The organism is Pseudomonas sp. PDM32 (assembly GCF_019219225.1).
In the GTDB taxonomy this organism is placed as follows: domain Bacteria; phylum Pseudomonadota; class Gammaproteobacteria; order Pseudomonadales; family Pseudomonadaceae; genus Aquipseudomonas; species Aquipseudomonas laurylsulfatiphila.
Map to the genome: position 1 here is coordinate 1 of NZ_JAHUWE010000019.1, position 56,184 is coordinate 56,184.

A 56,184-nucleotide genomic window follows, 5' to 3' on the forward strand; every position below is an offset into this window, starting at 1 on the left:
CTTCATCTCCCATTACAACCATCGTCGTTGCCACTCTGCCTCGAACAACTTGCCGCCTGCGCTGTATGAGCAACAGGCGGCTTAATGCTCCTACAGAGCGGTTCAAAAAAAATGAACCACTACACCGCAGGCTGCGATCTTTTAGCGTCTTACCAGGTCACGCCAAACCCTGCGGTGTAGCGTGTCTTGTCCAGATCCGCATCGTCGGTGCCACTGATGATGTCCCGCTCCGCCTTCAGATTCAGCGAAGCCCAGTCAGTCACCTTGTAGCGCAACCCCATCTCGGCATCGAGTGCGTAGTCAGCCACACCCGACAACGGCTTGCCGACCTCACCATTGGTGAAGAACTCCACACGTTTACCGATCAGGTAGCGGTTGTAGTCCCACGTCATGGCCAGGGCGTAGAAATTTTCCTTGCTGCCATCGGCGAACTCATAGTCCGTGCGGTTGACCAGCGAACCAAGGGAGAACGCCCCGAGTTCGTTATCCCAGAACTGATAGCCAGGGCCCGTACCAACGGTGCGTTGACGGGAAAGGTCTTCGACCTTGTCGCGCTTGTACACCAGGCGCCCCTGCCAGAACCATTGCTCGGTCAGGAACCGGTCGATGGAGTACTCGGCCCGCCAGTTGTCCGTGGTCACCACGTCGTCCTGGAACTCGCGGTTGTATTCGCCTTCGGCGGTATGCCGCCAGCGACCGTGGCGCGCAGTGGTCTTGAAATCGATGTCGTAGTCATCGGTGTCGTTTTCCGCCCGCTGATAATCCAGCGCGACATCGACATTGCCTTTCCACACCAGATCCTCGACCACCGGTTTTGGCTTGAGTATCTGCTGAATGCTCGCCAGCTCGACCGTCTTCGGTGCCTCACCATTGGCCAGCGTGACCTTGCCGGCATCCGCCGCTTTCAGCGACTTGGCTTTCTCGCCCGTGTAGGCATCCTGCTTGACCAGCAACTCCTGATCGCTGTCCAGGGTCTTGACCTGCTTCCAGTCGATCGTCACCGCACCGGCATACTCGGTCTGGATCAGCAGCTTGCCGCCATCGAACAGCGTGATCTTGCCACTGAGCTTGTCACCGTTCTTCAACCACACGGTATCGGCTAGCAAGGGAGTGGAGGCGCCAAGGACAGCGAGACATAGCAGGGATCTGGACAACATAAGCAAAATACAGGCGCTCGGGATTGCGAAAAAAATCGGCATTATCCGTAGGAATAAGACCCTGACAAGGACTGACCCGACTATTTCTATTGAGTTCATTTCTCAAGCGCCCGTGCAGGAATTACTCTACAGACGGTAAAGCAGACTTCTTCAGGACTGACGGACGTGACCGATCCAACCGATGAACCCGAGAGCGCAGCGCAAATCCGACGCACGGCGCTGTACCTGACTCTGGCGCAAGTTCCCGAGGGCAAAGTCGTCAGCTACGGCCAGTTGGCCGAGCTTGCAGGGTTGGGTCGCGCCGCTCGCTGGGTAGGCCGCACGCTCAGCCAATTGCCGAGCGACAGCAAACTGCCCTGGCACCGCGTTCTGGGCGCAAACGGGCGTATCAGCCTGCCGGTCGGCAGCCCTTCGGGCGATGAGCAGCGCGCACGATTACGCATGGAGGGCATCAGTGTCCTGAATAATCGTGTTGATATTCAGCGCCATGGCTGGCGTCCGGTAGAGCACAGCGGTTAGAGTGCGCGCTTTGTTTCCGTATTTCTTGAGGCAGACTCCAGCCCATGCCCCGTAAAACCTGGCGCGCCGCGCTCGCCGCTTATGCCAGCCCCTCGACACTCGTGCTGTTGCTGCTTGGCTTCGCCGCCGGCCTGCCCTACATGCTGGTGTTTTCGACACTTTCGGTCTGGCTCCGTGAAGCCGGCGTGGCGCGTGAAACCATTGGCTATGCAAGCCTGATCGGCCTGGCCTATGCCTTCAAATGGGTCTGGTCGCCCTTGCTCGACCAATGGCGACTGCCATTGCTCGGCAAACTCGGCCGACGACGATCCTGGCTCGTATTGTCCCAGGCACTGGTCATCCTGGGCCTGATCGGGATGGGTTTCTGCGACCCGCAAAAGCATCTGTCCTGGCTGATCGCCATTGCCGTGGTCGTCGCTTTCGCATCAGCGACGCAAGACATTGCAGTAGACGCCTATCGCCTGGAAATCGCCGAAGACAATCGCCAGGCCGCCCTGGCCGCCAGCTACATGTCCGGTTACCGGGTCGCTGCGCTGCTGGCGACCGCAGGCGCGCTGTACTTCGCCGAAGGCTTTGGCTCCACCGGCTTCAACTACAAGCATTCGGCCTGGGCCGGCACTTACATCCTGTTCGGCGCGCTGATGGTCCCGGCACTGCTGACATCCCTGTTCATGCGCGAACCACCCGTGCCGTTGCGCACGCAACTGCAGGCCGGGCGCTACAGCTTCATGCATCAGCTGGCCTCGGTGTTCGTGCTGATCATTTTGCTGGTGTCCGTGCCCGCCATGTTCACCCAGCTCTACAACACCGACTTCGCCAGCGTACTGTTCGAAGGCGTGAGCCTGCTCGACCTGCTGCTCGACGACCGCGCATTCCTGCGGGCCATCCTCTACATCACGCTGACCGCCCTGTGCCTCTCGGCCATGGGCCGTCGCGGCCTGGCGCCGGTGCTGACGCCGGTCAACGACTTCATCCTGCGATACCGCTGGCAAGCGCTGTTGTTGCTCGGCCTGATCGCCACCTATCGGATGTCCGATACGGTCATGGGTGTGATGGCCAACGTGTTCTACATTGACCAGGGCTTCACCAAGGACCAGATCGCCAGCGTGAGCAAAATCTTCGGCCTGATCATGACCCTGGTCGGCGCCGGCATGGGCGGCTTGCTGATCGTGCGTTTCGGCATCCTGCCGATCCTGTTCATCGGCGGCCTCGCATCCGCGGCGACCAACATCCTGTTCCTGATGCTCGCCGACATGGGTCCCAACCTGAACATGCTGGTACTGACCATATCCCTGGACAACTTCAGTTCAGGTCTGGCTACCTCGGCCTTCGTGGCCTACCTGTCGAGCCTGACCAACCTCAAGTTCTCCGCCACCCAGTACGCCCTGCTCAGCTCGATCATGCTGTTGCTGCCGCGCCTGATCGGCGGCTACTCAGGGGTCATGGTGGAGAAGTTCGGTTATCACGATTTCTTCCTGATTACCGCCCTGCTGGGCGTCCCGACCCTGCTGCTGATCGCCCTGCACTGGTTCCAGGAGAACCGCCGCGCAGGTCCGACACCCACCCCGGAACCGCTGCAGACGCCGGTTGCCGAAGAATCGTAGGTTTTTTACGCAGGAATAATCGCAGAGGGCCGAGTGAATCGCGCCCTCCTGCCACACCACCGACCGCACGCCTGTACGCCAGCGGATCTCGCCCGTACAATGCTCCGTCATTTCTCGTCATCAGCAATCGATAACGGCCAACCATGCGCACCAGTCAATTTTTGCTCGCCACACAAAAAGAAACGCCTTCCGACGCGGTCGTGATCAGCCACCAGCTGATGCTGCGCGCCGGCATGATCCGCAAGCTTGCCTCGGGCCTGTACACCTGGCTGCCGATGGGCTTGCGGGTAATGCGCAAGGTCGAAGCCGTCGTTCGTGAAGAAATGAACGCCGCCGGCTCTCTCGAAGTGTTGATGCCGAGCACGCAACCGGCCGAGCTGTGGCAGGAATCCGGGCGCTGGGAAGAGTACGGCCCTGAATTGCTGCGCTTCAAGGATCGCCACGGCCGCGACTTCTGCGCCGGCCCGACCCACGAAGAAGTCATCACCGATCTGATGCGCAACGAGTTGAGCAGCTACAAGCAGCTGCCGATCAACCTGTACCAGATCCAGACCAAATTCCGTGACGAAATCCGCCCACGCTTCGGCTTGATGCGCGGCCGCGAATTCATCATGAAGGACGCCTACTCGTTCCACGCTGACCAGCCTTCGCTGCAGGTCACCTACGATCGCATGCACCAGGCCTACTGCAACGTGTTCACCCGTCTGGGCCTGAAGTTCCGCCCTGTTGAAGCCGACAACGGCTCCATAGGCGGCGCAGGTTCCCACGAGTTCCACGTGCTGGCTGAGTCCGGTGAAGACGACATCGTCTTCAGCAACGGCTCCGACTACGCCGCGAACATCGAGAAAGCCGAAGCCGTGCCACGGGAAACCTCGCGCGCCGCTGCAACCGAACAGCTGCGCCTGGTCGACACGCCGAACGCCAAGACCATTGCGCAACTGGTCGAAGGCTTCAACCTGCCGATCGAGAAAACCATCAAGACCCTCGTGGTGCACGCCGAAGAGAAAGGCAAGCTGATCGCCCTGATCATCCGCGGCGACCATGAGCTGAACGAAATCAAGGCCGCCAACCAGCCAGGCGTGGCCAGCCCTCTGGTCATGGCCTCGGAAAGCGAACTGCGCGAAGCCATTGGCGCCGGCGCCGGCTCCCTCGGCCCGCTGAACCTGCCACTGCCAATCATCATCGACCGCTCGGTAGAACTGATGAGCGACTTCGGCATCGGTGCCAACATCGACGACAAACACTACTTCGGCGTGAACTGGGAGCGCGACCTGCCTGTTCCGACCGTTGCCGACCTGCGCAACGTCGTGGCTGGTGATCCGAGCCCGGACGGCAAAGGTACCCTGGAAATCAAGCGCGGCATCGAAGTCGGTCACATCTTCCAGCTGGGCAACAAGTACAGCAAAGCGATGAAGTGCGAAGTACTGGGCGAGAACGGCAAGCCGGTCACCCTGGAAATGGGCTGCTACGGCATTGGCGTGTCCCGCGTGGTGGCGGCAGCCATCGAGCAGAACAACGACGAAAACGGGATCATCTGGAGCGACACGCTCGCGCCGTTCCAGATTGCCCTGGTGCCGCTGCGCTACGAAACCGAGCAGGTTCGCGAAGCCACCGACAAGCTGTACGCGGAACTGACCGCTGCCGGCTTCGAAGTGCTGCTGGACGACCGTGACAAGAAAACCAGCCCGGGCATCAAGTTCGCGGACATGGAACTGATCGGCATTCCACACCGGATCGTGGTCAGCGACCGCGGCCTGGCCGAAGGCAACCTGGAATACAAGAGCCGTACCGAGGCCGACGCACAAGCGCTGCCGGTCGCCGACGTGCTGTCCTTCCTTCAGGCCCGCATCCGCCGCTGATAGCAGATATAGAGACGTCATGTTCAAGCGAAACACCTTAGGCCTCGGTGGCGCCGCCTTGTGCGGCGCCCTGCTGGTCAGCGGCTGTGCCAACCACATGTCACAACGTAGCGAGCACGAGGAACGGGTCGAGCGCAAATTGCTCGATCACAGCCTGCAGATCGATGTCGGTGAGCCCAAGGTGCTTGAGCTGCCGCAACGGCGGGTGAAAATCCACGAGCAGAAGACTTTCGAAGTCACCGAGTACGAAGTCACGCGTCACTATGACCGCTATACGCCGTACCAACCCTGGCGGGAGATCTATGAAATCCCGCTGGGCGCGGTGGCCGTGGTGGCGGGTGTCGGTGCCAACGTGGTCAATGTGTTCGCCCTCGGCAATCTGCCGGACAGCGTGACCAAGGACTGGCTGAGCTACGGTTTCGCCGGGCTCAACCCGTTCATGAACGTGCAGTCCCATGGCCGAGCGCAGCAGAACCTGGCCGGTATTGATGAAGTCCAGCGCGACAAACGCACGGAGTACTCAAGCCTGCCCTGGAGCGAGCGCCCGGTCGAGGTCAAGGCCGGCAAGGAAACCTTCGAGCTGACTACCGACAAAAACGGCGTGTTGCGCCTGAATCTGTTGGATAACCCGTTCGCCGAACATGACATCAATCATCTGAGCCGCTTGCTGATTCGTGTTGAGGCCGCCCAGGACAACGTGCACACCGATGCTACCCTGGCCGTCAGCAGCACCTTGCGCAGCAAGCTCTATGAAGCCCACGGGCTGATTTATGACGACCTCGAAGGCGACGAAGTCAGCCAATGGGTCCACCGGGTCAAACGCCTGTCGGAGCTGGGTCTTGAAGAAGAAGCCAGTGAGCTGGAACAGAGCCTGATCGAGCTGACGCGCAACGATCCGGAATTGCAGACCGAGTTCCTGAAGTCGCTGGCCCGCAATGGCGAGCGGCTGGTGGCGAATCCGGGGCTGAATTAAACTAAAGATCGCAGCCTGCGGCAGCTCCTACAACAGATCGCATTCTTCTGTAGGAGCTGCCGCAGGCTGCGATCTTTTATGCTTCAGACCTACCGCTCAAACAACTCCATCTGCTCGAACCCGCCCCGCAAGTCCTCCAGCCGCACGCCCACGCCCAACAACCGCACTGGTTTACCGCCACGATTGAAGGCCTGGGTCAGCATCAATTGATAACTTCCCAGATCTCGCCCTGCCCCGGCCTGCTCCAATGTCGTCTGGGTGAAATCGTGAAATTTCACTTTGACGAATGGCTTGCCCGGACGATAACTGCTGTCGATTCGCGCCATGCGACCGGCCAGGGTCTCCAGCAGCTCGGGCAACTTATCCAGACAACTCTTCAGGTCCGGCAGGTCTACGTCGTAGGTATTTTCGACACTGATTGACTGACGACGACTGTCGTTGTGCACCACACGCTCATCAATCCCACGAGCCAGACTCCAGAGTCGTTCGCCAAAGCTGCCGAACTCACGCACCAGCGCCAACTTGTCCCATTCGCGCAATTGCAGGCAATCCGTGATACCCAGCTTGCCAAGCTTGTCGGCAGTGACTTTGCCGACCCCGTGCAGCTTGCTCACCGGCAAGCCACTGACAAAGCCCTCGACCTGATCCGGCGTGATGACGAACAGTCCGTTGGGCTTTTTCCAGTCACTGGCGATCTTGGCCAGAAACTTGTTCGGCGCCACGCCCGCCGACACGGTGATGTGCAGCTGATTGGAGACCCGGCGCCGGATGTCCTGGGCAATTCGCGTTGCACTGCCAGCGAAATGCGCGCTGTCCGACACATCAAGGTAGGCCTCATCGAGCGAGAGCGGTTCGATGATCTCGGTGTAATCGCGAAAGATCGTGTGGATTTCCCTGGACGCTTCTCGATAGGCATCCATGCGTGGCTTGACGATGGTCAGGTCCGGGCACAGCTTCAAGGCATGCCCTGAAGACATCGCCGAACGCACCCCGTACGCCCGCGCCTCATAATTGCAGGTGGCGATCACCCCGCGCCGGTCCGCCGACCCGCCCACCGCCAATGGCTTGCCGGCCAGACGCGGGTCATCACGCATCTCAATGGCGGCGTAGAAACAGTCACAGTCGACGTGGATGATCTTTCGCTGAGTCATGGCAAAGCAGAGTTCATGGCAAGGAAAAGGCGTATTGGTGTGACGGACATCCAGTATCTCACCGACACCTGTATATAGCACCAGTAGTCTGAATGTTCTTTTCGAGGCGTGGGAAATGTCGTTGGTAAATTTATTTTTTCAATCAGAAAAACACTCCCGATAGAGCCGCAGGCCTTGCCCCGCCTGCCTCACAGGCTGACCAACCCACCCATCGGCAAGCTAACCGATTGAAGATGAACAGGTTTTATCTGAATTGCAGGTTGACACCCCAGCGTATCTCTATAGAATGCCGACACACAGACGCGGGATGGAGCAGTCTGGTAGCTCGTCGGGCTCATAACCCGAAGGTCGTCGGTTCAAATCCGGCTCCCGCAACCAAACATCAAAAAAGGCTACTCGAAAGAGTGGCCTTTTTTGTGCGTGCCTGTTTTGTAACGCCGGCAGCGAAACTCGCCATCCCTGCTGGCCCGAGCAGTCAGCAGAAATCGTTCTGATTCCGAAACTTAGGCGAAGGCTGCGACCGTTTGCCGCGCTTTAACGTTTATTTGACCTGGTTCGGGATTAACGGTTGACACCCTGACGATTCTCTATAGAATGCCGCCACACAGACGCGGGATGGAGCAGTCTGGTAGCTCGTCGGGCTCATAACCCGAAGGTCGTCGGTTCAAATCCGGCTCCCGCAACCAAACATCAAAAAAGGCTACTCGAAAGAGTGGCCTTTTTTGTATCTGTTGAAAAAGTCCTTTCGCAACAATGATCTGTCACTGTGCAGCAAGCCGTTTGGGGCCACCCATGCGCCGGGTTCAGACTATGCTCTATTGCAGGCTGAAGCCCTCACGACTGATGTCGCGCCGTCTCCGCCGCCCGGTGATAGGCGTTAATATTTGTGATTATTTTTTTCTACAGGGATTGGTAACTTGGCTGGATACCCCCATCCTGTCGCGCACAATCCAAGAGGTGATTGATGCGCGCCAACTCGTCTGATTCACAAGACACTGTCACAGCGACACAACCGATCAAGGCTGAGCGTTTGCGCCTGCTTGATCGATTGAGCAAATACCGTCAACCCATTGGCCTGGCGGTCACCCTGCTGTTGTTCGCGATCGCGTTGATTGCCTGTCGCCACCTGCTGAGCGAACTCGACCTTTACGCGCTGCACGACTCGATCCTCGAAGTTCCAAAACCTGCCTTGTTGGGCGCCCTGGGCGCAACCGTGGTGGGCTTCATCATTCTGCTCGGCTACGAATGGTCGGCCAGCCGCTATGCCGATGTGCACCTAGCACCGCGCACGCTGGCACTGGGCGGTTTCACGGCCTTTGCCATCGGCAACGCCATCGGCCTTTCAATGTTGTCGGGCGGCTCGGTGCGTTATCGCCTCTATGCCCGTCATGGCCTGGGAGCAGCTGAAGTCGCGCGCATGACGCTGTTTGCCAGCCTCTCGCTGGGTTGCGCCCTGCCGCCGCTGGCCGCCCTGGCGACGCTCAGCGACCTGCCTGCCGCCGCCACCGCCCTGGGAATCTCCGAGACATTGCTTGGCATAGTGGCGAGCGCCGTGCTCGTGCTGTTTTCGGTGCTGGCCATCGGTATCTACCGTCGCCGGTTGCCGGAACAGCCTTACCCGGACAACCTGCTGGTCAGGATCGGGCGCCGCACCCTGCGCCTCCCCGGGACTCGCCTGACGTTCCTGCAACTGATCATCACCGCCCTGGACGTTGCCGCCGCCGCAACGGTGCTCTATCTGCTGCTGCCGGAAACGCCACCCTTCGGTGCGTTTCTTCTGGTTTACCTGTTGGCGCTGGCCGCTGGCGTGCTCAGTCATGTGCCGGGCGGTGTCGGGGTGTTCGAGGCGATCTTGCTGGCAGCCTTTTCCGACACACTGGGTGCTGCGCCGCTGGCGGCCGCCCTGCTGCTCTACCGCTTGATCTACGTGGTCCTGCCTTTACTGGTGGCCTGCCTGCTGTTGCTGGTCAACGAAGGTCAGCGCCTGTTCCAGACTCGCCAGACATTGCGCGCGGCCTCGGGCCTGGCGGCGCCGATACTGGCGGTACTGGTGTTTCTATCCGGTGTTGTCCTGCTGTTCTCCGGCGCCACCCCGGAAATCGACACCCGCCTGGAACACATCGGTTTTCTGATCCCCCATCGACTGGTCGATGCTTCGCACTTTGGCGCCAGCCTGGTCGGCGTGCTGTGCCTGTTGCTGGCCCAGGGCCTGCGCCGCCGGTTGTCGGCCGCGTGGATGCTGACCACCATCCTGTTGCTGGTCGGCGCCCTGCTCTCACTGCTCAAGGGTTTCGACTGGGAAGAAGCCAGCCTGATGGTGCTGACGGCGAGCCTGCTCGGGGTATTCCGCCGCTCGTTCTACCGCCCCAGCCGCCTGACCGAAGTACCGTTCTCGCCGCTGTACCTGGTGGCCAGCCTGTGCGTGCTCGGGGCGTCGATCTGGTTGCTGCTGTTCGCCTATCAGGACGTTCCGTACAGTCATCAACTCTGGTGGCAATTCACTCTGGACGCCGATGCCCCTCGCGGCCTGCGTTCGCTGCTCGGGGCTGCCGTGCTGCTGGTCGTCGTGTCGCTGACCTGGTTGCTGCGCACCGCACGCCCGGTCATTCACCTGCCGACACCCGAGGAGCTGGAGCGCGCCAGCAAGATCCTCATGGCCTCCGCGCAACCCGATGGCGGCCTGGCCCTGACCGGTGACAAGGCGCTGCTGTTCCACCCCAACGACGAGGCATTCCTGATGTACGCCCGTCGCGGCCGCAGCCTGGTGGCGCTGTATGACCCGATCGGCCCGGGCCAGCAACGGGCGGAAATGATCTGGCAGTTCCGCGACCTGTGCGACATCCACCACGCCCGCCCCGTGTTCTATCAGGTACGCGCGGAAAACCTGCCGTACTACATGGACATCGGCCTGACCGCGATCAAGCTCGGCGAAGAAGCCCGGGTCGATCTCAAGCGTTTTGATCTCGAAGCCAAGGGCAAAGAGATGAAGGACCTGCGCTATACCTGGAACCGTGGCACCCGTGACGGTCTTTCGCTGGAGATCTTCGAGCCAGGCCAGGCGCCGATGGATGAACTCAAGGTGATTTCCGATGCCTGGCTGACCGGCAAGAACGTCCGCGAGAAAGGTTTTTCGCTGGGCCGTTTCAGCGATGACTACCTGAAGTATTTCCGCATCGCGGTGATTCGTTTCGAAGGACGCCCGGTGGCGTTCGCCAACTTGCTCGAGACTTACAGCCACGACCTGGCCAGCCTTGACCTGATGCGCGCGCACCCGGACGCCCCGAAGCTGACCATGGAATTCATGATGGTCGGCCTGATACAACATTATAAAAACCATGGATACGCGCGTTTCAGCCTGGGCATGGTGCCGTTGTCGGGGTTGCAACCCCGTCGCGGCGCGCCATTGACCCAGCGCCTGGGCTCGATGGTATTCCGCCGTGGTGAGCAGCTGTACAACTTCCAGGGCTTGCGCCGCTTCAAAGACAAGTTCCAGCCTGATTGGGAACCCCGTTATATGGCCGTGCCCGCCGGACTCGATCCGCTGGTTGCGCTGGCCGACACTGCCGCCCTGATCGCGGGCGGCTTGACCGGATTGGTGAAACGCTGATGATTCAACGCTCCTTGCGGTATGTTTTGGGCACACTGGTGATAGTGGCCCTGATTCTCGCTGGCGGTTTCTGGTACCTGAAACGCCCGGCACCGGAACCGACCCTCGAATCCCTGACCCCGGCCGACGGTGCGGCGATGACCCGCGTCATCCCCGGCACCACACCACGCGCCCAGGTGCTGGTGGCGGTCAACGAAGACCAGAAACTCAGCGACAAGCAATTGATGACCCTTAGCCGCAGTGGCTCGGCGCAGATTGTCCAGGTGATCCTGCCCAAGGACTGCCTGCTGCAAAGCCGCGCCCTGCAATCGGGCCTGAGGGAACTCAAAGGCCCGGCGACCCTGGTCAGCGGCATCGGCCCGGGTGCCGTGCTGGCCTGGCGCTGGTTATCCGAGCAAAAGGACGACAAGGCTTACGCCGTCTCGGTCGACCTGGCCCTGGAAAAGGGTGGCTGCACTCACCTGCTGCCCAAAAGCGCGGCCCACGGCCACTGGCTGGCAGCGTGGAACGACAACCCGGACGACACCAGCGCCGGCTTCGTGCGTGATCAACCGAACGCCGAAACCAGCATCAGCGACTACGACATCAACCTGCCGCAAGTGCTGAACAACGAACTGCGCAAGATCCTCGTCGGCGGCGACAAAGCCGCTGGCGGCCTGCAGATTCCGGTGGTCGAAGTGCCAGCCGGCCAGGCCAGGGACACCGTGACCCTGTTCCTGTCCGGTGACGGCGGCTGGCGCGACCTCGACCGCGACGTGGCGGGCGAGATGGCCAAGATCGGCTACCCGGTGGTGGGCATCGATACCCTGCGCTACTACTGGCAGCACAAGAGCCCCGAGCAAAGCGCGCTGGACCTGGCCGAACTGATGCAGCACTACCGGCAGAAATGGGGCACCAAGCGCTTCATCCTGACCGGTTACTCGTTTGGTGCCGACGTTCTGCCGGCGATCTATAACCGCTTGGCCGAATCGGAACAGCAGCGCGTCGACGCGATCATCCTGCTGGCCTTCGCCCGCACCGGCAGCTTCGAGATCGAAGTCGAAGGCTGGCTCGGCAACGCCGGCAAGGAAGCCGCCACCGGCCCGGAAATGGCCAAGCTGCCAGCCGCCAAAGTGGTGTGCATCTACGGTGAAGAAGAAACCGACGAGAGTGGCTGCACCGACAAGACGGCGGTAGGCGAAGCCATCAAACTGCCTGGTGGCCACCACTTCGACGAGAACTACCCGGCGCTGGCCAAGCGTCTGGTGGAGGTGATCGAGAAGCGCCAGCCGAAGGAAACGGCGGCTGCAGAGTGATCTGACAGCCTGCAAAAAGCCCCCGCTGCCTTACGGTTCCGGGGGCTTTCTCATTCCGGAACACCACAGCTCCCCTGTGGGAGCGGGCTTGCTCGCGAAAGCGGTGGGTCAGGCGCCAAAGATGTATCTGACCCACCGTCTTCGCGAGCAATCCCGCTCCCACACTGGACCTTCATGGCCTTCCAGTTTTGCACTCGCCCACAAAAAAGCCCCCGCTACCACAATGGCAACGGGGGCTTTTTTTTGATGAGGCTTACATCTCGACCTGAGTACCCAACTCAATCACCCGGTTCAGCGGCAGATTGAAGAATCGCAAATTGCCATTGGCGTTCTGCAACATGAACGCAAACAGCGCCTCACGCCAACGAGACATGCCTTCGAGCTTGGAAGCAATGACCGTCTCGCGACTGAGGAAGTACGTGGTGCGCATCGGGCTGAAGTCCAGTTCATCGAGGTGACATAGCTTCAGCGCCTTCGGTACGTCCGGCTCGTCGGTGAAGCCGAAGTGCAGGATCACCCGGAAGAAACCTTCGCCATAGGAATCCACCTCGAAGCGCCGCGTCGGCGGTACCCGCGGGATGTCTTCGTACACCACCGTCAGCAGTACCACTTGCTCATGCAGCACCTGGTTATGCAGCAGGTTGTGCAACAGCGCGTGGGGTACAGCATCCGGCCGCGCCGTGAGGAACACGGCAGTACCCTGAACGCGATGGGGTGGTTGTACCGCGATACTGCTGATAAAGATCGGCAGCGGCAAACCACCTTCATCGATGCGCTCGACCAGCAACTGCTTGCCGCGCTTCCAGGTGGTCATCAGCACAAACAGCGCGAAACCGGCGATGACCGGGAATGCACCGCCCTGAACGATTTTCGGCACGTTGGCGGCGAAGTACACACCGTCTACCAAGAGGAAACCCAACAGGATCGGCACCACAAGTACCGGTGGCCACTTCCATAGCAACAGGATCACCGCGGACACCAGGATACTGGTCATCAGCATGGTCCCGGTCACGGCCACACCGTAGGCCGAGGCCAGGGCACCGGAGGATTCGAAACCCAGCACCAACAGCACCACGCCGACCATCAACGCCCAGTTCACCGCACCGATGTAGATCTGGCCCTGTTCGGCACTGGACGTGTGCTGGATATGCATGCGCGGAATGTAACCGAGCTGGATCGCCTGACGGGTCAGGGAGAACGCACCGGAAATCACCGCTTGCGAGGCAATCACCGTGGCCAGGGTCGACAGGCCGACCAGCGGGATCAATGCCCAGCTCGGTGCCAACAGGTAGAACGGGTTACGGGCAGCTTCCGGATCGCCCAGCAGGAGTGCGCCCTGGCCGAAGTAGTTCAGCACCAGCGCCGGCAGCACGAGGATGAACCAGGCACGAGCGATCGGCTTGCGACCGAAGTGGCCCATGTCCGCGTACAGTGCTTCGGCACCGGTCAGTGCGAGCACCACGGCACCGAGAATCGACAGGCCCATGCCCGGATGCACCATGAAGAAACGCACGCCCCACACCGGGTTCATCGCTTCCAGGACTTCCGGATGCTGGCTGATGCCATAGACGCCCAGTGCTCCCAGCACCAGGAACCAGGTGACCATGATCGGCCCGAACAGAATGCCGATGCGCGCGGTCCCGTGACTCTGGATCAGAAACAGCGCGACCAGCACCACCAGCGACAATGGCACCACCCAATGGTCGATGCCTTCGAATGCCAGCCCCAGGCCTTCAATCGCCGAAAGCACGGAAATCGCCGGGGTAATCATGCTGTCGCCATAGAACAGCGCCGCACCGATCAGTCCGCAAACCACCAACAGTGTGCGCAACTTCGCGTGGCCCGCCGCCGCCCGCCGGGCCAGTGCGGTCAGGGCCATGATCCCGCCTTCGCCCTGGTTGTCAGCGCGCAGGACGAACATCATGTACTTGATCGACACGACCCAGATCAGCGACCAGAAAATGAGTGCCAAAATCCCCAGCACCCCGTCATGGTTGACCGGCACGCCATAGCCTCCGGAAAACACTTCCTTGAGGGTGTACAACGGACTGGTGCCGATATCGCCATAAACCACCCCGACTGCCGCGACCAGCATACCGATCGGCTTCACCGCCGAATGCTCTGCACCGGCAGCCTGACTACTTGCCTGACCCATCCACCACTCCTACTTCTCAGACCCGGGCTTCTTTGAAAGAAGCACTATGCTTTGTCGTGCAGCATGCGCTGTTTTACTTCAGGTTACAGACGTTTTGTTGACTGTAAAAAACCAGTAAAGCGTAACGGCGCGAAGCATAGCGCAGCACTCGTCGTATTTCCCTGCATAAAGCTGGTCAAGTGGGCTTACCATCGCTAGAATTGCGCACTTTTTGACCAGAGGCGCCAAATAAGCGCCCGTCCGTCGTCTTGCCGCACTCGGCACGAGGCGTCACAAAATACCGAGGTTAGACATGTCCACCACTCCTGCGTCAGCCAATCCAAAGGTTGGCTTCGTATCCCTGGGCTGCCCCAAAGCACTGGTCGACTCCGAGCGCATCCTTACCCAGCTGCGCATGGAAGGCTATGACGTTGTCTCCACTTACCAGGACGCCGATGTCGTGGTGGTCAACACCTGCGGCTTCATCGATTCGGCCAAGGCCGAGTCCCTGGAAGTGATCGGCGAAGCCATCAAGGAAAACGGCAAGGTCATCGTGACCGGCTGCATGGGCGTCGAAGAAGGCAACATTCGCGACGTACACCCGAGCGTGCTGGCCGTGACCGGTCCGCAGCAGTACGAGCAAGTGGTCAACGCCGTGCACGAAGTCGTGCCGCCACGCCAGGACCACAACCCGCTGATCGACCTGGTGCCGCCACAAGGCATCAAGCTGACTCCGCGCCACTACGCCTACCTGAAGATTTCCGAAGGCTGCAACCACAGCTGCAGCTTCTGCATCATCCCGTCGATGCGCGGCAAACTGGTCAGCCGTCCGGTGGGCGACGTGCTCGACGAGGCCCAGCGCCTGGTCAAGTCCGGCGTCAAGGAACTGTTGGTGATCTCCCAGGACACCAGCGCCTACGGCGTCGACGTGAAATACCGCACCGGTTTCTGGAACGGCGCGCCGGTGAAAACCCGCATGACCGAACTCTGCGAAGCCCTGAGCACCCTCGGCGTCTGGGTTCGCCTGCACTACGTTTACCCCTACCCCCACGTTGACGAGCTGATCCCGCTGATGGCCGCCGGCAAGATCCTGCCGTACCTGGACATCCCGTTCCAGCACGCCAGCCCGAAAGTGCTGAAGTCGATGAAACGCCCGGCCTTCGAAGACAAGACCCTGGCACGCATCAAGAACTGGCGCGAAATCTGCCCGGACCTGATCATCCGTTCGACCTTCATCGTCGGCTTCCCGGGCGAAACCGAAGAGGACTTCCAGTACCTGCTGAACTGGCTGACCGAAGCCCAGCTCGACCGCGTCGGCTGCTTCCAGTACTCGCCGGTAGAAGGCGCACCGGCCAATGACCTGGACCTGGAAGTCGTTCCGGACGACGTCAAGCAGGACCGCTGGGAGCGCTTCATGGCGCACCAGCAGGCCATCAGCTCGGCGCGCCTGCAAATGCGCATCGGCCGCGAGATCGAAGTGCTGGTCGATGAAGTCGACGAGCAAGGCGCCGTGGGCCGCTGCTTCTTCGACGCCCCGGAGATCGACGGCAACGTATTCATCGACAACGGCAGCAACCTCAAGCCGGGCGACAAGGTCTGGTGCAAAGTGACCGACGCCGACGAATACGACCTGTGGGCTGAACAGATCTAAACGCAAAAAATACAAAAAGCCCCGCTCTCTTGACGAGATGCGGGGCTTTTTTACGGCTATCGTTTGCACATGGAAGGATTCCTATCAACCACTGCAAAAGAGGCAGACGGGCATGCGTCAGCATTCGGTCATCCACACGCCGAAACTCGGCGACTACGAAGAATTGACCCGGGTCTGGGAGGCCTCGGTGCGCGCCACCCACGACTTTCTGCCGGACAGCTACATCGAACTGCTGAAAAACCTGGTGCTGACCCGCTACCTCGACTCGGTGATGCTGATCTGCACCAAGGATTCGAGCCAGCGCATCACCGGATTCGCCGGCGTCGCGGCAGGCAAGATCGAAATGCTCTTCATCGACCCCGACCATCGCGGCCAGGGCCTGGGCAAAAAATTGTTGCGTTATGCCCTGGAACACCTGAACGCCGATGAGCTGGACGTCAACGAACAGAACCCGCAAGCCCTCGGCTTTTACTTCAAGCAGGGTTTCGAGGTCATCGGTCGCTCGGAAGTCGATGGCATGGGCCAGCCGTATCCGTTGCTGCACATGCGTATGCGTCAAAACCAGCAACACTCCCGACATGCCTGACACAACACGGACAACTGTAGGAGCTGCCGAAGGCTGCGATCTTTGCTTTCAAGATCAAAAAATCGCAGCCTTCGGCAGCTCCTGCAAATGGAACCGGGATTAACCGGCGCCAGGCAGGTACAATGCCCACCCCCTTTTTGTTACGGCCCTGACATGACTGACCCGATTCGTCTCTCCAAACGCCTCATCGAACTCGTCGGCTGTTCCCGTCGGGAGGCTGAGCTGTTCATCGAGGGCGGCTGGGTCACCGTCGACGGCGTGGTCATCGACGAGCCGCAATTCAAGGTCGACACCCAGAAAGTCGAGCTTGATCCAGAAGCCAAGGCCACCGCGCCGGAACCGGTGACCCTGTTGCTCAATGTGCCGGCCGGCATGGACGCAGACACCGCCATGGCCACCCTCGGCGCCGAGACCCTGAGCGAAGAACACCGCTACGGCAAGCGTCCGTTGCGCGGGCATTTCCTGCGCCTGACCGCCAGCACCGACCTGCAGGCCAACGCCAGCGGGCTGCTGGTGTTCACCCAGGACTGGAAAATCCTGCGCAAGCTCACCGCTGACTCCAGCAAGATCGAGCAAGAGTATGTGGTCGAGGTTGAAGGCGAGATGGTGGCTCACGGCCTCAACCGTCTGAACCATGGCCTGACCTACAAGGGCAAGGAGTTGCCGGCGGTCAAGGCCAGCTGGCAGAACGAAAACCGCCTGCGCTTTGCCATGAAGAACCCGCAACCGGGCATCATCGCCCTGCTGTGCCAGGCCGTCGGCCTGAAGGTCGTCGCCATCCGTCGTATCCGCATCGGCGGCGTGTCCATCGGCAAAGTGCCCGTGGGGCAATGGCGCTACTTGTCCGGCAAAGAGAAGTTCTAAGGCTATCCGCGCCGCCACACTTTTCGGTGCTGCTGTTTTCGGCGGCACCCATAGCTGAATTATCAGGACTGCACACATGATTCATAACGACGTACTGCGCAGCGTGCGCTACATGCTCGACATCAGCGACAAGAAAGTCATCGAGATCATCAAGCTCGGCGGCCTGGACGTGACCCTGGCAGACCTGGTGACCTATCTCGACAAGAAAGAGGAAGACGAAGAAGGCTTCGTGCGCTGCCCGGACGAAGTCATGGCACATTTCCTCGACGGCCTGGTGATCTTCAAGCGCGGCAAGGACGAAAGCCGTCCGCCGCAGCCGATCGAAGTGCCGGTGACCAACAACATCATCCTGAAAAAGCTGCGGGTCGCATTCGAGCTGAAAGAAGACGACATGCACGCGATCCTCAAGGCCGCCGAGTTCCCGGTGTCCAAGCCTGAGCTGAGCGCGCTGTTCCGCAAGTTCGGCCACACCAACTATCGCCCGTGCGGCGACCAGTTGCTGCGCAACTTCCTCAAGGGCCTGACCCTGCGCGTTCGCCCCCAATAAACCACCGCCCCCCTGTAGGAGCTGCCGCAGGCTGCGATCTTTTGATCTTGCTTTTAAAAATCAAGATCAAAAGATCGCAGCCTGCGGCAGCTCCTACACAGGTGGTTCAGGGCTTGGCCATATGGCCATTCATTCCGCGCAAAAATAGTGGCTCCGTTTCGAACGGCTGACGACTAGGGTATCAAGACCCTCAGCTCTCAGGATTCGCCATGCATCCCTACTTCTCCCTGCAAGGCCGCACCGCCCTGGTGACAGGCGGCACCCGTGGTATCGGCAGGATGATCGCCAAGGCCTACGTCGAAGCAGGCGCCACCGTGTACGTCTGCGCCCGCGACGCCGAAGCCTGCCGGCAAACCGCCGACGAACTCGGCGCGCTTGGACACTGCCACGCCATGGTTGCCAACCTCGCCACCGAAGAGGGCGTCCTGCAACTGGCCACACGCCTGGGGGAGCAGATTTCCCAACTGGACATCCTGGTGAACAATGCCGGCACCACCTGGGGTGCACCACTGGAGAGCTACCCGATCAAGGGCTGGGAAAAAGTCATGCAGCTCAACGTGACATCGGTATTCAACTGTATCCAGCAATTCCTGCCCCTGCTGCGCAAGGCCGGTTCAGCGCAGAATCCCGCGCGGATCATCAACATTGGTTCGGTGGCCGGGATTTCATCGTTCGGCGAACAGGCGTATGCCTACGGGCCGAGCAAGGCGGCGCTGCATCAACTGTCGAGGATTCTGGCGCGCGAACTGGTGAGCCAGCACATCAATGTCAATGTGATCGCACCGGGTCGTTTTCCGAGCAAGATGACCCGGCACATTGGCGATGATGAACAGGCACTGGCTGAGGATACGGCACTGATTCCCATGAAGCGTTGGGGCCGCGAGGAAGAGATGGCGGCGCTGGCGATCAGTCTGGCGAGCACCGCGGGGGCCTATATGACCGGGAACATCATTGCGCTAGATGGCGGGTTCAGCCTTTAAAAGATCGCAGCCTGCGGCAGCTCCTACGCCGAACGAATTCCTCTGTAGGAGCTGCCGAAGGCTGCGATCTTTTGATCTTTAAGGCATCATCCCGGTCTGACTCCGCCTCGACCTCAAACCATGACCTACAGCGTTTCCCCCATCGGCTTCGTACGCTCCTGCTTCAAGGAGAAGTTTGCCATTCCGCGCCAGCCACAACTGGCCCCGGCCGCCCGTGGGGTACTGGAACTGGTGGCTCCGTTCGATCAAGGGGACGCGGTGCAGGGCCTGGAGCAGGTCAGCCACGTGTGGCTGCTGTTCCTGTTCCACCAGGCCCTGGAGGAAAAGCCTCGCCTGAAGGTCCGCCCTCCTCGTCTCGGCGGCAACAAATCCATGGGCGTGTTCGCCACCCGTGCCACCCACCGCCCCAATGGCATCGGGCAATCAGTGGTGAAACTGGACAGGGTCGAAGTCAACCGTCTGTGGATCTCAGGCATCGATCTGCTGGATGGCACACCGATTCTCGATATCAAGCCCTACGTGCCCTACGCCGACATCGTCGATACAGCCGCCAACAGCATCGCCAGCGCTGCGCCGCAGCTGATTCCCGTGCAGTGGACGGACTCAGCGCTGCTGCAGGCTCACGAGCATGCCCGGCGCCTTGATGAGCCTTTGGTTGAGTTGATCGAGCAATGCCTGGCACAGGATCCCCGCCCGGCCTATCAAATACCTGCACCCGAGCGGGAATACGGTGCGCAGTTCTGGGATCTGGATGTGCGCTGGCATTACCCGACACCGGAGCTGATCCGCGTCCTGGAAGTCATTCCCGCATCCAACCTGTAGGAGCTGCCGCAGGCTGCGATCTTTTGATTTTGATTTTTAAAAACAAGATCAAAAGATCGCAGCCTGCGGCAGCTCCTACAGGAAAGCAAAAAGCCCGCGTTGCCTTGAGGCAGCGCGGGCTTTTCAATGATGCAGGTTGCTTACTTCTCTACGAACGCACGCTCGATCAGGTAGTCACCCGGCTCGCGCATCCGCGGCGAAACCTTCAGGCCGAAGCTGTTCAGCACTTCGCTGGTCTCGTCGAGCATGCTCGGGCTGCCGCACAGCATGGCGCGGTCGTCCTGCGGGTTGATCGGAGGCAGACCGATGTCGCTGAACAGCTTGCCGCTGCGCATCAGGTCGGTCAGGCGACCTTCGTTCTCGAACGGCTCGCGGGTCACGGTCGGGTAGTAGATCAACTTGTCACGCAGCGCTTCACCGAAGAATTCGTTCTGCGGCAGGTGCTCGGTGATGAACTCGCGGTAAGCGACTTCGTTGACGTAACGCACGCCGTGGCACAGGATCACTTTTTCGAAACGCTCGTAGGTTTCCGGGTCCTGGATGACGCTCATGAACGGCGCCAGACCGGTACCGGTGCTGAGCAGGTACAAATGTTTGCCAGGCTTCAAGTCATCCAGTACCAGCGTGCCGGTAGGCTTCTTGCTGATGATGATCTCGTCGCCTTCCTTCAGATGCTGCAACTGCGAAGTCAGCGGACCATCAGGCACCTTGATGCTGAAGAACTCGAGATGCTCTTCCCAGTTCGGGCTGGCAATCGAGTAAGCGCGCATAAGCGGGCGGCCGTTGGGCTGTTGCAGGCCGATCATCACGAACTGACCGTTCTCGAAGCGCAGGCCCGGATCACGGGTGCACTTGAAGCTGAACAGAGTGTCGTTCCAGTGGTGAACACTGAGGACACGCTCGTGGTTCATGTTGCTCATGTACGTGGGACTCCTGGAGATTGGTCTGCGCGTGTTCGGTGTGCTCTGCAAGAAAGCCAGCTCTGCGCAATTGCATCGCATTCTAAAGGCAGAGACAATATCTGTTAAATGGATTATTAAGATAAGGGTTATCGGTTATATCGATATGCGATTTACTCTCCGTCAACTTCAAGTATTCGTCGCCGTCGCTCAGCAGGAAAGCGTGTCCCGTGCTGCGGGCCTGCTCAACCTCTCGCAATCGGCGGCGAGCACCTCGATCACCGAACTGGAGCGCCAGTGCAGCTGCCAACTGTTCGACCGCGCCGGCAAACGGCTGAGCCTGAACGCCCTCGGTAAACAACTATTGCCGCAAGCGGTCGCCCTGCTGGACCAGGCCAAGGAAATCGAAGACCTGCTCAACGGCAAATCCGGTTTCGGCTCGCTGGCCGTGGGCGCGACCCTGACCATCGGCAATTACCTGGCCACCCTGCTGATCGGCAGCTTCATGCAGCGCCATCCGGAAAGCCAGGTGAAGCTGCACGTGCAGAACACTGCCAACATTGTGCAACAGGTGGCCCACTATGAAATTGACCTGGGTCTGATCGAAGGCGACTGCAGTCACCCGGACATCGAAGTGCAAAGCTGGGTCGAGGACGAACTGGTGGTGTTTTGCGCCCCTCAGCATCCGCTGGCCAAACGCGGCACGGCCACCATGGACGAGTTGAGCCACGAAGCCTGGATCTTGCGCGAACAGGGCTCCGGCACACGGTTGACCTTCGATCAAGCCATGCGTCATCACCGCTCTTCCTTGAATATCCGCCTGGAGCTTGAGCACACCGAAGCGATCAAGCGCGCGGTGGAATCAGGTTTGGGGATTGGCTGCATTTCCCGGCTGGCTTTGCGCGACGCATTCCGCCGCGGCAGCCTGGTGCCTGTCGAGACGCCGGATCTGGATCTGGCGCGACAGTTTTATTTCATCTGGCATAAACAGAAATATCAGACCTCGGCGATGCGCGAATTCCTCGACCTGTGCCGCGCCTTCACCGCCGGGGTTCAGCGCAGCGACGAGATCGTACTGCCGACGATCGCTTAGAGCAGGATGACCGCCCACACCAGGGCAATCATGCTCAACGCCACGAACTGGGCGGCACTGCCCATGTCCTTGGCATTCTTGGAGAGCGGGTGCCGTTCAAGGGAAATGCGGTCGATAGCCGCTTCCACGGCCGAATTGAGCAACTCGACGATCAACGCCAACAGGCATACCGCGATCAACAACGCCTGTTCGACCCGGCTGACATTCAGGAAGAACGACAAGGGAATCAGAATGACGTTGAGCAATACCAGTTGCCGAAAGGCGGCTTCGCCGGTGAAGGCTGCGCGCAGGCCGTCCAGCGAATAACCGGAGGCATTGAGGATTCGTTTCAGACCGGTCTGGCCTTTGAAAGGTGACATAGAGTGGGCAACTGACAAAAAAGGAAGTGGGAAAGCTAGTTCAACCAAAGTCAAAAAAGCGTGAAGCCGCCAGCCTTTAATGGCTGGAAGTTGACTCAAGTTGTTGCAAGAGCAGCGCAGCCTGGGTCCGGGTCCGTACATTCAGTTTACGGAAAATCGCGGTCACGTGCGCTTTGATAGTCGCCTCGGAAACACTCAACTCGTAGGCGATCTGCTTGTTCAGCAAGCCTTCGCAGACCATGGTCAGTACACGGAATTGCTGCGGCGTCAGGCTGGCAAGTCCTTCGCTGGCCGCCTTGGCCTCTGCCGAGACGCTGACCGCTTCGAACGCCTGCGGTGGCCAGAACACATCGCCATCGAGGACCGCTCGCACGGCTTTCTGGATCACACTCAAGTCGCTGGATTTGGGAATGAAGCCACTGGCGCCGAACTCACGGGACTTGACCATGATGGTCGGCTCTTCCTGGGCCGAGACCATGACCACCGGAATCTGCGGGTACTGACCGCGCAGCAGGACCAGTCCGGAAAAACCGTAGGCCCCTGGCATGTTCAGGTCCAGCAATACCAGATCCCAGTCGGACTTTTCCGTCAGGCGGACTTCCAGTTCGGCAATGCTCGCCACCTCCACCAGACGGACATCCGGGCCAAGGCCCAGGGTCAACGCTTGATGCAAGGCACTACGAAACAGTGGGTGATCATCGGCAATCAGGATTTCGTATGTGGCCATTTTTCAAATGATCCTGTTTTTCATGGGACGCCCGATGCATTCGGACCTCGCCAAAGCACCTCAAGGCACAGCCATGGAGCTGCGCTGACCAGGCACGTTCAACGCAAGAAACGCCATTGCAAACGTTGGCCGCACCCTGATCGGCGCCAAGCATGCCCAGCGAAGCCGGGGTGGTCAAGCAGCATGCCCGGTACAGTTTATTGCAGTATGAGCGACAATCAGTCCATAAAAGGAGTGACCGATTGGACATAGGGCATCAACTCGGCATGCGCCGGGGTCGAAACGTTCATGTCCAACTGATGTTTGGCGTCGAGGTAATGCTGACTGAACACATCAAAGTAGGCATCCAGCGCCGAGGCTGCGTCGACATCGCCCGCAAGGTCGAGACACAGCGCCGCCACTTCCGCCGTGCACAGATGCTCGCTGCGGGTCGAGCGACGCAACCGGTAGCGCGAGAGTTTTTCGGGCAGCAGACTGAGGATCGGCAATCGATCGAAATAGGGGCTCTTGCGAAAGATCTTTCGCGCCTCGGTCCAGGTCGCGTCCAACAAAATGAACAACGGACGCTTCGTGCCATCGACATCCACACTGTTTGTCACCCGCTCAGGTTCGACATATTCACCCGGAAACACCAGGTAGGGCTGCCATTGCGGGTCGGACAACAGCGCCAGCAACTTCGGATCGACCTCCGTACGGGACCAGATGAAGGCGTGGTTGTCAGGGACCACGTCGGCGATCAGCCAACCGGTGTTGCTTGGTTTGAACACTTCCTTGTTGGTCATGATCAGGCACACGCCGGAGCGGGTCGCGACCTGCGGACGCCATGCGCACAGGCAATGACTCTCGATCACCCGGCAGCCACGGCAACGCGGCGCACGCCAGCCGCGGGCCTGAATCGGCTTGATGCCCTCCTCCTCACGCTGATCGCGCAAGCGGGCTACTGCATTCAAGGCAATGCGCGCGGGGATGGGACTCATAGCGGGCAACGCCCACAGAGAAGGAAACTCGACACGAAACACACTCGACAGGGTAAAAAGTGCCAGCAGTTTACCAGACCGCCCGGCGCAAGCCTGTACCGTCCAGCCCGCCTCCCCTATAATTCGCCGCCACTGAACGCACAGTCACGTGACGGGTCAAAACCCCATCACTGAACCAGGAGAGTTTCATGCTGCGCCTTATCGTTCCTACCGCGGCCATTTTGCTGGCGTCGTCCCTCAATGCCCAGGCTGCGTCCTTGAAAGACACGGAACTGAACAAAATGCTGCAAAACGTCGCCACCCAGAGCAGCGTCGGCACTCCACGAGCGATCAACGAAGACATTCTCGATCAAGGCTACACCGTTGAAGGCAAACAGCTGATCAACCACCTGAGTGTGCAGAGCAGTCACGCCGACAAAATGCGTGCAGACCCGAAGGCGGTGTACTTCCAGTTGGGCGCTTCTGTCTGCAGAAACGAAGGGTTTCGCAAGCTGATGGCCAAGGGCGCGATCATGCGTTACGACTTCACCGAGGTGAAGACCAACCGTCCGGTCGGCTCCGCCAGCTTCCAGGAATCGGATTGCCTGCAACCGGCCAAGAAGAAAAAGTAATCACCGGGAATTGGCGCGCCGCTGTTCATCTTCGGCGCGCAATTCTGCCAGCAGCGCCTGCAAGTAATGCGAACGGCGTTCGCCGCCACGCAAACGCCGGCAGCACTCCTCTTCGAGACTCAAATGATTGGCCTCGGCTGACGACTTCAACAATCGATACAGTTGCGTATCGACCTCCAGAACGACTCTGGCCATGGTTTCCCGCCTCCCTGCACTTCACTCATGTTTGAGCGATTAAATCCTTGAACTGCATGTACCGTGCGCCCTGCCGTTGACGCAAAGTTGTCGTGTGGCACCTGTAACTTAGTAAATCAGAGTGCGGCCCATGCGACGCCTGTTCAGACGAGCGGTGAAACCACCTTGCAAATCGTCAATAAGCGGTTGCCAGCAAAGACGTTGTGGCGCAATGATCAAACAGCGCAAATCATTGTGAAGGTCTAGATTTCAGGTATCCACCTTCACTTTTTCAGGGCTGGAAAGGGGGCTGGCCGTCGCTTGCCGTGTTGTGCGATTGTTTCTTTCATCCAAGGGAAAAACAGAACCTGTTTGGATGATCCGATGCCTTTCGGGTCAATTAGATCGCCCAGGCATGGGCCTGGGCAGACAGCGACACATGAAGTGTCGTGGCACCGGCGTACGTTGTCGGGCCGAGGGTTCTGTGCAGAAGGAGAAGTTGAATGCCTTACCAACCGAATGACCTCCTGAGCCGTCATTTCGAAGAAAGCGGCCACGACCTCCTCAGCAAGGTCGAAGAACAACTCAAGCTGATTTCACCCAACAGCCCGAACATTCCGATCTACCGTGACATGATCCTGACCGTGCTGCGCATGGCCCAGGAAGACCATAACCGCTGGAACGCCAAAATCACCTTGCAAGCCCTGCGCGAACTGGAACAGGCCTTCCGCGTGCTCGAACAATTCAAGGGACGGCGCAAGGTCACTGTTTTCGGCTCGGCCCGTACCCCCATGGAACACCCGCTCTACAGGATGGCCCGGGAACTCGGCGCCGCTCTGGCGCGCTCTGACATGATGGTCATTACGGGCGCCGGTGGCGGCATCATGGCCGCCGCCCACGAGGGCGCCGGCCTGACACACAGCCTGGGGTTCAACATCACCCTGCCCTTCGAGCAGCATGCCAACCCCACTGTCGACGGCACGACCAACCTGCTGCCCTTCCATTTCTTCTTCACCCGCAAGCTGTTCTTCGTCAAGGAAGCCGATGCCCTGGTGCTGTGCCCGGGCGGCTTTGGCACGCTGGATGAAGCCCTGGAAGTGCTGACGCTGATTCAGACCGGCAAAAGCCCATTGGTGCCCGTGGTGCTGCTCGACGCGCCGGGCGGAAAATTCTGGCAAGGCGCACTGGACTTCATTCACCAGCAACTGGAGGAAAACCATTACATCCTGCCCACTGACATGAAGTTGGTGAGGCTGGTCTACAACGTCGAAGAAGCGGTAGAGCACATCAACCAGTTCTACAGCAACTTCCACTCCAGTCGCTGGCTCAAGCATCAATTCCTGATTCGCATGAATCACTCACTCAACGACCAGGCACTCGAATACATGCAGGAGGCTTTCGCCGACCTGCGCCTGAGCGATCATTTCCATCAGCATACTTACAGCGGCGAGGAACACGACGAAGCCGAATTCAGCCATCTGGCGCGACTGGTCTTCAACTTCAACGCCCGCAATCATGGCCGCCTGCGCGAACTGGTGGACTACATCAACCTGCCGGAAAACTGGGCACAATCAAAACCCCATGCACAACAACGCACGCGGGAGCCGTCAAAGGTTACGTGAGGCATAAAAAAACGGCCCGCTATCGAAATAGCGGGCCGTTTCAGTTCAGTCGTCCATCCCTCGACCGCTGAACAGGCGGTTGATCATTTCCATGGAGTATCCCCGATACGCCAGGAATCGGCCTTGTTTGGCTCGCTCCCGGACATCTGCCGGCAATTGCCCGGAGAATTTACGTCGCCAGGTGTCGGTCAGTTGCTCCTGCCAGTCGATACCGCTCTCACGCAGGGCGAGTTCAATGTCGATGCGTTGCAGGCCGCGCTGGCTCAACTCTTCACGAATGCGTAAAGGGCCATAACCGGAACGGGCGCGGTAGGAAACAAAACTTTCGAGGTAACGGGTTTCAGACAACAACCCCTCTTCCGTCAACCGGTCGAGTGCTGTTTCGATCATTTCAGGGAGGGCGCCGCGCTGACGCAGTTTACGCGTCAGCTCGACTCGACCGTGCTCGCGTCGTGCGAGCAGGTCCATTGCGGTTCGCCGCACCGCGACGATTGTATCGAGTACGACGGTCATCGCTTCGATCAGATATCAGCGTCAACCAGGTCGTCTTCGGTCTCTTTGACCGCAGAAGCTTTCGCGTCTGCTACCGATGCCGGGGACAGGAGCTTGTCACGCAGTTGCTTCTCCAGCTTTGCCGCGACTTCCGGGTTGTCCGCCAGGAACTTGGCCGAGTTGGCCTTGCCCTGACCGATCTTGGTGCCCTCATAGGCATACCAGGCGCCGGACTTCTCGACGAAACCGTGCAGAACACCCAGGTCGATCATCTCACCGTTGAGGTAGATGCCCTTGCCGTAAAGAATCTGGAACTCGGCCTGACGGAACGGCGAAGCTACCTTGTTCTTCACGACCTTGACGCGGGTTTCGCTACCGACGACTTCATCACCTTCCTTCACCGCGCCAGTACGACGGATGTCCAGACGAACCGATGCGTAGAACTTCAGCGCGTTACCACCGGTGGTGGTTTCCGGGCTGCCGAACATCACGCCGATCTTCATGCGGATCTGGTTGATGAAGATCACCAGGCAGTTGGCGTTCTTGATGTTACCGGTGATTTTACGCAGTGCCTGGGACATCAGGCGGGCTTGCAGGCCCACGTGCATGTCACCCATTTCGCCTTCGATTTCAGCCTTTGGCACCAGGGCGGCCACGGAGTCGACGATGATCACGTCAACCGCGTTGGAACGCACCAGCATGTCGGTGATTTCCAGGGCCTGCTCGCCGGTGTCCGGCTGGGAAACCAGCAGGTCGTCGACGTTGACGCCCAGCTTGCCGGCGTACTCAGGGTCGAGGGCGTGTTCGGCGTCGACGAATGCGCAGGTCGCGCCGGCTTTTTGAGCCTGGGCGATCACGGACAAGGTCAGCGTGGTTTTACCGGAAGATTCAGGACCGTAAATTTCAACAATACGGCCTTTTGGCAGGCCGCCGATGCCGAGAGCGATGTCCAGACCCAGAGAGCCAGTGGAAATGGCCGGGATCGCCTGACGGTCCTGATCGCCCATACGCATTACGGCACCCTTGCCGAATTGACGTTCGATCTGACCCAGGGCCGCAGCCAAGGCTTTCTTCTTGTTGTCGTCCATTAAAGTCCTCACGTAATCAATAAGGCCTGACGGCCAACACCTGTATAAGTAGCCAGTATTATTCCACAGCGATTCCGGATCGCCTACCCCTGATTTGAGATTTCTGCCGCGGCATAGCGCAGCAGCCCCTCTAGCGCGGCCTTCACCGTTTGTCGGCGCACCTCGTCACGGTCACCGGCGAAGTGTTGCAACTCGCTGAACACTCGCTCGCCCACGCCCCAGGCCAGCCAAACCGTCCCCACCGGCTTGCTCGGCGAACCTCCGTCCGGCCCGGCTACGCCACTGACCGCCACGGAAAAATACGCGCGACTTTTCTCCTGCGCGCCCCTGGCCATCGCTTCGACTACCTCGCGGCTGACCGCCCCCACCGTGGTGAACAACTCCACAGGAACATCCAGTTGCAGGTTCTTCTGCAGATTGGAATAGGTGACGTAACCGGCCTCGAACCACGCCGAGCTGCCCGGAATACGGGTGATCGCCTCGGCAATCCCGCCTCCGGTGCAGGACTCGGCCGTGGAAACGTGGGCATTGAGAATCTGCAATTGCCTGCCAAGGTCAGCGGCGAGCTGGGTAATTACTTTCACGGTCATCTCCTGAAGGGGCGGGATGGGTTAACCGTACACCAGCAGACTGCACTTGCAAGCGACAGGACCGATCAAAATGTTAGTGCGCAAGCGCTCTGACATAAGCCTGACAAGCCTGCAAGGCAATCAGTCCGCGGTCGCCGGCGTCGGTGATGGCGATAATTCGTTGAGCATGCGCCGGGTCAAGTCGGGCGCGTACGGCGCCATGATCCACGCTGCCGGGGCCGGAGGTGCCTGGCACTGCACGGTCGGGGGCAACATCGCCTGCATCGAGGAGGACTGACAGGCGCAGATCAGCAGTGGCAAGACGATCGCGCAGGCGATCCTGATCACGTTGAACATCGCTTAGCACTCGGTAATGTTTTTTTTCACTGGTGGACAATTGCTGCTCCAGGGAGAGGCGCCTGTCCTGCTCCGCCTGCCTCTGGGTTTGAGCAACCAGGGTCAGTTGATTCAGCGTTTCATGGTGCAACCTGGCCTGTTCCTCCAGTTGCCCCGCATAGCGCCAATCCTGAATACGCCAGGCCAGCGCCGCCGAGCCGCCCGCCAGCACCACCAGTAAAACAACACTGACGGCCGTTTGGTAAGGCGCCGAAATCAAACCGAAGGCTGACATAACACTGCCCTCGCCCGCGCCCATAGCTGCAAGCGATCCTGTAGCCCGTTCAAACCGCCGTTGATACGGCGGGTGATGCTGTTGAACTGGTCGCGATCGGCCAATTCGTTCAGACCGTTTTGCGCCCAATACCACGCAGCGGATTCAGCAGCCCATTGCGGTTGCTCGAGCAGTTCAGGCGCGGCCAGCAGGCGTTCGTCGCCGAACAGGCCGAGGCTGCATTGACGGTAGTTGTTGCGACCGGTGACCTGAATCAAACCGCGTCCACGGTACTTCTGGCCGTCGCGGTCAGGTTCTGCGGTATTGCCCAGGCGAACAGCCAGGGAACCCGTATCGTACTGGCTCAGGTACTGATCGCTGCCCAACTCCCGCACGTTCTGCAACTGCCCGGACTCATGACCGACTTGCGCGAGGAACGCAGCGATGCGCTTGGGCGTGTTGATGCGGTGATTAGCCATGGCAATGTTGAGAGCAGAAATAAAAACGCCCGCTTGGGTGCGGGCGCCTGGCATGATTTTGAGAAGTTGCCGTTCAGTCAGCGGCATGGTTTGACCTCATTGATTGATAAACGGTGTAGTCACGGTGTTACGAAGCAGAAGCCAGGCAGGTCGCTGCAATCGTGCAACGATAGCTGTCCTTTCGACTTCCACTGGTGGTGACCTTGTCGATCGACCAGCGCCCTCGCATGAAGTCAGGCCAAGTGTCATCCAGCACCACCAGTCCCTCTGCGCCCAATGCCGGATTGCCCGGGCAAACAATGTTTACCTTGAGCGTTTCGCGCATCATCCGGCGCACTTCACCTTCCGCTGCAGCTCGAGCGTCGTCGGCACCCTGACAGCGCTTGCGCAGCGTCTTGAACGGCGCAATGCCACTCTCCTCCACTTGCTCTTTACCCGCCGCTGCGTCCCACCAACTGATCTTGCAACCCTGGTATTTGGCGCGGGCAGTTTCATCCAGGGTCGCAGAGACAAAGGCGTTGTCTCCCGGATGATTGTTGGTGGTCACTGACAGTATTACCGGCGCCAGAATCTTGCCCGACAGCGATTTCACCTGCCCCCGCCGCGCCAGCACATACAATTCGTTGAACGGTTTGGCGACAGCGTCGTGCAGGTAGGCCAACCGGGTCAAAAACCCCATGTCCGTTTCATTGGACTGATCAATGTGCGCAATTTTAATCAGCGCCAGATCCGGGGCCACACGCGGGGAAAATCCGTGCCTGGAGGTCAATTGTCGAAACAGCGCTCCCAGGGTCGTAGGCCCGTGGCTGACCGATCGACGCTGTTTGAACCCGGTTTGATCCGCCGCACTGAACGGCGCAGCCGTGGCCACCAGCGTCAGGCGCAAGGGGAACAGGGTTGGCGTACGCCGGGTAATGACGAACTCTCCTTTATCGACCAGCCCCGACTCCAGGTAACCCACCCGCAGGCCGATTTTTCCGCCCAGGTCGGGCAACCCTTCAAGACCTTGCAGATCAATCGAGAGTGTCAGTTGATCGGACTCGATGCCCGCCGCGTCGACATGTTGCCAATTGAGCAAGCGTTCGTTGAGCAGCACCGCATTGGCGCCGTAGATTTCCACCGCTGGCGTGAAACCCAGTGACATGCTACCTCCTTAATCCCAGGCCGAAACCGGTGTGGGTGAAACGGGTTTTGAGTCCACCTCCGGCAGAACAACCCACACCCCTGCCGGCAGAATCGCAGCGTGCTCGGCAAGCTCCGGATTAAGACGCCACAGCGCTTCCTCGGCAGCGTCGTCAAAACGTTCAAGCTCGCGGTACAACAACAGATTCACCGAATCACCGGCGATGCTTCGAACCCTACGCATTGGCGAACTCCATCAATTCAATCACCCAGTCGACCACCATCGCGGTGCCGTCATCGATGATGTTGTTTTGGGTTTCCGACAGACTGCTGATCCGCCACAGGCCCCAGTTACGGCCAATGCCATCCACCAATGGCAACGGCGTGCGTAAGGCCTGCAAGGCGCGCAATTCATCGAGTCGATCCATGGCGGTCGCGTACATCGACTTGCCGGTGATCGTCAGGGTTTGCAGGCCCTGGCCGGTCTGCGTGGTTTTGGGTTTGCTGGTGAGGATATCGATGTTCGTCCAGCCACCGTCCGACTTGCGTAGCAGGGTGCTGTAGGCAAAATTTCTGGACAGGCCGAAAATGAAACTGCCCAGGACCATTTGCTGGCGCATTACGTACCTCCATCGGTCAGGGCCGCGTCGCTTCGCATCGCGAGTGAGTTAGGCAGGGTCATCAGCCCGAATTGTCCGGTGATTTGCTGAACCACCAGGTTGGCCAATTGGCTGGCACTGGCCTGATCCTGACCGTTGATGTAGATGTTCGCGGTCAAGTTGTTTTGCTGATGGGTTGTCTGGGAATCGCTGATGCTTTTACTGACTTGATCCGGGGCCGCGAGCCGATCGGTGGTGGAAACAATTTTTTCACCCAGCCATTCGCCCCCCCAACTGCCCGCCATACCGCCCAGCAAACCACCGATCACCCCGCCAACTGCCGTCCCCAGAACAGGCACCACACTGCCGATCATTGCGCCGGCAGCAGCGCCAGCGTAGGTCCCCGCCAAACCGCCACCGGCAGAACCCAACGCCCCGCCGACCGCTTGGGTGTCACCCGCCAGCAAGCCTTTGGCGACATCGTAACCAGCACTGAACAGCATCAGTGGTGCGACCCGCTTAGTGACCGCCGAGCCCATTCTGGTCGCACTCAGCAGCCGACTCTCTGTAGACATGGGAGGCAGTCTGGAAGGACTTTCCGGCATTGACTTGCTTGTGGTTTTCACCGCGCTTTTGCCAGAGCCCTGGCCGGCACCTTTATTCCTTCTCTTGCTTTTACGGCGTTGTTCCTTCGCATCAACCGCTGGGTCCGTCAGTTCAGGAATTTCTCGCGCACCGGCCAGGACCAAAAGCCTGGTCGCCGCAGCCGTGATGGCCGAGGCCATTGCAACCTTGATTTCAGCGCCACGCGCCAATGCAATGGCCCCAGCGAGAACCAGTAACCCTGCGGTGGTTTTGGGTTGTGCTTCAGCAACATCAGCCAAGCCTCCAGCCAATGCAGTGATCGACACCATCAAACCGTCAGTCACCGGTGCCAATGCGTTGCCGCCCGCCGCGAACAAGCGGTTCTTACTCGCATCCAGTGCATTCCAGCGCCCTTGCGAAGTATCTTCCAGCGCTTCGACGGTTCGCGCCACGGAGCCTGTAAATACCGGGAACGCCCCGTCTTTGTTCCTCGCGGACACCGACAACAGAGCCTTTTGAACATCTTCCGGATTTTTCAGCAGGTCCAGAACCCCGGCGTTGTCGCCAAACAGTGTCTTGGTAAGCGACTGCTGTTCCAGCACAGTTTTTTTCTTCAGCGCGTTAAGAACCTCATCAATGGTATCGGCCGGGTTACTGCGCAGGCCATCTGCGACCATCGTGGGATTAAATTTGGGGGCCAGTTCTGTCCAGGCTTTACGCTGCTCAGGTGAAGCCGCGTCTCCCTTGGCCAACCCTGTGGTCAAACTTTTCAAGGCCACACCAACGCCGGCCTTGTCTGTACCACTACTCAAGAACGCCGCCGCAAGCGCCGCGACCTGTTCAGGCGACCAACCCAAAGCGATGCCCTCGGCGCCAGAATGCTGCACCGCAAAGCCGATATCAGCTGCGTTGGTATTAAGGCCACTGTTGCCCAAGTGATTGGTCGCATCTGCCAGGCTCTGGATTTGTCCCCGATCCAGATTCATCGAAGCACGCCAGCCCAACAGCATCTCGCTGGCGGCCTTGACATCGAGCTTGAACGCCGAGGCCGTCACTGCACTGTCACGGGTGAAGTTCAGCAGCTCACTCTGTTGATTTGCAGAATCGGAGCCTTTACCTATGCCCCCTTTCACGGCCGCCAGCCCAACCTGGGCCAGTTGAGCCACCGTTACCCCACCGACAGCGACCTGCTTGTCGGTGGCCATTTTCTGGATGACTTGCGACAATGCCTGCAAGTGGGCGTCGTCCAGTTTCAGCACCTGATTGAGTTCAACCATCGCCAGCTCATTCGCCATTGCCGTTTTGAGTAAGTCTGGCGGGGAACGCTGTTCGACCTCAGCGTTGAGCTTTGACTTCGACTCACTCACGGCAGCTGGCACCGAGGTATTTGCATCGGGCAACGATTGCTGCACCACCAGGGCGCCGTTCAACGACGCCAGCGTTTCGCGGAGTTTTCCTTGCTCTGCCACCAGCAACCGGATATCAACGCTGGCGGCGGTCAATGCCAGGCTCAGTTCGGCATAAGGCTCATTGAAACTGACAAGTCCCGGTACTTCAGTCGCGCTGCCGAGTTGCGGTCGCTCAATGCGATCGATCTGCGCATCGAGCGGCGAATATTTACTCTCTGCCATCCCGCTCTACTCCTGTTTCACGCCAAGGCGAGTGATCGCGATGTCGTAGCGGCGTAATGCCTTGCCAGCGTCCCACTCCAGAATCTCCGCCTCACTTACCGGGTAAATGAGAGGCACCACATCGAGGATTACTTCGATGTCGCGCTCCGAAAGAAGTCCGCCGGTTTGTTTAAAAAATCGTCGATGCGCACCTGCAGCTGGGTCCAGTCGGGCACGGCCAGCGAGGCCAGGTCGGGAAGCATCAGGCCGGTGCAGTGGGCAGTGATGAATTCGGCGCGTTCCTTGGCCGTCTTGAGTTTCTTCATCGCCTTGGTCGCGCGCAGCACCGGCATTTCCAGGGTCAATGAAGCCAGCGTTCGCCCCGCTGCCGCGAGGGGTTGCAGCAGGGTCACTTCATCGGGGGAGGCCGACGGTTTTGTCGCGTCTTCGCCTTGTGCCAGGAAGTGCGAGGACGGCAAGGTCGACATTTGATGAACGTATTGCGCGATGCTCACGTAGTCCGGGCGTTTGAGTTGGTCGAGTTCCTTCGCCGACAACCCGGTGGCCAGCAATGCCAGCTCGAAGAACTGGTCATCCTCATCATCACCGGCACGGGCCAGGGCTTCTTTCTGTGCCGCGTAGTACAACGGTTTGAGCTGGACTTGCGCGATCTGTGCACCATCGTCACCGGTGATTGGCGACAACAGGATATGTTTGGGGGGTGTCCATGACATGGCATGAATTCCTTGAAGAATCAGGAAAGCCGCCCGCAGCAGGTCGGCGAACCGACGGGTGAAGGCGGCATGGGGGAAGTTCAGCGAGGTGTTACGGCAGCAATACCGCCCGACGGGCGTCGCCCAGGATGTCGACGCCGTTGAGCATGAACTTCTGGGTGCGCACGTCGATGTCGATCACCGGGATGCCGTTTTCCAGACGGGTATAGGTGCGGCAGGACAAATCCAGCGTGGTTGTGGGTTTATCGCCCATTTTCACTACGCCTGCATCCAGGGACTTCAGCTTGCCGCCGACGGTGTGGTAGGTGAACCAGGTATTGCCGTCCTGGTCCTGACCGGCTTCACGCACATTCAGCAGGATGTCTTCGCCCATCTTCACGCCCAGCGCCAGCATGATTTCCGGTCCGGCACCTTGCAGGACCAGCTTGGCACCCAGCACTTTGCCGCTCTTGACCATTTCCTCGACGATAAAGCGGCCGCCTGTCATCGGTTCCACTTCGAACTCGATCTTCGGCGGGGTGAATTCATTCACGGTCGCCGACAACGGCAGGCCTTGCAGGGTGGCCGCGATGGCCTGTCTTACACGGTTGGTAAACATTAGAGAACGTCCTCCAGGAACTGCTCGATGATTTCATCGCGGGCATTGAGTTGATAAACCATGTGTTCGTTCGGCGCGTAGCGGCCGTAGTCGATGACCACGTACCAGGTGCCGTTCTTGTACTTCTCGACGCTGTTCAATTCCGGGTGCAGGTAAACACTGCCCCCTGGAATGGTTTCGTCGGCGACCAGGGTTTGCAGCCAGTCATTGATGCGCTTGACCTCCTGATCCATGAACGACTTGGTCAGGTTTTTCGCCATGGCCTTCTGGCCGGCTGCCACCAGCTTGCGGCTGATCGCATCTTCGAGGCCGACATAGCTGATGAACTTGCCGGTGATGGAGCGGTTACCCAGCAGCGAGAAGCCGCCGAGGACCGTGCGGGCGTAGTAGCTGATGCCATAGCGGTTGAGCAGATCGCCCTCGGTGGAGTTATCGAGGATGTTGTATTCCACGACCCGGGAAACGTCCTCGGCGAAGGTCACCTGGTTGCCCGGACTTTCCCATTGCTTGACCTTGGCCAGCGCAGCGATGGCCAGACTCGAAGGCGACAGGAACACGTTTTTCTTCGCTGCCTTGGAGTAGACCGATGGCATGTTGTGCACCAGCAGGCATCGATCGAAACCGAGCTCCGCACCGCCCAGTTCCTGGCTGTAAGTCACCTGATCGGCAACGGCGGCATCCTTGCCGTCGAGCACCACACGCGCCTTGATGCGCTTGCCGAATGAGGCAAACTCACTGGCGACCGCCTTGGTACTGGTAAAACCCGGTGCGCCGATGATGGTCAGGTCTTCTGGCACGCCGCTGAGTGCAGCGAGACCGAGCTTGCGACCCGTCAGCGGATCGACGCCGCCGATCACATTGTTCAGCGTGTCGGCCGGGGTTGTGCCCTCGTCGACGATGACCACGTAGACTGGCACCTTGACCACTTTGAGGATCTGGAAAACTGCATGAAACAGCGTGCCTTCTTCGGCGCCGGTTGGATCGAGCAGTGCCTGGGTGGTGAAGCTGTTGATGCGAAATGGCGCATTGCGCGGAATCAGCGGATCGGCCTTCGGCGCGGTGCCGATCAGACCGATGACGTTATCACCCAGGCCACCCATGGCCTCGGGGGATTCGGAGGCATTGACGCTAATGCCGTTGTGTTCGAAGTTCAGAACCTCAGCCATATTATTCAGCCTTCTTTGTAACGGCCTTTTTGGCCGGGTTGGATTCGGCGGTCGATTCTTCCGCCTCGTTTTTCTTCCGTTCGAGGCGACCGGCGCTGCGCAACGCGCTGGCCTCCACATCGAGCAATTTCAGTTCCTGGCCGATGCTTGACCAGTGCCCACCCCCTATAGGGAATGGACGGAGCACGGTGTACGTTTGGCGTTCTGTCATTTCTGTTTCTCCATAAACAAAAAAGCCCCTTTTTCGAGGAAGGGGCAGATTGGGTGTTGATTAGCGGATAAGAAAACGCCCCGACGGTACGGGGCGTTTATTGAACCTGGCCGGACAGCCAAGGAGGTGTAACCGGACGGCCTGCCTCCATGGGAAACTCAGCGCTTTGAGGCCAATCGCGCAACTGTAGGCGGTATGTCTGCAATGCTCGGAACTGCTCCGCGCTCAAGGTGGTTGCCACCTGACTTTCCACTTCGTCACGGTGGCGAGCTACAGCGCCGTCAGTAGCGGCGAGCTGTCCGTCACGCCAGACACGCTCAATTGCAGCGACTTGCGCCGAAGAGGGCGGCGGCGCATCCATCAACTCAGGATAACCATCATCACCCCAAGTAATGACTTTGCCTTGCGACTCCCCAGCCAACAGTTCTGCATGAGTTTCAGCGGAAATTTCCACCACGTCGTCAGGTATCGACGTATGAAAAAAAGGGTCATAAAAACCACAGGTAGATTTTGAAGCCAGCATAAATTCCCCTTAGTAACCTATGACTCGATAACCACCAGTCTGAGTGGCTACCGTCGCCGATTGATTCCAAAAACGCATTTGAGTAGCCGAGAGAGTCTGGCAGTTGACTCCAGGTATACCCGAAGCAGTTGCCCCTCCGACTGCAGAGAGGCCTACCGGTCCGTTCGGAAACGCAATCGGAAATGTGAGTACCACCGAACCACCGGCAGCAATGGGTGGGATAACGCCCCATTGCTCCAGAGCACCCGAGGGGTCTTTTCGGTATCCATTGGCCTCCATCAACGCACCGAACGGAGTCGTCTTGCCAGCGACCCCAGTCCCCAACAGCAACCAGATCCCACTGCCGATGCAGGTGATATCGATGTAAGTGTCAGGGGGAATGGAACGACTCGCGGAACTGGCCGCCACGACGAGACTCTCTTGCATTTTGTCTGTGCCCTGGGTGACCAGGGTCAGGTTCGCCACTGACCAGTTCTGCAAACGAATAGTGCAGCCAGGCAGAACTCCGTTGGCCGCGGAGTCAGGGATACTGTATGACGCAGGACCACTGCCAAAGGCGTGAACCATCCCCCCCAAGTGCGCCGCAATACCGGTCATCGCGTTGGTGAACGAATAGAAACCACCCAGCTCGAACCCTCTCGTTCTAGCCCATTCGGTTGTCGCCAGTTTTTTGGTGTTATCGAAGCGCGGAGGTGTGTTTGCCAATACCGCGGAATACTGCAGCTGGGCGGACCCCGACGCCCACCAGCTGGAGGTGCCGTTGCTGACCAGCTCGAGCTCGCTCCCCGGTTGAAGCACTATAGAGGCGATCTGCCCATTGCCACAGTTGATGTTGTCGGTCCCCGCACAGACGACCGTGACCACCCCGCTGCCACTGTTTCGAAAGTTGATCGCGCCGCCAGCCGCAAGCGCATTGGCCGCGGGCAGCGTGACCTGGAACGACCCGATCACCGTTACGATCGTCCCGACCGCCGCGGTGGTTAGCGTCGTGGCTGCGGTCAGGCTGGTAAAACCGCGATAGTTACCTTGGCTGCGCCGGGTAAACTCTGTTGTGGCGAAAGCTTTGGAGTCGTCGAACAACGGTTGCGTTGTCCAGTTCGGACCCGACATGATGCCGGCATACTTGAGTGCGGCAGAGCCGCCAATCAAACGCCACAAATTCCCAACCCGGACAAACTCCGCCGTATCTCCTTGCACGAGCGAAATGTTCCCCAGATAGTTCACCGCATCGATGATCTCGCCAGGGCCCGAAGTGACGGTGAGTGCTCCCTGGCCGCACACGAGGTAGACCATCGCACCTCGCGGAATGACACCTCCACCGACAGGAAGGGTCACTGTCGCCGTTCCAGTAACCGCAAAGGACGCAAGTTTACCGACGTCCGCCAGTGTCATGACCGTGGACGTGGAGTAGTTGGTGTATTCGCCAAACTCCACGCCGCGACGTCTCAGATAGGCCGAGTTGATCAACAACTGCGAGTTGTCGAATTGCGCCGGCGTATTCGCTGTAGGGCTGATCAGCGCTGGCGAGTCGATCGGTGCAAATCCTTGGGTCACGTTCTGAAAGGTCAGGGCCGTGGTGCCGAGAACAATCACGCCATCGGTGACCAGTTGCCAGATCGTATCGGCATTGCTGCTCCCCTGCTCAACAGAGACCGTCAGCCCTGACGTTACGTCCGCACTTGAATCGGCATCCTTTGCACGGGCCCAGCCCGCCACAGCCGCGACCCATATGCCATTGTCCTTTGCCAGGGTCTGACTCTTGACCAGGACACGATCGCCCGCGACAACAGCCACACCATCGATCATTTGAGCGCCAGTCAAAGCGATGTTGGCTGTGGTTGCCACTCGTACCGATTGTTTGGCATCAAGCTTGCCCAGCTCTGCCGCTACATAGTCCGCGACCCAGGCTCGCGTCGCTTTAACCACTGTATCGTCAATCAACAGCGTCACCAGCGAAGCATTGCTGGTCTCGAAAATCGAGCGAATGTAAAACTCTTTCCCCGAACCCGAGGTCGCCAGAATCGGCTTGAACGACTCCGGGTATTTGACGATCGCGTAAAGAATCCCGGTGTCCGTCCACAGCCCCGCTTCCCGCACATACCAGCCACCCACCTCCGACGGGATGGTCACCTCGGCCAGCAGCCAGCTCGGATTTTTTTCGTCCTGGAACAAAGCATTGAGTGGCCCGCGCCACACTTCGCGCTTGAGCGCCGTGGCGGTCGCCGCCGGGTTGTAGACCATGCCGCCGCCGTCACCGACCGATATCTGCGACAGCCTGATAGGAATGCCCGCGGCCTTGCAGGCGGTTTCGTAAGCAATCCCTGCATTGGTGAGCAGGGTGTAATAGTCAGCCATTCAGGCCCCCTGAGGATAAATAGTGGATGTTTCAACGGTGTAGAGACCGGCGGCCATAAAGGCTTTACCCGATGCCTCCAGCCCTTCGATGACAATCGGATAAACCGTCGCCAGCTCCCCGCAGACGGTCGTCGCGCTGATGACGTGGCTGCCAAAGGCACTCAAGCCGACCGATACCGACACGCTGTCGCGTTCGCTTTTGGCGTCCGCCAGGCGTCGGTCCAGACGTGCGTCGATCTCTTCGCTGTAGGGTTGATCGGTAAAAGCCCTGACGGAAAAGCTGTAGGGCGTACCCGGTGGCGTCTGTTCGTACCAGGCACGCACCTCAGGCATCAAGCGCAAGCCCTTGGCGGCGTTTTCCAGCGCCTGCCGCGTGCCGGCCTGCCGGGCGGTGGGCCAGGCAAGCCCCACCGTCAACCGTTTTTCCAGCTCTACTGCCTCAGCGTTCCACTCGCTGACACCCCGGTCCGCCGCGAGGTAAGGCAGAAACGCCAAGGGCGTCGCAGCAGGGTTCATCAATTCGGGGAACGGCGGTGCAATGCGATCAAGCAAAACACCGAAGCCGAGATCGAGGGCCCTTTCCAACGGTGAACTGTTGGCCGGCAACAGGCTCATACGAAGCGTTGGATCACTCATAGGGTGAGCACCTCCACCTCGACACCCGTGCAATAAGGCGCCTCAAAGGCCGTCGTCACAATCGGCTCGAGGGGTTCCAGAATCTCCAGCTGAACCGCCCCGGCGTTATGCAGCGTGTAGTCGATCCAGCTCGGATCGACCCGTCCTTCGAGGCGATGGCAACTGTCGGCATAAACTTGCAGCTGCTGTTGCGCAGCGGCTTTCGTCAGCCCCGAATCAGGGCCGGCGTTGATCCTGGCAACCACGCGGATCTTGTAGTTCTGGATATGCGCACCCTGGACGGTGACCCGATCGGTCTCCGGCCGCACATCAGGGCGAGAAAAGTGCTGGCGTACACCCTCGAGCAAATCGTCGCTGGCCGTACCATCGCCCTCCCGCGAAAGCACCGTGACCATCACTTCGCCGGGAGCAGTGCGTCGTCCATTACCGTCCTTGATCTGCGCGGCATAGCCGTCCGGGGCGAAGCTATACGTAACAGTTACCTCACCCGCGGTTGCCGTTTCCACCCTCACTGATGGCCGCTCGCCGAGGGTGAATACTTCCCGGCGATACTGCATCCGCGAACCGGCGGCCGGTGCGTGGGGTGCCAGGTAGTAACGTAACCGGGCATCGTCGTCGCTCTCATACACTGGGGCCACCGGCGGAAACGCCAGCGGGTCACCAGGATCCAGCAATTGGCGTTCAAGGCCCATGTCTGCGAGGCGGGCATCGAGATTGCTGCCGGTAGCCCACCACGCCAGCATCTGCTTGATCCGTGCGTTGTACTTGCGTTCGTGAAGTTGCAAACGCACGCAAAACGCCTCTAACGCCAGAGTCAGCAGTTCGCTTTCATTCTCAAGGCTGAGTTTGAGCATTGCCGCACTCTCGGGGGAGCGGGCACCCACGTACTCGACGACAAACGTCTTGAACTCTGCGAGCAGATCCTCAAAAGCGTCGACGGCGACGATTGCCGGCTCCGACAACTGGTTCTGCCCCGGTATCAACATGCTCATGTCACCACCTCGAAGGTTTGATTACGGTTTTTCCACGTGCCAGAGAAACGCAACATCAACCCCGCCCCCTGGCGACTGGCGACAATGACATCTGGTTGAAAATCTCCGATGCCGTTCTGATGGTTGTAAAACGCTTGCGCGGCATGGCTCTGGGCCAGGATCAACAAGTCGTCACCGAGGTTCTGCCCCAATAAATCCGGGATGGCGCAGCCATACAAAGGGCGCTTCTGACGTGTACCCAACGGCGTGGTCAGCGCGCGGGTTGCGCGCTGTACAAATTGAGGCCAGTCGTCGACCGCCGCGCCTGTATTACGATCGATTCCAATCATGGGGAAACTCTTTATGCAGGGCTGATGACACGACCCTGGTGATCTACCAAGGGGCCGCTCAGGTGCACACCGGAAGCGTCGAGTCGCATCCCCGTCGCACCCAGTTGCAGTTCAATGGATTCAGAAGTCATCGCCATTCGCGCCGGGCCGATTTTCAACTCGAGCACTTCGCGAGAGGCGGTCAGCAGCGCCGGGGCATTTTTCCAGTGCAGGGCATGACTGACGTCGTCGTAGCTGCTTTCAGTGCCGTCCCGATAGAGGCGACGCGTCAGCGATGCCTGTGTCGAGACAGGGGGAAACTGATTGCTGGTCAGCCCGAACAACGCAACGGATTGGGCGCTGCTTTCACCACCGCCGTGGTTGAGTAACAGGCATTGCTCGCCAACGGACGGTATTCGCGTCTCACTTTGCCCCCCCGCACTGGGGTTGAAAAAGCGGATGGCCGGCGTCAACAGTTCACCGTGCCTGACTCTGCAAGTGTTGCCGACCGGATCGACCTCCTGGCACACACCAACACGACACAGACTGTCAGTACGCCGGTAGAGATCCTCAAACTCAGTCTCCATCTCAGCCAGACGCTCAATGATCGGGCCAAGCTGTAGATGTAAAAGCGAATCGAACATGGCTCAGCCCTCCAGTTCCTTGTATTGATCCGGGTCGTCGATGTTCGAGACTTCCCAGGTACAGGCAAACTTCGGAGTGCCCAGCGGGTCGTCCAGCAGAAGTGGACCGAGGTATAGCGCCTGGCTAAAGGACAGGGTCCAGGTCGGGTATTGCCGTGTTTCGCGGATCAGGATTGAAGGTATGGCGTCGAGGTTCAGCGGCAGGTCGCATTGATCCTTCGGCAGCCCCCAGCGGTTATCCGTGGCCAGATCCTTGAGTGCACTGGCCAAATCACAAGCGGCCAATCCGGAGCCAGCCTGCATGGCTTGCGCAATAACTTGCAGCGAGATCGTCAATACATGAGCGATACGCCCATCACTGGCAGGGCAGCCAGGTGCGTCACGCTCAATGGTGATCAGGACCCACGGTTGTTCGCCGACGTCCGTGAAGTCCTCATGACTTCCGACGTTTATACCGAGTGCCGAGTTGCTCAGCGCCAAGGCAATGGCGGCCAAAAACTGTGAAGGTTTTTCGATGATGGAGGGCATATTGGACGTCCTGTTCTTATTTCGGCGAGCTCGATCAGCCAGCCATTTCACTGTTGGTCGGGACGAGAATCACGGGCTGGCACTTCACAGACGCCTATTCGCCTGGCCGCCCAACGCTCATAAAGCCCGATGGCCACATCCGCCCCGGCCATCGCCGTCAGGCAACCAAAAGCCCCCGCCGCCCAGATCGACACGCCGGCGGCATACAGCAGCATGATTGCCGAGACCCCGCAGATCATGCAGGCCCCTGAGCGCAAGGCCAGGCGTCGCAGCAATGACCAGCCGCGGGCGCCCTCCTTGTCGGCGCGCCACATTTCGCCGGACACCCCGCCCAGCAAGGCGAGGACGATGACGAGCCAGATCGGCATGTCCAGCAACGCTTGTTGCTCGTTTGTCATGTCACGCCTCCCGGGGTGATTGATGAATGTTGTGTAAGGGGCAAACGCTTTCCTTTTTCAGGTAGGCATTCCAAAAAGCCCGGTGTGAGCCGGGCTTTTCAGTAATGCGGTCCTTCGCGTTGATCGTTCGGCGCTACTGGCGCGGTACGGATCGATTCAAATTGTTCCTCCGACCGCGGTCCCTGCCCGCCGGATAACTGCTTCTGGTGCTTTACGCTGCACACCCGGGTCAGTTGCCAACCCTCTGAACCGTTAAGGCCGGTTCATCGCTGCCTGTGTGGTGGAACTAAAGAGCTTCGTTTCGAGCTGCTTTGTCGAGCGGCTTGAGACAAAGAATATGCATGGATGCATATACAGTCAATGCACAAATGCATTTATTTATGCATTTGTTTTGCGTTAACGCATGAAAGCCCCAGCCGCACAGGTCATGACGTGTTTTTGGCAGGCGAAAAAAAACCCGCTCGTGAGCGGGTTTTAGCGAGTAGAGCGATTGTCAGCGGGCGTACATGCCCCACCAGAAAACATGACCGAGGATGACGATCTGCTCTTCCTGGATTTCCTGGAAGCTGTAGTCCTCGTCCGGATGTTCGTCGCGGTTGAAGCTGCGCAGGCGAATCCCGGTCGGCAGGCGATACAGCTGCTTCACCCGAAGTTGTCCGTTGTGATTGATTGCATAAAGGTCGCCGTCAACGATATCGCCTATGCCGCACTTGCCGGCATTCACACCGACCGTCGCCCCGTCACGCAGTACCGGCAACATGCTGTTGCCCCGCACTGTCACGCACTTGGCCTGGTCGAACTGTACGCCGTTATGGCGCAGGCTACGTTTGCCGAAGCGCAGGCTAGAGCGCTCGCTTTCTTCGATGACAAATCTTCCCGATCCTGCGGCCAATTCAACCTCGCGAAGAAAGGGGACCGACACCTCGTCGTCATCGACAGGGGTATCGTCGTCCCACAGGCTTATATCCTTGAGTTCCGAATGCACAGGAGCGCGCCCGGCATTGGCGGCAGCCGCGACGTCCGCACGACCTCGCAATTGGTCGGTACTCACGCAGAAGTACTCGGCGATCTTCGAAATATGTTTATCCGAAGGATCGACGATCTTCCCGCTGAGAATGCGCGAGAGCGTGGATTGAGGCACGCCGGTACGACGGTGAAGCTCCGTGGGGGAGATACCGTGCTGGTCGAGCAATGCTCTTAAGACAGTAGATACGTTGCGTTTGTGCATACCGCGCATAGTGCTGGTTATTTTCGCAGAAGACAAATGCCCGATTGCATAATCGATGCATAACCTGTTTTCTGCATCGTAAAAGATGTCACCCGGCCGCGATGCCTGCGTCGGGTAGAGCGCCCATGGTAACCTTGCGCCCATCGCGGAAAAGCCCGGCCATTGCCCCGCTTTTGCCCCACCTCTTTCAACGAGCTTCCTGACAATCCGATGAATAAAGCCGTCTCCGACCTGTCCTCCCACACCCCCATGATGCAGCAGTACTGGCGCCTGAAAAACCAGCACCCGGACCAGCTGATGTTCTACCGCATGGGCGACTTCTACGAGATCTTCTATGAAGACGCGAAGAAGGCCGCCAAGTTGCTGGACATCACCCTGACCGCCCGCGGGCAGTCGGCGGGGCAGGCGATTCCGATGTGCGGGATTCCTTACCATGCCGCCGAGGGTTACCTGGCGAAACTGGTGAAGCTTGGCGAGTCGGTGGTGATCTGCGAGCAGGTCGGTGACCCGGCCACCAGCAAAGGGCCCGTGGAGCGGCAGGTCGTGCGCATCATCACGCCGGGGACGGTGAGTGACGAGGCGTTACTCGACGAGCGTCGGGACAACCTGATCGCTGCCGTCCTGGGTGATGAGCGTCTGTTCGGCCTGGCGGTGCTGGACATCACCAGTGGCAACTTCAGCGTGCTGGAAATCAAGGGGTGGGAAAACCTGCTGGCGGAACTGGAGCGGGTCAACCCGGTGGAACTGCTGATCCCCGATGACTGGCCCAAGGATTTGCCGGCGGAAAAACGCCGCGGTGTGCGTCGTCGTGCGCCGTGGGATTTCGAGCGCGATTCGGCGCTCAAAAGCCTGTGCCAGCAATTCTCGACCCAGGACCTCAAGGGCTTTGGCTGCGAAAACCTGACCCTGGCCATCGGCGCCGCCGGTTGCCTCCTGGCCTACGCCAAGGAAACCCAGCGCACCGCCCTGCCTCACCTGCGCAGCTTGCGTCATGAACGCCTGGACGACACCGTGGTACTCGATGGCGCCAGCCGTCGCAACCTGGAGCTCGACACCAACCTGGCCGGCGGCCGCGACAACACCCTGCAATCGGTGGTGGACCGTTGCCAGACTGCCATGGGCAGCCGCCTGCTGACCCGCTGGCTGAATCGCCCGTTACGCGATTTGACGGTGCTGTTGGCGCGCCAGACCTCGATCACCTGCCTGCTCGACGGTTACCGTTTCGAGAGACTGCAACCGCAGCTCAAGGAAATCGGTGACATCGAGCGGATTCTTGCGCGGATCGGCCTGCGCAACGCCCGCCCGCGCGACCTCGCCCGCTTGCGTGACGCCCTCGGCGCACTGCCGGAACTGCAAGTGGCAATGACAGAGCTCGAAGCCCCGCACCTCCAGCAACTCGCCAGCATCACCAGTACCTACCCGGAACTGGCGGCCCTGCTGGAGAAGGCCATCATCGACAACCCGCCCGCGGTCATTCGGGACGGCGGCGTACTGAAAACCGGCTACGACAGCGAACTCGACGAGCTGCAATCGCTCAGCGAAAACGCCGGGCAATTCCTGATCGACCTAGAAGCACGGGAAAAGGCCCGCACCGGCCTGTCGCACCTGAAGGTCGGCTACAACCGCATTCACGGTTACTTCATCGAGTTGCCAAGCAAGCAGGCGGAGTCGGCACCCGCCGACTATATTCGCCGCCAGACGCTCAAAGGTGCCGAGCGTTTCATTACGCCGGAACTCAAAGCGTTCGAAGACAAGGCATTGTCAGCCAAGAGCCGTGCCCTGGCCCGCGAGAAGATGCTGTACGAAGCGCTGCTCGAAGACCTGATCGCCCAGCTGCCACCCTTGCAGGACACCGCCGGTGCCCTGGCCGAACTGGACGTCTTGAGCAACCTAGCCGAGCGTGCACTGAACCTCGACCTGAACTGCCCGCGCTTCGTCAGCGAACCGTGCATGCGCATCAGCCAGGGCCGCCATCCGGTGGTCGAGCAAGTGCTGACCACCCCGTTCGTGGCCAACGACCTGAGCCTGGACGACAACACGCGCATGCTGGTGATCACCGGCCCGAACATGGGCGGTAAATCCACCTACATGCGTCAGACCGCTCTGATTGTGCTGCTGGCGCACATCGGCAGCTTCGTGCCGGCGGCCAGTTGCGAATTGTCGCTGGTCGACCGCATCTTCACCCGGATCGGTTCCAGCGATGACCTGGCCGGCGGGCGCTCGACCTTCATGGTGGAAATGAGCGAAACCGCGAACATTCTGCACAACGCCACCGAGCGCAGCCTGGTGTTGATGGACGAAGTCGGGCGCGGCACCAGCACCTTCGACGGCCTGTCGCTGGCCTGGGCGGCGGCCGAACGCCTGGCGCATCTGCGTGCCTACACGCTGTTCGCCACCCACTACTTCGAACTGACCGTCCTGCCGGAGGCCCAGCCGCTGGTGGCCAACGTGCACCTCAATGCCACCGAGCACAATGAACGCATCGTGTTCCTGCACCACGTGCTGCCGGGGCCGGCCAGCCAGAGTTATGGCCTGGCCGTGGCACAGCTGGCAGGTGTACCGACCGAAGTCATTACCCGCGCCCGCGAGCATTTGAGCCGCCTGGAAGACACCGCCCTGCCCCATGAGTCGCCAGCACCGACCAAAGGTAAACCGGCGGCTCCACAGCAAAGCGACATGTTCGCCAGTCTGCCGCACCCGGTGCTGGATGACCTGGCCAAGCTCGATCTAGACGACATGACACCACGGCGTGCGCTCGAATTGCTCTATACACTGAAGACACGGATCTAACGCAGCGGCTTGCAAGCTGTTAGAATCTCGCGCGGTTTGGGATGCTGCTGGCTAATAGCCTGGCCAGCAGACTATCGCTCCCGAACCTGGCGACCCCTACGAGAAGGGGCGCAGCAAGCCGCGCCTGAGGAGAAAATTAGAAATGACCTTCGTCGTCACCGACAACTGCATCAAGTGCAAGTACACCGACTGCGTAGAAGTCTGTCCGGTGGACTGCTTTTACGAAGGCCCGAATTTCCTGGTGATTCACCCGGATGAGTGCATCGATTGCGCGTTGTGCGAACCTGAATGCCCTGCCGTGGCTATCTTCTCCGAAGATGAGGTTCCGGCCGGCATGGAGAACTTCATCGAGCTGAACGCTGAGTTGGCCGATATCTGGCCAAACATCACCGAACGCAAGGATCCAATGCCCGATTCCGCAGAATGGGATGGCAAGCCAGGCAAGATCGCAGACCTCGAACGCTGATTACCCCCGCGTTCGCGAAAAAGGCCCCACAAGGGCCTTTTTGCTTTTCTGCGGGCAAAAAAAGGGGCGGTTTGACCCGCCCACATTTTTTCCCTATTCCCTGTATTCCTTTTCATCATCCTGATGAATCGCGTCCTGCGATTTCCATATCCCTCATCCTTGAAGGACGTGTCTGTCCGTCGACACAACCTCAATATTAGAGTGTTCCCCTGGGGGATCAATCGCCCCTTGGCACGAAACCCAGCTGTCACACGTCATTAATAATAAAAAATAGCCATATAAATCAAAAAGATAAAAACGAAAGGCGTTCAACATGGACGATTGCCAGGGTGTAAAAATAACGAACACTTACGCAAGTGTAAGCCTGGGCTTACAGCACGAAACCAAAATCCGGAGGGGATTCGGTCTTTTGGTCAGGCAATAAAAAACCCCGAGCCAGTCGGGGTTTTTCATGCCATCGCAGTGAATGCCTTATTGGAACAGCGACTCACTCGACAGACCATTTTTTTCCAGGATCTCGCGCAGTCGCTTCAAGCCTTCCACCTGAATCTGCCGGACCCGCTCACGGGTCAGGCCGATTTCCAGGCCGACATCTTCAAGGGTGCTGCTTTCATGACCGCGCAGGCCGAAGCGGCGTACAACCACCTCGCGTTGCTTGTCGGTCAGCTCCGAGAGCCATTGATCGATGCTCTGGGACAGGTCGTCATCCTGCAAGAGTTCGCATGGATCGGTCGGGCGGTCGTCAGTCAGGGTGTCGAGCAGGGTTTTATCCGAATCCGGACCCAGCGAGACGTCGACGGAGGAAACCCGCTCGTTAAGGCCGAGCATGCGCTTGACCTCTCCCACCGGTTTTTCCAGCAGGTTGGCGATTTCTTCGGGTGAGGGTTCATGGTCGAGTTTTTGCGTCAGTTCCCGCGCAGCCCGCAGGTACACATTCAGCTCTTTGACCACATGGATCGGCAGCCGGATGGTCCGGGTCTGATTCATGATTGCGCGTTCGATGGTCTGGCGAATCCACCAGGTCGCGTAGGTCGAGAAGCGGAAGCCGCGTTCCGGATCGAACTTCTCTACCGCCCGGATCAAGCCGAGGTTGCCCTCTTCGATCAGGTCCAGCAGCGACAGCCCACGATTGACATAGCGTCGGGCGATTTTCACCACCAGTCGCAGGTTGCTTTCAATCATGCGCTTGCGCCCGGCCGGATCGCCACTTTGCGACAGGCGCGCAAAATGAACTTCTTCTTCGGGTGATAGCAGGGGAGAAAAACCAATTTCATTGAGATACAACTGCGTTGCATCGAGTGCCCGCGTGTAGTCAATGTACTTGTGTTGTTTCAACGATGCGGAGTGTTTGGATTTGGCACGAACGGAAGGTGGAGCCGCCCCTTCATCATTCGACATCGAATCCGTATCGATGCCGCTCTCCATCAGGAGAACCTCATCGTCGATGTCAAACTCCGGCACTTCTTTACTGAGAGCCATTGTTATAGTCCTTTGGTGAGTTCGACCTCAAGCTCAAGCGGCGCCTTTCTCCCTGGCAACGCTGGAGCCTGTCCCCTCTACGCGACGGAACAGGCTGGTAAGCGATCAACGACGTGGCAGGAATTGCAGCGGATCTACAGGTTTACCTTGGCGGCGAATCTCAAAATGCAGTTTCACCCGGTCTGTACCCGTTGACCCCATTTCGGCAATTGTCTGTCCGACCTTGACCTGCTGCCCCTCCCGAACCAACAGCCTGCGGTTATGTCCGTAGGCACTGACGTAGGTTTCACTGTGCTTGATGATCACTAATTCGCCGTAGCCCCTTAAGCCACTCCCGGCGTATACCACCGTCCCATCAGACGCAGCTAAAACAGGCTGTCCCAAATCTCCGGCGATATCAATTCCTTTATTCAAACTACCGTTTGAAGAGAATTTTCCAATGAGAATGCCATTAGATGGCCATCCCCAGCCGGTCGGGGCTGGCCCCGGGGGAGGCAACGGAGCGGGGGCAGGCTTGCTCGCGACGGACGGTACAACCGTCGTTGTGCTGGTGGTCGTACCGTTTGCCGAACGACGGATGACCGTGGTTTTACTCGACGACGAAGGTGTTGAACTGGACGAACCGACCACCGCCGTCGACGTTGAATCGGTACGACCGTCAAAGCGAATCGTCTGACCCGGATGAATGGTGTAGGGCGCTGGAATATTGTTTCGGGCCGCCAGGGCCTTGTAGTCCCAGCCGTAACGGAAGGCAATGGAAAACAGCGTGTCCTTGGGACGCACCACGTATTGCCCGGTGGTGACCGCCGGACGCTGAGCCGCGGCATTGTTGCGATCCACGACACGAACATCACTGGATTTATTGCTGGAACAACCGACCAGCAATGTACTCAAGACAAGGCCAGTCACCAGGCGCTGAAAGCTCGTTTTACTCATACGCTGCGCAATGACTGTGAGACTCACCCGCCGCTCCCTCTGTGGTGGCTGAAAATGTGAAATACCGGAGTCCGGCATGAACTGTCGCAAGTATAACGGGCCGTGCACGCTTTACCTTTAATGTGGCGAATCGCTGTCGCGCACACGTTTGCTGCCTGAAGATGAATCCCGTTGAAACAATCGATGCCGCTGTAAGACAAAGGCAATCGAAGAGAATTCAGCGCGTCGAAACAAATGCTCAGGCCAATGGCCCATTGAGCAATGGCACGAAGCGCACAGCCCCCAGAACATGCCTGGAAAAACCTTGTTCCTCACGGATGATCAGCATCAATTGCTGGACTTCGCCGGCCCCCACCGGGATCACCATTCGGCCTCCGGGTGCCAGCTGGTCAAGCAATGCCTGGGGCACATCGGTCGCCACGGCAGTGACGATAATCCCGTTGTACGGCGCCAGTGCCGGCCAACCTTCCCAACCATCGCCCCAGCGGAACACCACGTTGCGCAGGTTCAGTTCGACCAGACGTTCCTTTGCCCGATCCTGCAGAACCTTGATGCGCTCGACCGAGAACACTCGCTCGACCAGTTGCGACAGCACCGCCGTCTGATAACCCGACCCGGTGCCAATTTCCAGCACCTTGTCGAGAGGACCGGCCTCCAGCAGCAGCTCGCTCATGCGCGCCACCATATAAGGCTGGGAGATGGTCTGGTTGTTGCCAATCGGCAGCGCGGTGTCTTCATAGGCACGGTGCGCCAGCGCTTCGTCGACGAACAGGTGACGCGGGGTCCGGCGAATGACCTCCAGCACCTTCGCGTTGGAGATGCCTTCTTCATACAGGCGCTGGATGAGCCGCTCCCGGGTTCGCTGGGAGGTCATGCCGATACCGCGACGCAGCATATCGTCTTGTTCGCGACCCATCAGCTCAGCCCCTCCAGCCAGCCGTCCAGACTCCTGAAGGCATCATTGAACGTGCGATCCAGCTGCAGCGGCGTGATCGAAACATATCCCTGCATCACCGCATGGAAATCGGTCCCCGGACCACCGTCCTCGGCATCCCCCGCCGCGGCGATCCAGTAACCGGACTTGCCCCGCGGATCTACCACCTTCATCGGTGCTGCGGCTCGGGCGCGATGCCCCAGGCGAGTCAACTGAATACCGCGAATACGGTCCAGCGGCAAATTGGGAATGTTCACATTCAGTACCGTTCGCGGTGGCAGATCCAGCTCGGCATGGGCTTCGACCAGCTTGCGCGCGAAATGGGCAGCTGTGGGAAGGTTCTCTACCTGGCGTGAGACCAGCGAAAAGGCAAACGAAGGGCGTTTCAGGAAACGCCCCTCAAGGGCCGCCGCCACCGTGCCGGAATACAGGACATCGTCCCCCAGGTTCGCACCCAGGTTGATACCGGAAACCACCATGTCCGCTTCGCGCTCCAGCAGGCCGTTGAGGCCCAGGTGCACACAATCGGTTGGCGTGCCGTTGAGGCTGATAAAGCCGTTGGCCAGGGTTTGCGGGTGCAACGGACGGTCGAGCGTCAGCGAACTGCTGGCGCCGCTCTTGTCCTGGTCCGGGGCGATAACCACGCACTCGGTGTAATCCGCCAGCGCAGCATAAAGCGCGGCGAGACCGGGTGCTGTTACCCCATCGTCGTTAGAAATCAGAATACGCATGGGCTGTCCGTCTGCCCCACCGGCACCAGATCAACAAGCTCACGCACCAATACGGTGGCGAAGCATCCGGCCGGCAGGACGAATTCCAGTTGCAGAATGTCAGGCTCGGGATAATGCCACGTCAACCCGCCAATGGGCAGCCGCAGGATGCGACGTTCGTGGCTCATACCGGCGTTGATCAGCCAATCACGCAAATCCGCTTCGCGTGCGGCGATGGCCTGCTCCAGTTCATGGACAGCGCCCGTGGCCGGCGAGTCACCTTCGCCCCACTGCGGACCGGTCGGGTGCAGATCGAGAATCGCCAGGCGCGGGTCGCTGCACTCGGCCTCGCCCGCCGGGAAAAAGCTGCGGCTGTCGGTGAACGCCAGCAGATCGCCCACCTGGGCACGCTGCCAGGTGCCGTCGGCGACACGTGCGGCCAAGACCTGATTGAACAGAAAACTGCGCGCCGTGGAGAGCAGCCGCGAGCGCACGTTGCGCTGTTCCGGCAAGGCCTTGCGCGCGGCCCAGGCGCGAGCATCGACGACGTTGCCGCCGTCATGGCCGAAACGCTGGGCGCCGAAATAATTGGGGATGCCTTGTCTGGCGATCAGTTGCAGGCGCTCTTCAAGCGCAGGCTTGTCACCGGCGAACTGCGTCAGGCGCAAGGTGAAGCCGTTGGCAGAGTGCGCGCCACGTTGCAGCTTGCGCTTGTGGCGAGCGGTCTTGAGGATCTTCAGCGTATCGTTTTCCGCGGCTTTCAGATCAGGGTCGGCCTTGCCCGGCAGCTGAACGCTGAACCACTGGCGAGTCAACGCCTGACGGTCCTTGAGCCCGGCATAACTGACGGTACGCAAAGGCACGCCCGCAGCCTTGGCAATCCGTCGCGCCGCCTCTTCAGTATTCAGGCCGCGCTTTTCCACCCAGATCCACAGGTGCTCGCCTTCGCCACTGAGGGGAATGTCGAGGACTTCGTCGACCTGGAAATCTTCCGCGATCGCTTTCAGGACGGCCGTGCCGAGGGCTTCACCGTAAGCCCGCGGGCCGAGCAATTGCAGTTCGTTCATGCGCGCAGCAACAAGGCAACGGAGTGCACGGCAATGCCCTCTTCGCGACCGACAAAGCCGAGCTTTTCGGTGGTGGTAGCTTTCACGTTCACTTGATCCAACTCTACTTGAAGATCCGCGGCAATCAGCGCGCGCATCGATTCGATATGCGGGGCCATTTTCGGCGCCTGGGCGACGATGGTGTTGTCGACGTTGCCGACTTTCCAGCCCTTGGCATGGACTAGCGCGACGACGTGACGCAACAGCTCACGGCTGTCGACGCCCTTGAATTGCGGGTCGGTATCCGGGAAATGCTTGCCGATGTCGCCCAGCGCCGCGGCGCCGAGCAAGGCATCGCTCAAGGCGTGCAAGAGGACGTCACCGTCAGAGTGGGCGAGCAGCCCGAAGCTGTGTGCAATGCGCACGCCGCCCAGAGTGATGAAATCGCCTTCAGCGAAACGGTGCACATCATAGCCGTGGCCAATACGCATAAAAAAACGCCCCGATTTTTGTCAGGGCGTGATTCTACCTGCATTAGCCAACCAGAGCATGCGCGTGATGCCGCAAGTGCTCTTCGATGAAACTGGCGATGAAGAAATAGCTGTGGTCATAGCCCGGTTGCAGGCGCAACGTCAGCGGATGACCGGCCAGTTTGGTCGCCTGTTGCAAGGCTTCAGGCTTGAGCTGGGTGGAGAGAAAATCGTCGCGATCCCCCTGGTCGACCAGCAGCGGCAACTTTTCATCAGCCTCGGCAATCAACGCGCAGGCATCCCATTCACGCCATTTCGAACGGTCCTCTCCCAGGTAGCGGGAGAAGGCTTTCTGCCCCCAGGGACAATCCATCGGATTGTTGATGGGCGAGAACGCCGATACCGAACGATAACGCCCTGGATTGCGCAACGCACAGACCAGCGCGCCGTGGCCGCCCATGGAATGTCCGCTGATGCCACGCTTGTCCGACGCCGGGAAATGGGCTTCAACCAATGTCGGCAATTCCTGCACAACGTAGTCATGCATCCGATAGTGTCGCGACCAGGGTTCCTGGGTGGCATTCAGATAAAACCCGGCGCCGAGGCCGAAGTCCCAGGCACCATCCGGATCGCCCGGCACATCAGGACCGCGAGGGCTGGTGTCCGGTGCGACGATGATCAGCCCCAACTCGGCGGCCATGCGCATGGCGCCGGCCTTCTGCATGAAGTTCTCGTCGGTGCAGGTCAGGCCGGACAACCAGTACAGCACCGGCAGCTTGCCGCCCTGCTCCGCCTGCGGCGGCAGATAGACGGCGAACACCATGTCGCAGCCAAGCACTTGTGAGCGATGGCGATAGCGTTTGTGCCAGCCACCGAAGCTTTTCTGGCAGGAGATGTTTTCCAGGCTCATGACAGACCTCAGAAATGGATGACGGAGCGGATGCTTTTTCCTTCATGCATCAGGTCAAACGCTTTGTTGATATCTTCCAGGCCCATGGTGTGGGTGATGAAGGTATCCAGCGGAATCTCACCGGTCTCGGCCATTTCCACATAGCTCGGCAACTCGGTACGGCCACGCACACCGCCGAACGCCGAACCGCGCCAGACGCGGCCGGTGACCAACTGGAACGGACGGGTGGAGATTTCCTGGCCGGCACCGGCAACACCGATGATGACCGACTCGCCCCAACCCTTGTGGCAGCACTCCAGTGCCGCGCGCATCAGTTGCACGTTGCCGATGCACTCGAAGGAGAAGTCGACGCCGCCGTCGGTCATGTCGACGATGACTTCCTGGATCGGACGATCGAAGTCTTTCGGGTTCACGCAATCGGTTGCACCCAGCTGTTTGGCGATCTCGAACTTCGCCGGGTTGATGTCGATGGCGATGATGCGGGCAGCCTTGGCTTTGACCGCGCCAATCACAGCCGACAGACCGATGCCGCCGAGGCCGAAAATGGCCACGGTATCACCCGGTTTCACCTTGGCGGTGTTGAGCACGGCACCGATACCGGTAGTGACACCGCAGCCCAGCAGGCAGACTTTTTCCAGTGGCGCGTCCTTGGCGATTTTCGCAACGGAAATCTCCGGAAGTACGGTGTACTCGGAAAAGGTCGAAGTGCCCATGTAGTGGAAAATCGTTTCGCCCTTGTAGGAAAAACGCGAAGTGCCGTCCGGCATCAAGCCTTTGCCCTGGGTCGCGCGAATCGCCTGGCAGAGGTTGGTCTTGCCCGACAGGCAGAATTTGCACTGGCGACATTCCGGGGTGTACAGCGGGATCACATGGTCGCCTACCGCCACGGAAGTCACCCCTTCGCCGATGGCTTCAACGATCGCCCCGCCTTCGTGACCGAGGATCGACGGGAAGATGCCTTCCGGATCAGCGCCGGACAAGGTGTAGGCATCGGTATGGCAGACACCAGAGGCCACCACGCGCAGCAAGACTTCGCCCGCCTTGGGCATGGCGACATCGACTTCAACGATTTCGAGGGGTTTCTTGGCCTCGAAGGCAACGGCGGCGCGCGACTTGATCATGATGGCTCTCCAGTGAATAAAAACGAGACAGGGAGTGTAATACACGGCCCATCGATGAATAATCGACGCAAATGCAAAATATTATTGCCACACAGGGATAATCATCGATGTCCGAAAACCGCTGGGAAGGGATCGACGAGTTTGTCGCCGTTGCCGAGTGCAACCAGTTCACCGCTGCGGCGGAACGCCTGGGGGTTTCGTCCTCCCATATCAGTCGACAAATCGTCCGCCTCGAAGAGCGCCTGCAAACCCGTTTGCTCTACCGCAGCACTCGCCGGGTCGCGCTGACCGAGGCCGGGCAAACTTTCCTGCAACATTGCCAACGCTTGCAGGACGGCCGCGAAGAGGCGCTGCGCGCGGTGGGCGACTTGACCAGCGAACCCAAAGGCATGCTGCGCATGACGTGCGCCGTGGCTTACGGTGAACGCTTCATCGTGCCGCTGGTGACCCGTTTCATGGGGCTGTATCCGCAGCTGCGCATCGATATCGAATTGACCAACCGGCAACTCGACCTGGTACATGATGGCCTCGATCTGGCGATCCGCCTCGGGCGCTTACAGGATTCACGGCTGGTGGCCACCCGCCTCGCGCCACGGCGCATGTTTCTCTGTGCATCACCCTCCTACCTTGAGCGCTACGGCCGGCCGCACAGCCTGTCGGAACTGAGCCGCCACAACTGCCTTGTCGGCAGTTCGGATCTCTGGCAACTGGAACAGAACGGGCGGGAATTTTCCCAGCGAGTCCAGGGAAACTGGCGCTGCAATAGTGGGCAAGCGGTACTGGACGCGGCGCTACAGGGCGTGGGGCTGTGTCAGTTGCCGGACTATTACGTGCTGGAGCATTTGAAGAGCGGCGCATTGATTTCGCTGCTGGAGGCGCTTCAACCGCCGAACACCGCGGTTTGGGCTCTTTATCCACAGCAACGGCATTTGTCGCCGAAGGTGCGCAAGTTGGTGGATTTTTTGAAGGAAGGGTTGGCCGAGCGGCCGGAGTATCGGGTTTGAGATTAAAAGATCGCAGCCTGCGGCAGCTCCTACAGGGGGGATCCGTACCCGATCCCTGTAGGAGCTGCCGCAGGCTGCGATCTTTTAACGACGATTAGCCCAACGCTGCCTCAACCATTCAAGATCTTCGGGACGCGTCACCTTGAGGTTATCGGACCGCCCTTCGATCAGGCGTGGTGCCGAACCGGCCCACTCCATGGCCGAAGCTTCGTCGGTAATAACGGCATCGGCCACCAGGCTGTCCGCCAATGCCCGATGCAACGCCCCAAGGCGAAACATCTGCGGCGTGTAGGCCTGCCAGATCACACTGCGATCCACGGTTTCGAGCACACGACCGTGCTTGTCGACCCGTTTGAGCGTATCCCGTGCCGGAACCGCCAGCAGTCCGCCGACAGGGTCGTCAGCCAGTTCAGCCAGCAGCTTGTCCAGATCGTCACGACTTAGGTTCGGCCGTGCGGCATCGTGAACCAGTACCCAATCCTCATTATCAGCGCCCTGCGCATGCAGGTGCAGCAAGGCATTGAGCACCGACCCGGAACGTTCGGAACCGCCTTCGACCCGGGCAATACGCGGATCTCTGGCACACGCCAGGTTCGGCCAATAAGGATCGTCGACAGCAAGACTGACCACCA

Annotated in this window: 57 protein-coding genes and 2 tRNA genes (1 of these 59 only partly in view); 20 read left to right on the plus strand and 39 right to left on the minus strand. The window is 59.5% G+C overall.

Going from position 1 to position 56,184, the window contains the following annotated elements:
• Window positions 1-149: 149 nt before the first annotated feature.
• Window positions 150-1,157 carry a DUF481 domain-containing protein gene (locus KW846_RS28030; RefSeq protein WP_116580137.1) on the minus strand — a complete coding sequence of 336 codons (1,008 nt, stop codon included), beginning with the start codon at window positions 1,155-1,157 and terminating at the stop codon, window positions 150-152.
• Window positions 1,158-1,322: 165 nt separating this feature from the next.
• On the opposite strand from KW846_RS28030, the gene KW846_RS28035 reads away from it, so the two are divergent.
• The 4 genes from KW846_RS28035 (at window position 1,323) to KW846_RS28050 (ending at window position 6,112) form a co-directional block, all read left to right on the plus strand.
• Window positions 1,323-1,676: an MGMT family protein gene (locus KW846_RS28035; RefSeq protein WP_007971652.1), complete on the plus strand. Its 354-nt coding sequence runs from the start codon at window positions 1,323-1,325 to the stop codon at window positions 1,674-1,676.
• 44 nt (window positions 1,677-1,720) lie between these two features.
• Window positions 1,721-3,280: an AmpG family muropeptide MFS transporter gene (locus tag KW846_RS28040; RefSeq protein WP_218486244.1), complete on the plus strand. Its 1,560-nt coding sequence runs from the start codon at window positions 1,721-1,723 to the stop codon at window positions 3,278-3,280.
• Between the two features lie 143 nt (window positions 3,281-3,423).
• Window positions 3,424-5,139 carry a proline--tRNA ligase gene (locus KW846_RS28045; RefSeq protein WP_116580135.1) on the plus strand — a complete coding sequence of 572 codons (1,716 nt, stop codon included), beginning with the start codon at window positions 3,424-3,426 and terminating at the stop codon, window positions 5,137-5,139.
• Between the two features lie 19 nt (window positions 5,140-5,158).
• A complete protein-coding gene (locus tag KW846_RS28050; RefSeq protein WP_218486245.1) occupies window positions 5,159-6,112 on the plus strand; it encodes a hypothetical protein in 954 nt (317 codons plus the stop codon).
• Between the two features lie 89 nt (window positions 6,113-6,201).
• Here KW846_RS28050 and dinB read toward each other — a convergent pair whose 3' ends face one another.
• Window positions 6,202-7,263 (minus strand): DNA polymerase IV, encoded by a 1,062-nt coding sequence (dinB, locus tag KW846_RS28055; RefSeq protein ID WP_218486246.1) that lies wholly within the window; start codon window positions 7,261-7,263, stop codon window positions 6,202-6,204.
• Between the two features lie 301 nt (window positions 7,264-7,564).
• On the opposite strand from dinB, the gene KW846_RS28060 reads away from it, so the two are divergent.
• From KW846_RS28060 to KW846_RS28075, 4 genes are all read left to right on the plus strand, one after another.
• Window positions 7,565-7,641: transfer RNA gene (locus tag KW846_RS28060), tRNA-Met, on the plus strand.
• 231 nt (window positions 7,642-7,872) lie between these two features.
• Window positions 7,873-7,949 (plus strand) — tRNA-Met (locus KW846_RS28065).
• Window positions 7,950-8,227: 278 nt separating this feature from the next.
• Window positions 8,228-10,870, plus strand: a complete 2,643-nt coding sequence (gene mprF / locus KW846_RS28070; protein ID WP_218486247.1) for a bifunctional lysylphosphatidylglycerol flippase/synthetase MprF — start codon at window positions 8,228-8,230, stop codon at window positions 10,868-10,870.
• Window positions 10,870-12,165 carry a virulence factor family protein gene (locus KW846_RS28075; RefSeq protein ID WP_218486248.1) on the plus strand — a complete coding sequence of 432 codons (1,296 nt, stop codon included), beginning with the start codon at window positions 10,870-10,872 and terminating at the stop codon, window positions 12,163-12,165. Before mprF ends, KW846_RS28075 begins: the two co-directional genes overlap by 1 nt.
• Window positions 12,166-12,418: 253 nt before the next feature.
• Here KW846_RS28075 and KW846_RS28080 read toward each other — a convergent pair whose 3' ends face one another.
• Complete coding sequence (locus KW846_RS28080; RefSeq protein ID WP_218486249.1) at window positions 12,419-14,320, minus strand: potassium transporter Kup; 1,902 nt, start codon at window positions 14,318-14,320, stop codon at window positions 12,419-12,421.
• Window positions 14,321-14,612: 292 nt separating this feature from the next.
• Between KW846_RS28080 and rimO the strand changes: the two genes are divergently transcribed.
• The 6 genes from rimO (at window position 14,613) to tsaA (ending at window position 19,749) form a co-directional block, all read left to right on the plus strand.
• The gene (rimO, locus tag KW846_RS28085) at window positions 14,613-15,950 is read left to right on the plus strand and encodes a 30S ribosomal protein S12 methylthiotransferase RimO (RefSeq protein ID WP_007971167.1); all 1,338 of its coding nucleotides are present in this window, start codon (window positions 14,613-14,615) and stop codon (window positions 15,948-15,950) included.
• Window positions 15,951-16,062: 112 nt separating this feature from the next.
• Window positions 16,063-16,536, plus strand: coding sequence for a GNAT family N-acetyltransferase (locus KW846_RS28090; protein WP_218486250.1), 474 nt, complete (start codon window positions 16,063-16,065; stop codon window positions 16,534-16,536).
• A 153-nt stretch (window positions 16,537-16,689) separates the two neighbouring features.
• On the plus strand, window positions 16,690-17,400 hold the full coding sequence (locus KW846_RS28095; protein ID WP_007971163.1) for an rRNA pseudouridine synthase: 711 nt from the start codon (window positions 16,690-16,692) through the stop codon (window positions 17,398-17,400).
• A 76-nt stretch (window positions 17,401-17,476) separates the two neighbouring features.
• Window positions 17,477-17,947 carry a DUF1456 family protein gene (locus KW846_RS28100; RefSeq protein WP_007971161.1) on the plus strand — a complete coding sequence of 157 codons (471 nt, stop codon included), beginning with the start codon at window positions 17,477-17,479 and terminating at the stop codon, window positions 17,945-17,947.
• Between the two features lie 209 nt (window positions 17,948-18,156).
• Window positions 18,157-18,927: an SDR family oxidoreductase gene (locus KW846_RS28105; protein ID WP_218486251.1), complete on the plus strand. Its 771-nt coding sequence runs from the start codon at window positions 18,157-18,159 to the stop codon at window positions 18,925-18,927.
• 120 nt (window positions 18,928-19,047) lie between these two features.
• Window positions 19,048-19,749: a tRNA (N6-threonylcarbamoyladenosine(37)-N6)-methyltransferase TrmO gene (tsaA, locus tag KW846_RS28110; RefSeq protein WP_218486252.1), complete on the plus strand. Its 702-nt coding sequence runs from the start codon at window positions 19,048-19,050 to the stop codon at window positions 19,747-19,749.
• A gap of 140 nt (window positions 19,750-19,889) precedes the next feature.
• Here tsaA and fpr read toward each other — a convergent pair whose 3' ends face one another.
• Window positions 19,890-20,669: a ferredoxin-NADP reductase gene (fpr, locus tag KW846_RS28115; RefSeq protein WP_003443014.1), complete on the minus strand. Its 780-nt coding sequence runs from the start codon at window positions 20,667-20,669 to the stop codon at window positions 19,890-19,892.
• Window positions 20,670-20,814: 145 nt separating this feature from the next.
• Here fpr and KW846_RS28120 point away from each other — a divergent pair, with 145 nt between their 5' ends.
• Window positions 20,815-21,741, plus strand: coding sequence for a LysR family transcriptional regulator (locus KW846_RS28120; RefSeq protein WP_033047456.1), 927 nt, complete (start codon window positions 20,815-20,817; stop codon window positions 21,739-21,741).
• Here KW846_RS28120 and KW846_RS28125 read toward each other — a convergent pair.
• From KW846_RS28125 to KW846_RS28135, 3 genes are all read right to left on the minus strand, one after another.
• Window positions 21,738-22,100, minus strand: a complete 363-nt coding sequence (locus KW846_RS28125) for a diacylglycerol kinase (RefSeq protein ID WP_015093791.1) — start codon at window positions 22,098-22,100, stop codon at window positions 21,738-21,740. The genes KW846_RS28120 and KW846_RS28125 overlap by 4 nt on opposite strands.
• A gap of 76 nt (window positions 22,101-22,176) precedes the next feature.
• Window positions 22,177-22,827: a response regulator transcription factor ErdR gene (gene erdR, locus KW846_RS28130; protein ID WP_007971156.1), complete on the minus strand. Its 651-nt coding sequence runs from the start codon at window positions 22,825-22,827 to the stop codon at window positions 22,177-22,179.
• Window positions 22,828-23,045: 218 nt separating this feature from the next.
• On the minus strand, window positions 23,046-23,804 hold the full coding sequence (locus KW846_RS28135) for a tRNA-uridine aminocarboxypropyltransferase (RefSeq protein WP_218486253.1): 759 nt from the start codon (window positions 23,802-23,804) through the stop codon (window positions 23,046-23,048).
• 188 nt (window positions 23,805-23,992) lie between these two features.
• Between KW846_RS28135 and KW846_RS28140 the strand changes: the two genes are divergently transcribed.
• A complete protein-coding gene (locus KW846_RS28140; RefSeq protein ID WP_007971154.1) occupies window positions 23,993-24,415 on the plus strand; it encodes a quorum-sensing-regulated virulence factor family protein in 423 nt (140 codons plus the stop codon).
• Here the strand turns inward: KW846_RS28140 and KW846_RS28145 are convergent, their stop codons facing one another.
• Entirely contained in the window at window positions 24,416-24,610 is a 195-nt protein-coding gene (locus KW846_RS28145) for a hypothetical protein (RefSeq protein WP_007971153.1), read from the minus strand.
• A gap of 482 nt (window positions 24,611-25,092) precedes the next feature.
• Here KW846_RS28145 and KW846_RS28150 point away from each other — a divergent pair, with 482 nt between their 5' ends.
• Window positions 25,093-26,211 carry a TIGR00730 family Rossman fold protein gene (locus KW846_RS28150; RefSeq protein WP_218486254.1) on the plus strand — a complete coding sequence of 373 codons (1,119 nt, stop codon included), beginning with the start codon at window positions 25,093-25,095 and terminating at the stop codon, window positions 26,209-26,211.
• Window positions 26,212-26,256: 45 nt separating this feature from the next.
• On the opposite strand, the gene recX is transcribed toward KW846_RS28150, so the two are convergent.
• The 22 genes from recX to KW846_RS28260 form a co-directional block, all read right to left on the minus strand.
• Window positions 26,257-26,724: a recombination regulator RecX gene (recX, locus tag KW846_RS28155; RefSeq protein ID WP_218486255.1), complete on the minus strand. Its 468-nt coding sequence runs from the start codon at window positions 26,722-26,724 to the stop codon at window positions 26,257-26,259.
• Between the two features lie 8 nt (window positions 26,725-26,732).
• Window positions 26,733-27,791 carry a recombinase RecA gene (gene recA, locus KW846_RS28160; protein ID WP_007971148.1) on the minus strand — a complete coding sequence of 353 codons (1,059 nt, stop codon included), beginning with the start codon at window positions 27,789-27,791 and terminating at the stop codon, window positions 26,733-26,735.
• 83 nt (window positions 27,792-27,874) lie between these two features.
• Window positions 27,875-28,375, minus strand: coding sequence for a CinA family protein (locus KW846_RS28165; protein ID WP_007971146.1), 501 nt, complete (start codon window positions 28,373-28,375; stop codon window positions 27,875-27,877).
• A 79-nt stretch (window positions 28,376-28,454) separates the two neighbouring features.
• Window positions 28,455-28,991 (minus strand): lysis system i-spanin subunit Rz, encoded by a 537-nt coding sequence (locus tag KW846_RS28170; RefSeq protein ID WP_218486256.1) that lies wholly within the window; start codon window positions 28,989-28,991, stop codon window positions 28,455-28,457.
• The gene (locus tag KW846_RS28175; RefSeq protein WP_218486257.1) at window positions 28,973-29,536 is read right to left on the minus strand and encodes a glycoside hydrolase family 19 protein; all 564 of its coding nucleotides are present in this window, start codon (window positions 29,534-29,536) and stop codon (window positions 28,973-28,975) included. Before KW846_RS28175 ends, KW846_RS28170 begins: the two co-directional genes overlap by 19 nt.
• 40 nt (window positions 29,537-29,576) lie before the next feature.
• Window positions 29,577-30,593 (minus strand): phage late control D family protein, encoded by a 1,017-nt coding sequence (locus KW846_RS28180; RefSeq protein ID WP_218486258.1) that lies wholly within the window; start codon window positions 30,591-30,593, stop codon window positions 29,577-29,579.
• 9 nt (window positions 30,594-30,602) lie between these two features.
• Window positions 30,603-30,815, minus strand: coding sequence for a tail protein X (locus KW846_RS28185; protein WP_218486259.1), 213 nt, complete (start codon window positions 30,813-30,815; stop codon window positions 30,603-30,605).
• The gene (locus KW846_RS28190) at window positions 30,808-31,191 is read right to left on the minus strand and encodes a phage tail protein (protein ID WP_007971137.1); all 384 of its coding nucleotides are present in this window, start codon (window positions 31,189-31,191) and stop codon (window positions 30,808-30,810) included. Before KW846_RS28190 ends, KW846_RS28185 begins: the two co-directional genes overlap by 8 nt.
• Window positions 31,191-33,386, minus strand: a complete 2,196-nt coding sequence (locus KW846_RS28195) for a phage tail tape measure protein (protein ID WP_218486260.1) — start codon at window positions 33,384-33,386, stop codon at window positions 31,191-31,193. Before KW846_RS28195 ends, KW846_RS28190 begins: the two co-directional genes overlap by 1 nt.
• Before the next feature lie 128 nt (window positions 33,387-33,514).
• Complete coding sequence (locus KW846_RS28200; RefSeq protein WP_218486261.1) at window positions 33,515-34,099, minus strand: phage tail assembly protein; 585 nt, start codon at window positions 34,097-34,099, stop codon at window positions 33,515-33,517.
• A 91-nt stretch (window positions 34,100-34,190) separates the two neighbouring features.
• Entirely contained in the window at window positions 34,191-34,697 is a 507-nt protein-coding gene (locus KW846_RS28205; protein ID WP_218486262.1) for a phage major tail tube protein, read from the minus strand.
• Complete coding sequence (locus KW846_RS28210) at window positions 34,697-35,863, minus strand: phage tail protein (protein WP_218486263.1); 1,167 nt, start codon at window positions 35,861-35,863, stop codon at window positions 34,697-34,699. Before KW846_RS28210 ends, KW846_RS28205 begins: the two co-directional genes overlap by 1 nt.
• Before the next feature lies 1 nt (window position 35,864).
• A complete protein-coding gene (locus KW846_RS28215) occupies window positions 35,865-36,074 on the minus strand; it encodes a hypothetical protein (RefSeq protein ID WP_218486264.1) in 210 nt (69 codons plus the stop codon).
• A 97-nt stretch (window positions 36,075-36,171) separates the two neighbouring features.
• Complete coding sequence (locus KW846_RS28220; protein WP_218486265.1) at window positions 36,172-36,597, minus strand: phage tail assembly chaperone; 426 nt, start codon at window positions 36,595-36,597, stop codon at window positions 36,172-36,174.
• A gap of 9 nt (window positions 36,598-36,606) precedes the next feature.
• The gene (locus KW846_RS28225) at window positions 36,607-38,952 is read right to left on the minus strand and encodes a phage tail protein (protein WP_218486266.1); all 2,346 of its coding nucleotides are present in this window, start codon (window positions 38,950-38,952) and stop codon (window positions 36,607-36,609) included.
• Entirely contained in the window at window positions 38,953-39,588 is a 636-nt protein-coding gene (locus KW846_RS28230) for a phage tail protein I (RefSeq protein ID WP_218486267.1), read from the minus strand.
• Window positions 39,585-40,580, minus strand: a complete 996-nt coding sequence (locus KW846_RS28235; RefSeq protein WP_218486268.1) for a baseplate J/gp47 family protein — start codon at window positions 40,578-40,580, stop codon at window positions 39,585-39,587. The genes KW846_RS28230 and KW846_RS28235 overlap by 4 nt, the downstream gene beginning before the upstream one ends.
• Window positions 40,577-40,909 (minus strand): hypothetical protein, encoded by a 333-nt coding sequence (locus KW846_RS28240; protein ID WP_007971123.1) that lies wholly within the window; start codon window positions 40,907-40,909, stop codon window positions 40,577-40,579. Before KW846_RS28240 ends, KW846_RS28235 begins: the two co-directional genes overlap by 4 nt.
• A gap of 11 nt (window positions 40,910-40,920) precedes the next feature.
• A complete protein-coding gene (locus KW846_RS28245) occupies window positions 40,921-41,532 on the minus strand; it encodes a phage baseplate assembly protein V (RefSeq protein ID WP_218486269.1) in 612 nt (203 codons plus the stop codon).
• A gap of 3 nt (window positions 41,533-41,535) precedes the next feature.
• On the minus strand, window positions 41,536-42,060 hold the full coding sequence (locus KW846_RS28250) for a hypothetical protein (RefSeq protein ID WP_218486270.1): 525 nt from the start codon (window positions 42,058-42,060) through the stop codon (window positions 41,536-41,538).
• 47 nt (window positions 42,061-42,107) lie between these two features.
• Complete coding sequence (locus KW846_RS28255; RefSeq protein WP_007971119.1) at window positions 42,108-42,458, minus strand: phage holin family protein; 351 nt, start codon at window positions 42,456-42,458, stop codon at window positions 42,108-42,110.
• 493 nt (window positions 42,459-42,951) lie between these two features.
• Window positions 42,952-43,686, minus strand: coding sequence for an XRE family transcriptional regulator (locus tag KW846_RS28260; protein WP_218486271.1), 735 nt, complete (start codon window positions 43,684-43,686; stop codon window positions 42,952-42,954).
• A 210-nt stretch (window positions 43,687-43,896) separates the two neighbouring features.
• On the opposite strand from KW846_RS28260, the gene mutS reads away from it, so the two are divergent.
• A complete protein-coding gene (mutS, locus tag KW846_RS28265; RefSeq protein ID WP_218486272.1) occupies window positions 43,897-46,476 on the plus strand; it encodes a DNA mismatch repair protein MutS in 2,580 nt (859 codons plus the stop codon).
• Between the two features lie 142 nt (window positions 46,477-46,618).
• Window positions 46,619-46,942, plus strand: a complete 324-nt coding sequence (gene fdxA / locus KW846_RS28270) for a ferredoxin FdxA (protein WP_007970729.1) — start codon at window positions 46,619-46,621, stop codon at window positions 46,940-46,942.
• 471 nt (window positions 46,943-47,413) lie between these two features.
• Here the strand turns inward: fdxA and rpoS are convergent, their stop codons facing one another.
• The 8 genes from rpoS to KW846_RS28310 form a co-directional block, all read right to left on the minus strand.
• Window positions 47,414-48,421: an RNA polymerase sigma factor RpoS gene (gene rpoS, locus KW846_RS28275; RefSeq protein ID WP_007970728.1), complete on the minus strand. Its 1,008-nt coding sequence runs from the start codon at window positions 48,419-48,421 to the stop codon at window positions 47,414-47,416.
• A gap of 105 nt (window positions 48,422-48,526) precedes the next feature.
• Window positions 48,527-49,384 (minus strand): peptidoglycan DD-metalloendopeptidase family protein, encoded by an 858-nt coding sequence (locus tag KW846_RS28280; protein WP_218486273.1) that lies wholly within the window; start codon window positions 49,382-49,384, stop codon window positions 48,527-48,529.
• A 211-nt stretch (window positions 49,385-49,595) separates the two neighbouring features.
• A complete protein-coding gene (locus tag KW846_RS28285) occupies window positions 49,596-50,231 on the minus strand; it encodes a protein-L-isoaspartate(D-aspartate) O-methyltransferase (protein WP_177323519.1) in 636 nt (211 codons plus the stop codon).
• Between the two features lie 41 nt (window positions 50,232-50,272).
• A complete protein-coding gene (gene surE, locus KW846_RS28290; RefSeq protein ID WP_218486274.1) occupies window positions 50,273-51,022 on the minus strand; it encodes a 5'/3'-nucleotidase SurE in 750 nt (249 codons plus the stop codon).
• The gene (gene truD / locus KW846_RS28295; protein WP_218486275.1) at window positions 51,010-52,068 is read right to left on the minus strand and encodes a tRNA pseudouridine(13) synthase TruD; all 1,059 of its coding nucleotides are present in this window, start codon (window positions 52,066-52,068) and stop codon (window positions 51,010-51,012) included. Before truD ends, surE begins: the two co-directional genes overlap by 13 nt.
• Window positions 52,065-52,538, minus strand: a complete 474-nt coding sequence (gene ispF / locus KW846_RS28300) for a 2-C-methyl-D-erythritol 2,4-cyclodiphosphate synthase (protein WP_218486276.1) — start codon at window positions 52,536-52,538, stop codon at window positions 52,065-52,067. The genes truD and ispF overlap by 4 nt, the downstream gene beginning before the upstream one ends.
• 43 nt (window positions 52,539-52,581) lie before the next feature.
• Window positions 52,582-53,427 carry an S-formylglutathione hydrolase gene (gene fghA, locus KW846_RS28305; RefSeq protein ID WP_007970718.1) on the minus strand — a complete coding sequence of 282 codons (846 nt, stop codon included), beginning with the start codon at window positions 53,425-53,427 and terminating at the stop codon, window positions 52,582-52,584.
• A gap of 8 nt (window positions 53,428-53,435) precedes the next feature.
• Complete coding sequence (locus tag KW846_RS28310; protein ID WP_218486277.1) at window positions 53,436-54,548, minus strand: S-(hydroxymethyl)glutathione dehydrogenase/class III alcohol dehydrogenase; 1,113 nt, start codon at window positions 54,546-54,548, stop codon at window positions 53,436-53,438.
• A gap of 107 nt (window positions 54,549-54,655) precedes the next feature.
• Between KW846_RS28310 and KW846_RS28315 the strand changes: the two genes are divergently transcribed.
• Window positions 54,656-55,552: a LysR substrate-binding domain-containing protein gene (locus tag KW846_RS28315; protein WP_218486278.1), complete on the plus strand. Its 897-nt coding sequence runs from the start codon at window positions 54,656-54,658 to the stop codon at window positions 55,550-55,552.
• A gap of 84 nt (window positions 55,553-55,636) precedes the next feature.
• On the opposite strand, the gene ispD is transcribed toward KW846_RS28315, so the two are convergent.
• Window positions 55,637-56,184, minus strand: the 3' portion of a protein-coding gene (gene ispD, locus KW846_RS28320; protein WP_218486279.1) for a 2-C-methyl-D-erythritol 4-phosphate cytidylyltransferase. The gene runs 160 nt beyond the window's last position; 548 of the gene's 708 nt are visible here — the last part of the coding sequence; its start codon lies off the right edge, out of view; it ends in the stop codon at window positions 55,637-55,639.

Excerpts from the sequence above, each read along its gene's own strand:
- rpoS (WP_007970728.1), bottom strand. The coding sequence starts at position 48,421 with ATGGCTCTCAGTAAAGAAGTGCCGGAGTTTGACATCGACGATGAGGTT.
- fghA (WP_007970718.1), bottom strand. The coding sequence starts at position 53,427 with ATGAGCCTGGAAAACATCTCCTGCCAGAAAAGCTTCGGTGGCTGGCAC.
- truD (WP_218486275.1), bottom strand. The coding sequence starts at position 52,068 with ATGAACGAACTGCAATTGCTCGGCCCGCGGGCTTACGGTGAAGCCCTC.
- KW846_RS28255 (WP_007971119.1), bottom strand. The coding sequence starts at position 42,458 with ATGACAAACGAGCAACAAGCGTTGCTGGACATGCCGATCTGGCTCGTC.
- KW846_RS28045 (WP_116580135.1), top strand. The coding sequence starts at position 3,424 with ATGCGCACCAGTCAATTTTTGCTCGCCACACAAAAAGAAACGCCTTCC.
- KW846_RS28090 (WP_218486250.1), top strand. The coding sequence starts at position 16,063 with ATGCGTCAGCATTCGGTCATCCACACGCCGAAACTCGGCGACTACGAA.
- KW846_RS28215 (WP_218486264.1), bottom strand. The coding sequence starts at position 36,074 with ATGACAGAACGCCAAACGTACACCGTGCTCCGTCCATTCCCTATAGGG.
- KW846_RS28075 (WP_218486248.1), top strand. The coding sequence starts at position 10,870 with ATGATTCAACGCTCCTTGCGGTATGTTTTGGGCACACTGGTGATAGTG.
- KW846_RS28030 (WP_116580137.1), bottom strand. The coding sequence starts at position 1,157 with ATGTTGTCCAGATCCCTGCTATGTCTCGCTGTCCTTGGCGCCTCCACT.
- KW846_RS28210 (WP_218486263.1), bottom strand. The coding sequence starts at position 35,863 with ATGGCTGAGGTTCTGAACTTCGAACACAACGGCATTAGCGTCAATGCC.
- KW846_RS28245 (WP_218486269.1), bottom strand. The coding sequence starts at position 41,532 with ATGTTCGATTCGCTTTTACATCTACAGCTTGGCCCGATCATTGAGCGT.
- KW846_RS28310 (WP_218486277.1), bottom strand. The coding sequence starts at position 54,548 with ATGATCAAGTCGCGCGCCGCCGTTGCCTTCGAGGCCAAGAAACCCCTC.
- recA (WP_007971148.1), bottom strand. The coding sequence starts at position 27,791 with ATGGACGACAACAAGAAGAAAGCCTTGGCTGCGGCCCTGGGTCAGATC.
- KW846_RS28285 (WP_177323519.1), bottom strand. The coding sequence starts at position 50,231 with ATGACCTCCCAGCGAACCCGGGAGCGGCTCATCCAGCGCCTGTATGAA.
- KW846_RS28050 (WP_218486245.1), top strand. The coding sequence starts at position 5,159 with ATGTTCAAGCGAAACACCTTAGGCCTCGGTGGCGCCGCCTTGTGCGGC.
- ispF (WP_218486276.1), bottom strand. The coding sequence starts at position 52,538 with ATGCGTATTGGCCACGGCTATGATGTGCACCGTTTCGCTGAAGGCGAT.
- KW846_RS28175 (WP_218486257.1), bottom strand. The coding sequence starts at position 29,536 with ATGCCGCTGACTGAACGGCAACTTCTCAAAATCATGCCAGGCGCCCGC.
- KW846_RS28200 (WP_218486261.1), bottom strand. The coding sequence starts at position 34,099 with ATGTCATGGACACCCCCCAAACATATCCTGTTGTCGCCAATCACCGGT.
- KW846_RS28150 (WP_218486254.1), top strand. The coding sequence starts at position 25,093 with ATGCCTTACCAACCGAATGACCTCCTGAGCCGTCATTTCGAAGAAAGC.
- KW846_RS28190 (WP_007971137.1), bottom strand. The coding sequence starts at position 31,191 with ATGCGCCAGCAAATGGTCCTGGGCAGTTTCATTTTCGGCCTGTCCAGA.
- KW846_RS28140 (WP_007971154.1), top strand. The coding sequence starts at position 23,993 with ATGCTGCGCCTTATCGTTCCTACCGCGGCCATTTTGCTGGCGTCGTCC.
- KW846_RS28145 (WP_007971153.1), bottom strand. The coding sequence starts at position 24,610 with ATGGCCAGAGTCGTTCTGGAGGTCGATACGCAACTGTATCGATTGTTG.
- KW846_RS28250 (WP_218486270.1), bottom strand. The coding sequence starts at position 42,060 with ATGCCCTCCATCATCGAAAAACCTTCACAGTTTTTGGCCGCCATTGCC.
- KW846_RS28205 (WP_218486262.1), bottom strand. The coding sequence starts at position 34,697 with ATGTTTACCAACCGTGTAAGACAGGCCATCGCGGCCACCCTGCAAGGC.
- KW846_RS28120 (WP_033047456.1), top strand. The coding sequence starts at position 20,815 with ATGCGATTTACTCTCCGTCAACTTCAAGTATTCGTCGCCGTCGCTCAG.
- KW846_RS28040 (WP_218486244.1), top strand. The coding sequence starts at position 1,721 with ATGCCCCGTAAAACCTGGCGCGCCGCGCTCGCCGCTTATGCCAGCCCC.
- KW846_RS28095 (WP_007971163.1), top strand. The coding sequence starts at position 16,690 with ATGACTGACCCGATTCGTCTCTCCAAACGCCTCATCGAACTCGTCGGC.
- KW846_RS28105 (WP_218486251.1), top strand. The coding sequence starts at position 18,157 with ATGCATCCCTACTTCTCCCTGCAAGGCCGCACCGCCCTGGTGACAGGC.
- rimO (WP_007971167.1), top strand. The coding sequence starts at position 14,613 with ATGTCCACCACTCCTGCGTCAGCCAATCCAAAGGTTGGCTTCGTATCC.
- erdR (WP_007971156.1), bottom strand. The coding sequence starts at position 22,827 with ATGGCCACATACGAAATCCTGATTGCCGATGATCACCCACTGTTTCGT.
- mutS (WP_218486272.1), top strand. The coding sequence starts at position 43,897 with ATGAATAAAGCCGTCTCCGACCTGTCCTCCCACACCCCCATGATGCAG.
- fpr (WP_003443014.1), bottom strand. The coding sequence starts at position 20,669 with ATGAGCAACATGAACCACGAGCGTGTCCTCAGTGTTCACCACTGGAAC.
- KW846_RS28225 (WP_218486266.1), bottom strand. The coding sequence starts at position 38,952 with ATGGCTGACTATTACACCCTGCTCACCAATGCAGGGATTGCTTACGAA.
- KW846_RS28220 (WP_218486265.1), bottom strand. The coding sequence starts at position 36,597 with ATGCTGGCTTCAAAATCTACCTGTGGTTTTTATGACCCTTTTTTTCAT.
- tsaA (WP_218486252.1), top strand. The coding sequence starts at position 19,048 with ATGACCTACAGCGTTTCCCCCATCGGCTTCGTACGCTCCTGCTTCAAG.
- KW846_RS28100 (WP_007971161.1), top strand. The coding sequence starts at position 17,477 with ATGATTCATAACGACGTACTGCGCAGCGTGCGCTACATGCTCGACATC.
- KW846_RS28260 (WP_218486271.1), bottom strand. The coding sequence starts at position 43,686 with ATGCACAAACGCAACGTATCTACTGTCTTAAGAGCATTGCTCGACCAG.
- fdxA (WP_007970729.1), top strand. The coding sequence starts at position 46,619 with ATGACCTTCGTCGTCACCGACAACTGCATCAAGTGCAAGTACACCGAC.
- mprF (WP_218486247.1), top strand. The coding sequence starts at position 8,228 with ATGCGCGCCAACTCGTCTGATTCACAAGACACTGTCACAGCGACACAA.
- KW846_RS28315 (WP_218486278.1), top strand. The coding sequence starts at position 54,656 with ATGTCCGAAAACCGCTGGGAAGGGATCGACGAGTTTGTCGCCGTTGCC.
- KW846_RS28235 (WP_218486268.1), bottom strand. The coding sequence starts at position 40,580 with ATGAGCATGTTGATACCGGGGCAGAACCAGTTGTCGGAGCCGGCAATC.
- KW846_RS28230 (WP_218486267.1), bottom strand. The coding sequence starts at position 39,588 with ATGAGTGATCCAACGCTTCGTATGAGCCTGTTGCCGGCCAACAGTTCA.
- surE (WP_218486274.1), bottom strand. The coding sequence starts at position 51,022 with ATGCGTATTCTGATTTCTAACGACGATGGGGTAACAGCACCCGGTCTC.
- KW846_RS28135 (WP_218486253.1), bottom strand. The coding sequence starts at position 23,804 with ATGAGTCCCATCCCCGCGCGCATTGCCTTGAATGCAGTAGCCCGCTTG.
- recX (WP_218486255.1), bottom strand. The coding sequence starts at position 26,724 with ATGACCGTCGTACTCGATACAATCGTCGCGGTGCGGCGAACCGCAATG.
- KW846_RS28240 (WP_007971123.1), bottom strand. The coding sequence starts at position 40,909 with ATGATTGGAATCGATCGTAATACAGGCGCGGCGGTCGACGACTGGCCT.
- KW846_RS28185 (WP_218486259.1), bottom strand. The coding sequence starts at position 30,815 with ATGCGTAGGGTTCGAAGCATCGCCGGTGATTCGGTGAATCTGTTGTTG.
- KW846_RS28195 (WP_218486260.1), bottom strand. The coding sequence starts at position 33,386 with ATGGCAGAGAGTAAATATTCGCCGCTCGATGCGCAGATCGATCGCATT.
- dinB (WP_218486246.1), bottom strand. The coding sequence starts at position 7,263 with ATGACTCAGCGAAAGATCATCCACGTCGACTGTGACTGTTTCTACGCC.
- KW846_RS28125 (WP_015093791.1), bottom strand. The coding sequence starts at position 22,100 with ATGTCACCTTTCAAAGGCCAGACCGGTCTGAAACGAATCCTCAATGCC.
- KW846_RS28080 (WP_218486249.1), bottom strand. The coding sequence starts at position 14,320 with ATGGGTCAGGCAAGTAGTCAGGCTGCCGGTGCAGAGCATTCGGCGGTG.
- KW846_RS28170 (WP_218486256.1), bottom strand. The coding sequence starts at position 28,991 with ATGTCAGCCTTCGGTTTGATTTCGGCGCCTTACCAAACGGCCGTCAGT.
- KW846_RS28180 (WP_218486258.1), bottom strand. The coding sequence starts at position 30,593 with ATGTCACTGGGTTTCACGCCAGCGGTGGAAATCTACGGCGCCAATGCG.